Source organism: Streptococcus sp. F2 (genome assembly GCF_056500955.1).
Map to the genome: position 1 here is coordinate 1 of NZ_JBWKAI010000016.1, position 46,201 is coordinate 46,201.

The 46,201-nt window shown below is 40.2% G+C and carries 35 protein-coding genes and 2 pseudogenes; 26 read left to right on the plus strand and 11 right to left on the minus strand.

Annotated elements, in window-relative coordinates:
* Positions 1-246: 246 nt before the first annotated feature.
* The gene (locus tag ACYTR8_RS06100; RefSeq protein WP_111715875.1) at positions 247-654 is read left to right on the plus strand and encodes a YwiB family protein; all 408 of its coding nucleotides are present in this window, start codon (positions 247-249) and stop codon (positions 652-654) included.
* A gap of 328 nt (positions 655-982) precedes the next feature.
* The gene (locus ACYTR8_RS06105; RefSeq protein WP_218655211.1) at positions 983-3,664 is read left to right on the plus strand and encodes a cation-translocating P-type ATPase; all 2,682 of its coding nucleotides are present in this window, start codon (positions 983-985) and stop codon (positions 3,662-3,664) included.
* Positions 3,665-3,718: 54 nt separating this feature from the next.
* Here the strand turns inward: ACYTR8_RS06105 and ACYTR8_RS06110 are convergent, their stop codons facing one another.
* The 8 genes from ACYTR8_RS06110 to ACYTR8_RS06145 form a co-directional block, all read right to left on the minus strand.
* Positions 3,719-4,135, minus strand: coding sequence for a hypothetical protein (locus ACYTR8_RS06110; protein ID WP_443597015.1), 417 nt, complete (start codon positions 4,133-4,135; stop codon positions 3,719-3,721).
* Positions 4,136-4,278: 143 nt separating this feature from the next.
* Positions 4,279-5,274: a LacI family DNA-binding transcriptional regulator gene (locus tag ACYTR8_RS06115; protein ID WP_443597013.1), complete on the minus strand. Its 996-nt coding sequence runs from the start codon at positions 5,272-5,274 to the stop codon at positions 4,279-4,281.
* A 63-nt stretch (positions 5,275-5,337) separates the two neighbouring features.
* On the minus strand, positions 5,338-7,245 hold the full coding sequence (locus ACYTR8_RS06120; protein ID WP_479641860.1) for a heparinase II/III family protein: 1,908 nt from the start codon (positions 7,243-7,245) through the stop codon (positions 5,338-5,340).
* A gap of 86 nt (positions 7,246-7,331) precedes the next feature.
* The gene (locus tag ACYTR8_RS06125) at positions 7,332-8,153 is read right to left on the minus strand and encodes a PTS system mannose/fructose/sorbose family transporter subunit IID (RefSeq protein WP_269760837.1); all 822 of its coding nucleotides are present in this window, start codon (positions 8,151-8,153) and stop codon (positions 7,332-7,334) included.
* Entirely contained in the window at positions 8,140-8,922 is a 783-nt protein-coding gene (locus tag ACYTR8_RS06130) for a PTS mannose/fructose/sorbose/N-acetylgalactosamine transporter subunit IIC (protein ID WP_479641861.1), read from the minus strand. The genes ACYTR8_RS06125 and ACYTR8_RS06130 overlap by 14 nt, the downstream gene beginning before the upstream one ends.
* An 18-nt stretch (positions 8,923-8,940) precedes the next feature.
* Complete coding sequence (locus ACYTR8_RS06135; RefSeq protein WP_003050046.1) at positions 8,941-9,429, minus strand: PTS sugar transporter subunit IIB; 489 nt, start codon at positions 9,427-9,429, stop codon at positions 8,941-8,943.
* A 35-nt stretch (positions 9,430-9,464) separates the two neighbouring features.
* Positions 9,465-10,664, minus strand: coding sequence for a glycoside hydrolase family 88 protein (locus ACYTR8_RS06140; protein WP_111715892.1), 1,200 nt, complete (start codon positions 10,662-10,664; stop codon positions 9,465-9,467).
* Positions 10,664-11,101 (minus strand): PTS sugar transporter subunit IIA domain-containing protein, encoded by a 438-nt coding sequence (locus tag ACYTR8_RS06145; RefSeq protein ID WP_479641862.1) that lies wholly within the window; start codon positions 11,099-11,101, stop codon positions 10,664-10,666. Before ACYTR8_RS06145 ends, ACYTR8_RS06140 begins: the two co-directional genes overlap by 1 nt.
* 335 nt (positions 11,102-11,436) lie before the next feature.
* Here ACYTR8_RS06145 and ACYTR8_RS06150 point away from each other — a divergent pair, with 335 nt between their 5' ends.
* Genes ACYTR8_RS06150 through ACYTR8_RS06170 form a run of 5 tightly spaced genes read left to right on the plus strand, consistent with a single transcriptional unit; the run spans position 11,437 to position 17,801 of the window.
* A complete protein-coding gene (locus ACYTR8_RS06150) occupies positions 11,437-12,231 on the plus strand; it encodes a gluconate 5-dehydrogenase (RefSeq protein ID WP_002985475.1) in 795 nt (264 codons plus the stop codon).
* 24 nt (positions 12,232-12,255) lie between these two features.
* Positions 12,256-12,897: an RpiB/LacA/LacB family sugar-phosphate isomerase gene (locus tag ACYTR8_RS06155; RefSeq protein ID WP_003060429.1), complete on the plus strand. Its 642-nt coding sequence runs from the start codon at positions 12,256-12,258 to the stop codon at positions 12,895-12,897.
* A 28-nt stretch (positions 12,898-12,925) separates the two neighbouring features.
* On the plus strand, positions 12,926-13,927 hold the full coding sequence (locus ACYTR8_RS06160) for a sugar kinase (RefSeq protein WP_479641863.1): 1,002 nt from the start codon (positions 12,926-12,928) through the stop codon (positions 13,925-13,927).
* Between the two features lie 4 nt (positions 13,928-13,931).
* The gene (locus tag ACYTR8_RS06165; protein ID WP_111715897.1) at positions 13,932-14,570 is read left to right on the plus strand and encodes a bifunctional 4-hydroxy-2-oxoglutarate aldolase/2-dehydro-3-deoxy-phosphogluconate aldolase; all 639 of its coding nucleotides are present in this window, start codon (positions 13,932-13,934) and stop codon (positions 14,568-14,570) included.
* A 24-nt stretch (positions 14,571-14,594) separates the two neighbouring features.
* Positions 14,595-17,801, plus strand: coding sequence for a polysaccharide lyase 8 family protein (locus ACYTR8_RS06170; protein ID WP_479641864.1), 3,207 nt, complete (start codon positions 14,595-14,597; stop codon positions 17,799-17,801).
* Positions 17,802-17,833: 32 nt separating this feature from the next.
* Here ACYTR8_RS06170 and ACYTR8_RS06175 read toward each other — a convergent pair whose 3' ends face one another.
* Together ACYTR8_RS06175 and ACYTR8_RS06180 are read right to left on the minus strand one after the other, a co-directional pair.
* Positions 17,834-18,199 (minus strand): hypothetical protein, encoded by a 366-nt coding sequence (locus tag ACYTR8_RS06175; protein WP_111715902.1) that lies wholly within the window; start codon positions 18,197-18,199, stop codon positions 17,834-17,836.
* 4 nt (positions 18,200-18,203) lie between these two features.
* Positions 18,204-19,082: a metallophosphoesterase gene (locus ACYTR8_RS06180; protein WP_479641865.1), complete on the minus strand. Its 879-nt coding sequence runs from the start codon at positions 19,080-19,082 to the stop codon at positions 18,204-18,206.
* A 220-nt stretch (positions 19,083-19,302) separates the two neighbouring features.
* On the opposite strand from ACYTR8_RS06180, the gene ACYTR8_RS06185 reads away from it, so the two are divergent.
* The 7 genes from ACYTR8_RS06185 to ftsX all read left to right on the plus strand — a co-directional run bounded on the left by ACYTR8_RS06185 (position 19,303) and on the right by ftsX (position 30,452).
* Positions 19,303-23,280 (plus strand): KxYKxGKxW signal peptide domain-containing protein, encoded by a 3,978-nt coding sequence (locus ACYTR8_RS06185; protein WP_479641866.1) that lies wholly within the window; start codon positions 19,303-19,305, stop codon positions 23,278-23,280.
* 143 nt (positions 23,281-23,423) lie between these two features.
* Positions 23,424-24,068 carry an HAD family hydrolase gene (locus tag ACYTR8_RS06190; RefSeq protein WP_111715909.1) on the plus strand — a complete coding sequence of 215 codons (645 nt, stop codon included), beginning with the start codon at positions 23,424-23,426 and terminating at the stop codon, positions 24,066-24,068.
* 230 nt (positions 24,069-24,298) lie between these two features.
* Positions 24,299-26,212 carry a fructose-1,6-bisphosphatase gene (locus ACYTR8_RS06195; protein WP_269760827.1) on the plus strand — a complete coding sequence of 638 codons (1,914 nt, stop codon included), beginning with the start codon at positions 24,299-24,301 and terminating at the stop codon, positions 26,210-26,212.
* Positions 26,213-26,472: 260 nt separating this feature from the next.
* The gene (gene queG, locus ACYTR8_RS06200; protein WP_111717907.1) at positions 26,473-27,594 is read left to right on the plus strand and encodes a tRNA epoxyqueuosine(34) reductase QueG; all 1,122 of its coding nucleotides are present in this window, start codon (positions 26,473-26,475) and stop codon (positions 27,592-27,594) included.
* A gap of 100 nt (positions 27,595-27,694) precedes the next feature.
* Positions 27,695-28,796, plus strand: a protein-coding gene (gene prfB, locus ACYTR8_RS06205) for a peptide chain release factor 2 (protein WP_111715913.1) whose coding sequence is annotated in 2 segments (ribosomal slippage) — positions 27,695-27,766 and positions 27,768-28,796 — 1,101 coding nt in all. Because the reading frame shifts where the segments join, the coding sequence is not laid out codon by codon here.
* Positions 28,797-28,837: 41 nt separating this feature from the next.
* Complete coding sequence (gene ftsE / locus ACYTR8_RS06210) at positions 28,838-29,530, plus strand: cell division ATP-binding protein FtsE (RefSeq protein WP_003050069.1); 693 nt, start codon at positions 28,838-28,840, stop codon at positions 29,528-29,530.
* Positions 29,523-30,452: a permease-like cell division protein FtsX gene (ftsX, locus tag ACYTR8_RS06215; RefSeq protein WP_138125218.1), complete on the plus strand. Its 930-nt coding sequence runs from the start codon at positions 29,523-29,525 to the stop codon at positions 30,450-30,452. The genes ftsE and ftsX overlap by 8 nt, the downstream gene beginning before the upstream one ends.
* A gap of 124 nt (positions 30,453-30,576) precedes the next feature.
* Here the strand turns inward: ftsX and ACYTR8_RS06220 are convergent, their stop codons facing one another.
* Complete coding sequence (locus ACYTR8_RS06220) at positions 30,577-31,212, minus strand: MBL fold metallo-hydrolase (protein ID WP_332460916.1); 636 nt, start codon at positions 31,210-31,212, stop codon at positions 30,577-30,579.
* Between the two features lie 240 nt (positions 31,213-31,452).
* On the opposite strand from ACYTR8_RS06220, the gene ACYTR8_RS06225 reads away from it, so the two are divergent.
* From ACYTR8_RS06225 to ACYTR8_RS06280, 12 genes and pseudogenes are all read left to right on the plus strand, one after another.
* Positions 31,453-33,915, plus strand: coding sequence for a bifunctional DnaQ family exonuclease/ATP-dependent helicase (locus ACYTR8_RS06225; RefSeq protein ID WP_479641867.1), 2,463 nt, complete (start codon positions 31,453-31,455; stop codon positions 33,913-33,915).
* A 282-nt stretch (positions 33,916-34,197) separates the two neighbouring features.
* The gene (locus ACYTR8_RS06230) at positions 34,198-35,394 is read left to right on the plus strand and encodes a pyridoxal phosphate-dependent aminotransferase (protein ID WP_479641868.1); all 1,197 of its coding nucleotides are present in this window, start codon (positions 34,198-34,200) and stop codon (positions 35,392-35,394) included.
* 37 nt (positions 35,395-35,431) lie between these two features.
* Positions 35,432-36,778 carry an asparagine--tRNA ligase gene (gene asnS / locus ACYTR8_RS06235; RefSeq protein ID WP_003050076.1) on the plus strand — a complete coding sequence of 449 codons (1,347 nt, stop codon included), beginning with the start codon at positions 35,432-35,434 and terminating at the stop codon, positions 36,776-36,778.
* A gap of 291 nt (positions 36,779-37,069) precedes the next feature.
* Positions 37,070-37,814 (plus strand): annotated as a pseudogene (locus ACYTR8_RS06240) (DUF1003 domain-containing protein).
* Positions 37,815-37,946: 132 nt separating this feature from the next.
* Entirely contained in the window at positions 37,947-38,837 is an 891-nt protein-coding gene (gene rapZ, locus ACYTR8_RS06245; RefSeq protein ID WP_269760822.1) for an RNase adapter RapZ, read from the plus strand.
* Entirely contained in the window at positions 38,834-39,811 is a 978-nt protein-coding gene (locus ACYTR8_RS06250; RefSeq protein ID WP_003050082.1) for a YvcK family protein, read from the plus strand. The genes rapZ and ACYTR8_RS06250 overlap by 4 nt, the downstream gene beginning before the upstream one ends.
* Positions 39,808-40,719 (plus strand): DNA-binding protein WhiA, encoded by a 912-nt coding sequence (whiA, locus tag ACYTR8_RS06255; protein ID WP_479641869.1) that lies wholly within the window; start codon positions 39,808-39,810, stop codon positions 40,717-40,719. The genes ACYTR8_RS06250 and whiA overlap by 4 nt, the downstream gene beginning before the upstream one ends.
* 132 nt (positions 40,720-40,851) lie before the next feature.
* The gene (locus tag ACYTR8_RS06260) at positions 40,852-42,249 is read left to right on the plus strand and encodes a C69 family dipeptidase (protein ID WP_269760821.1); all 1,398 of its coding nucleotides are present in this window, start codon (positions 40,852-40,854) and stop codon (positions 42,247-42,249) included.
* 150 nt (positions 42,250-42,399) lie between these two features.
* Positions 42,400-43,959: a zinc ABC transporter substrate-binding protein AdcA gene (locus tag ACYTR8_RS06265; protein WP_269760820.1), complete on the plus strand. Its 1,560-nt coding sequence runs from the start codon at positions 42,400-42,402 to the stop codon at positions 43,957-43,959.
* Positions 43,960-44,115: 156 nt separating this feature from the next.
* Positions 44,116-44,838, plus strand: coding sequence for a GntR family transcriptional regulator (locus tag ACYTR8_RS06270; RefSeq protein ID WP_443596989.1), 723 nt, complete (start codon positions 44,116-44,118; stop codon positions 44,836-44,838).
* 19 nt (positions 44,839-44,857) lie between these two features.
* Positions 44,858-46,036 carry an SIS domain-containing protein gene (locus tag ACYTR8_RS06275; RefSeq protein WP_479641870.1) on the plus strand — a complete coding sequence of 393 codons (1,179 nt, stop codon included), beginning with the start codon at positions 44,858-44,860 and terminating at the stop codon, positions 46,034-46,036.
* Between the two features lie 9 nt (positions 46,037-46,045).
* A pseudogene (locus tag ACYTR8_RS06280) lies at positions 46,046-46,201 on the plus strand (tagatose-bisphosphate aldolase); the annotation flags it as partial.

Consider the following 46,201-nt stretch of genomic DNA (forward strand, 5'->3'; position numbering starts at 1 on the left):
TTCTTGGTCTTCAAAGAGATTGAGTTGTGTTATAATGTGCATAGTGAGACCTCGTTAATAGAGATATTTGCACTAACTATTATAACGCTTTGACGTTTTTTGAGGCTCATAAAAGAGAAAAATCGCTACTTTATCGTGGCGATTTTTCTTTTTACTGTTCAGCAAACCCTTATCATAATTGGGATAAACAACAACGGGAATAGTTCGATAGAATAGACAGACGAGACTAGAACAGAAAGAGAAGTCATGAAATTACAGATAAGGAATCATATTCGATTTGGGGATGACACAGAAATCATCCATGAAGTTCACGATGCTGAATGGCGACAAAAAGGTGATTACCAATACCTGATTTATCAAAACGATGAGAAAGAGAAAGTTGTTATCAAGTACAATGAGAACGAATTAACCATGAGCCGTTTTTCGACCCCTCAGTCCATCATGAAATTTTTTGCAGGTAAAAAGGTCTTGATTGCCTTACCTACCCCGATGGGGATTCAACAGTTTTTGACAGATACCAGACATTACCAATTGGATCATGAGAGTCAACAGTTGGCTCTTCATTATGACTTATTACAAGCTCATACAGAAGCATCTTTTGCCAGTTATCAACTGGAGTTAAGTTGGACCTTTCCTGAGACTGATGACGAGTAATCAAAAAAATCATCAGATAAAAAAGTTATAAAAGTCCCTAAATAACACCAAAAAAGTTAAAATATAATAAAAAACAACAAATAAAACCAAAAATCATCTGATGATTTTTGGTTTTTTCTCTATTTTTTAGTGTTTTTTTCTTGTTTTTCGTTGATATTTTTACTATAATAATTATTATATCAAGGGAGTAGCAGACGGTTAGCCGTGATTGTATCGTCAATACGGAATTTCGATTTCCGGTACAATCTGAAACAGCGAGACTTGTTTAAGAAAAATAAACAGGTCTTTTTATTTGAACATGGGATAAAAAGACCAAGGGGGTACTAATTTGTCTAAAGAACAAAGACATGAAGCGTTTTATACGCAAAGTGAAGAGACCGTACTGGCTCAATTAGAGACCAGTCGCGAAGGCCTTACGTCTGCCCAAGCAAAAGAACGCTTAGCAGAATATGGACGTAATGAGCTTGATGAAGGCGAAAAACGAAGTTTATTCATGAAATTCCTTGATCAATTCAAAGATTTGATGATTATTATCTTGATTGTAGCTGCCCTTCTTTCAGTTCTTACAGAGGGGATGGAAGGCTTGACAGATGCCATCATTATCTTGGCCGTTGTTATCCTAAATGCCGCTTTTGGTGTTTACCAAGAGGGACAAGCCGAAGCTGCTATTGAAGCTTTGAAATCAATGTCAAGTCCACTGGCTCGTATTCGCCGTGATGGCCACGTGATCGAAGTGGATTCTAAAGAATTGGTTCCTGGAGATATTGTCTTGCTAGAAGCAGGAGATGTTGTCCCTGCTGATATGCGCTTGTTGGAAGTTAACTCTTTAAAAATCGAGGAAGCAGCTCTTACTGGAGAATCTGTACCGGTTGAGAAAGATTTATCAACAGCTGTTTCGGAAGATGCAGGTATTGGTGACCGTGTCAACATGGGATATCAAAACTCAAACGTGACATACGGTCGCGGAATGGGAGTTGTTACCAACACTGGAATGTATACAGAGGTTGGGCATATTGCTGGTATGCTTGCTAATGCTGATGAAACAGATACACCATTGAAGCAAAACCTTGACAACCTTTCTAAGATTTTGACTTATGCGATTCTTGTGATTGCAGCAGTGACTTTTGCTGTTGGAGTATTCTTGCGTGGGCAACACCCGCTTGAAGGCTTGATGACTTCCGTTGCACTTGCTGTTGCAGCGATTCCAGAGGGACTTCCTGCGATTGTTACTGTTGTGCTTTCTCTTGGGACTCAAGTACTTGCTAAACGTAACGCCATTATCCGTAAATTACCAGCTGTTGAAACGCTAGGATCAACTGAAATCATTGCTTCCGATAAAACGGGTACCTTGACAATGAACCAAATGACCGTAGAAAAAGTTTATACCAACGGGGCACTTCAAAGTTCATCAGCTGATATTGCCTTTGACAATAATACCCTCCGTGTGATGAACTTTGCTAATGATACTAAAGTTGATCCTTCAGGGAAGTTAATTGGTGACCCAACAGAAACAGCTTTGGTACAGTTTGGGTTAGACCACAATTTTGACGTACGTGAGGCTATGGTGGCAGAACCGCGCGTGGCAGAATTACCATTTGATTCTGACCGTAAGTTGATGTCAACCATTCATAAACAAGCTGATGGCAAATATTTCATCGCTGTTAAAGGTGCGCCAGACCAATTGTTGAAGCGTGTGACCCAGATTGAAGAAAATGGGCAAATTCGTCCTATTACTGACGCCGATAAACAAGCCATTCTTGATACCAATAAGAGTCTTGCTAAACAAGCCCTTCGTGTCTTGATGATGGCTTACAAATATTCTGATGCTCTTCCAACACTAGAAACAGAAGTTGTTGAGGCTAATCTTGTCTTCTCTGGTTTAGTAGGAATGATTGACCCTGAGCGCCCTGAAGCAGCACAGGCTGTTAAAGTAGCTAAGGAAGCTGGCATTCGTCCAATCATGATTACTGGTGACCATCAAGATACGGCAGAAGCCATTGCCAAACGTCTTGGTATTATCGAAGAAGACGGCGTTGATCATGTCTTTACAGGTGCTGAACTCAACGAATTATCAGATGAAGAGTTCCAAAAAGTCTTTAAACAATACTCCGTGTATGCCCGTGTATCTCCTGAGCATAAAGTTCGTATCGTTAAGGCTTGGCAAAATGAAGGTAAAGTTGTTGCCATGACTGGTGATGGGGTTAACGATGCACCATCTCTTAAAACGGCAGATATTGGTATTGGAATGGGAATTACGGGTACAGAGGTTTCTAAAGGGGCTTCTGACATGGTTCTTGCCGATGATAACTTTGCAACCATTATTGTAGCTGTTGAAGAAGGACGTAAGGTCTTCTCAAACATTCAAAAAACAATTCAATACTTGCTTTCTGCAAACATGGCTGAAGTCTTTACCATCTTCCTTGCAACCTTGTTTGGTTGGGATGTCCTTCAACCGGTTCACTTGCTTTGGATTAACTTGGTAACAGATACGCTACCAGCTATTGCCTTAGGTGTTGAACCTGCTGAACCAGGTGTGATGAAACATAAACCTCGTGGACGTAAATCAAGCTTCTTCGATGGTGGTGTGAAGGAAGCCATTCTTTACCAAGGTGCCTTCCAAACCATGCTGGTTCTTGGGGTTTATGGTTTTGCCTTGATGTTCCCAGAACACACAAGCTATCATGATGTCCATGCAGATGCTTTGACCATGGCTTATGTGACCCTCGGTTTGATTCAGTTGGTACATGCCTACAACGTGAAATCTGTTTACCAATCCATCTTTACTGTTGGATTGTTCAAAAATAAATTATTCAACTATTCTATTCCAGTAGCATTTGTGGCCTTAATGTCAACTGTTGTTGTGCCTGGATTTAATAAATTCTTCCACGTGACACACTTGACAATCACACAATGGTTAGTCGTTGTTATTGGAAGTCTCTTGATGGTAGTTCTTGTTGAGCTTGTCAAAGCTGTTCAGCGATCACTTGGTCAAGATGAAAAAGCAATTTAATAGACGCTAAAAGGTTTGAGACAATTGTCTCAAACCTTTTTTGTGGTTGACTAGTTAAGAGTGCAGATTGGGGTCTTTTTTGATCAAACGGTAACGAGGGATTAGATTAGGTATTCCAATGAAACAAGCATTGAGTAGCAGAGCATATTTTTGGTAAAGAGGAGGCAATTGAGTCTTTGAAAACGTTAGGAATATCACAACGAAAAAGCAGAGTAAAACCACGATAATAGCAATCTTAAAGTAAGGATTATTGACAATAAAAATGGTGTCTCCGTCTTCAACTTTAATAGCGGGGAGACCTAGCCGATTGCAGGATAAAGAATAAGTTTCTGAGCCATTAGTTTTCTTGGGAAGTGAGAGGGTTATGGAACTATGATTAGGAACAGTGGTCAGATAATTTTTATTGATAAAAATCACTTTGTCTTCTAGTGAGTTGAGAAAGGATAACTTAGAAATAATGGTGATTGTCATGATAAACCTCTTCTGAATGTCATTTTTACTGGATACTTTAATGGCAGTTACTTTTTTTATCATGTTTAAGAAGAGCGACAACAGATAATCTCAATCTATTTGTTGCTTTTCAGTAAGTTCGCTTAATGAGTGGCAAAAGGGTATTAGAAGGTTGATTCTTGCCAGTTAACTTGACAGTCGAAAATCTGTTGTTTCGCTTCTTTACTATGACCCTCAATATCATCAATTAAAATCTTGGTTGCTTGCTCTCCTTCTTCATAAGCTGGTTGAATAATAGTGGTTAAACTTGGAGAGGAGAATTTGGTCCACTCGGTGTTATCAAACCCTACTAAACCAGTTTCTGGTAGATTGATATTTAGGGCTTTCATAGCTGTAAAAACCTTGGGCAGAGCCCAGCAGTTAGGGACAAAAATCAAACTTTGATTCTTTAAAGAAGTCTGTAAAAATTGAGCGATTGCTTCTGAAGAGGTTTGATTTTCATCGATAATCATTTGTTGATACGTTAGATGGTTAGCTTCTAAGACATCAATAAAGCCTGAAGCTCGCTCAATACGTGTGCTCAAGAGATTAGGATTACCAGTAATCATGATGAAATGTTGGTAACCCTTGTTGATACATTGTTGAATAGTATCGTAAACCGCATCATAATTATTGGTTTTGACCCAGTTTGTGCGATGTTCGTAAAGCTGGCTATCAAAAAAGACCACCTTTTTCTTCTTAATATCGATAATGCGAGAATATTTCCTGAAATTAGAAGTAGGTTGAATGATAAAGCCATCCACTCCGAGGTTCAGCATCTTTTCAATGAGTTCATCTTCGCGAGAAGGGTTGTAGTTGCTGTTTCCGATGATAATTTGGTAACCAAATTCCTGGGCTTTGCTTTCAATTCCCTTAACAATTTGATTGGAAAAACTATTGGTAATATCACCAATAACCACGCCAATGAGTTTGGTAGATTTGGCGTTTAGACTTCTGGCAGCAATGCTTGGTTTATAGTTGGTAGCTTCAATCGTGCTTTTAATGCGATTTTTAGTTTCTTCTGACATCTTGTCAAATTTACCGTTCAAGTAAAAGGAAACTGTCGTTTTGGAAGTTTTAGCCAATTCAGCAATATCTTTAATGGTTACTTTGCGCTGCATTGCATACACTCCTTTAATTTCGTAATGGTTAGTCATATTATAACATAAGGACTCGTAAAAGATTTAGTGTTTCAATCGAATAATCTCATTCGTGATATGGTTGATAACAACCACCTTTCCTCTAATTTTATGACCATTTAGGAGAACCAGTTTTTCTCTTTTAACTAAGTCCTCTTGGAGAACGCAGATACTGTAGTCAAACTGCTTTCCTTTTAAATGCCAAGCAAGAGCGGTCTCAATTGGGTTACGTTTGCCTGTTTGAAGTGGTGTTAAGGGAGTAACTTTGGTATCGTCAGGGACTAACAGGGTACTGGTGTAACCCTTATCTTTAAAGAGTTTTCGTTTGATGAGTTTGTGACTAGTCAGGTATTGGTTGTATTTTTTTGACAAAATCGTTTCTTCGATAGTGAAAGGGCAGTCACTGATTAGTCTGAGGTCACTAAGGTGATCTGTCTTTACTTCTAAGTGATTATCAAGAATAAATTGACTGACAAGACAGTAGTTGCCTTGAGCCTGCATCGTATCAATGATAAGAAAAATTCCTGGTGGTAAGATGAGAATTTGTCGGTCATGTTGGTAGTTGTTCCTATCAGAGAATTGCGTCTGGTAGCTACCTTCAATAAAGTAAACGTGTCCATTTTGTCGAAGATGACAATAATTGGATTTGGGGTAAGAAAGGTAAGCCCAGGAGCTATCAATCTGCTCAGGTAATTGTTCTTCTAAGAAGGCGGTAGAATGATGGCTGGCGCTTTTTAGGGCATAGCGTAATGGTTCTTCTTTGTAAGTGTATCGCCCAGCATCACAGAAAAGTGGTTGTCCTTTATAATAGAGACAGAGACTATTTTGGTCGCTATGGGTATGGGAACTACCGATGGGTCCATTTTTGAAAAAAAGATAATAATTTTCTTGATTGATGGTAATATGCCCGGAATGTTCAAAGTGATGCGCAAAAGTTGGTAAGGTTTGGACGGGTAACTGTTCAAAAGTGTGGACACCTTTTTCTCCTAGAAGGATAAGACTATCGATATCAAGTGTGGGAAAAGCAGCAGCTTTTAAGTGTGGTTCTTCAAGGATAGTGGCTGCTAGCGTTAGAATATCTCTGGTATCGGTAAAGTCACTGTCTCCCAAGGGGATCTGTTTGTGGTCAGGACCAGTCATTTTGAGGAGATAATCACTCATGGCAAGCAAAGTAGGTCTAAGCTGTGGAAGATAATCAGGGACTAGAGCAGTTAATTCCAGAAGGGCTTTGAGTACTTCCACATGATACATGGTTGATTGTTCAAATTGACTGCCGTCTTCGAGAATTTGTAGTGCGATTTGTTGTGTCAATTCTTTTCTAGCGAAAGCTGTTGCTGCAGCAATATCAAGGTCGGAACCAAAGTAGGCATCAGCTAATAAAATCGCAGTGGTTTGCAAGATTCCCCAATTGCTGAGGCTGTATTTATCAAGGTAGTTGGCATGGAGAAATTGAAGTTGTTTTTCCAAAGAAGCTAGGATGAGGCTTTCCTCTTGTTTGGTTAAGGCGTTAAAAAGATTAAGGTAAATCAAACATTTGACCCAAGCAAAACAACGGATGCCAGTATCTAAGGTTCTAGTAGCTAACCCCTTAGGGTCTAAAGGAATAGCTGATTCAATCCAATTGAGAATGAAACCTTTAGCTGTTAAGAGATACCGTTCATCTCTTTCAACAAGGTAGACGAGGATTAATTTTTGGAGATAGGTCTGTCGATTTAACATAAAATTCCACTCAGGATCATCTGTGACAGCCTCCTGCCAAGTAATGGGATCTAAGTGGTAAGGGATGTGGCAGGGCTCCATATCCCAATTATCTTCAAATAAGAAGGTATTGGTTAAGAGTAGGTCAGCTATCCTTTTTTGATCAGCATAGCTGTTAGCCTGATAGTCTAGCAGGTAATTCTTGCAAAAGTCTGGATTGACTGTTTCTTTAAAGCGTGCGAAAGCAAGAGACATAGGACGTTTCCTTTCCAAAAGAAAAGAGACCTCATCATGTGCTTAGGAACTATTTCCCTATGCTCATAACAGGTCTCTGTGAACCATTAAGCTAAAATACCTAACCAGCTACCGATAATACCGATAAGAACAGTGAGGAGAACCAATTTGTAGGTTGTCCATTTTTTGTTTTTAATGAGGTAGTACATTAGAAGGGTAAAGAGAGCTGGGAGAAGGGCAGGAGCAATTTTATCAAGCATCCCTTGGATTGTCACAAATTTTTGTGCTGCATTGGCCGCATCCACCTTGCCAGCGGCAAAAGTAATGGGAACAGTAATTTTAACAGAAGTAGCTGCTAGTCCAGCGATAACGGTAACGCCGACAATATTTGCCATGCGCGACACAACTGCCATTTGTTCACTTAATTTATCAATAAAGCTTGTGCCGACCTTGTAGCCATAGAGTCCAGAACCGATTTTAATAGCGGTTAGGATAATATTCATGGCTAGGAAGAAGAGGATTGGTCCCAAAACCAGACCATCACTAGCTAAGGAAGCTGCAATCGTTGAAAAGAGTGGCGCCAAGCAAAATTGTGATAAGGAGTCACCGATACCAGCTAAAGGCCCCATAAGTGCCATTTTGATGTTTCGGGTTTCTTCTTCAGGGCGATTATTTTCTAACATGACCAAGTGCAGACTGGTGATGAAAGGAAGGAAGTGAGGGTTAGTATTGTAAAACTCACAGTTATCTTCTAAAGCTTGATATAAGCCCTTTTCATCACTGCCAAAATGTTTTTTCAAGGCAGGATAGATGACATTGGCGTATCCGATACCTTGGTAATTACTGTAATTAAACCCATTTTGTAGGAAGAAAGCTCTCAGAGCTGTTTTGAGGTAATCTTTCTTGGTTAATTTATTAGATCCAGTCATCTTGTTGGCCTCCTTGGACAGTTGTTGCATCGACTTGTTTAGGTTTGTTGTAAAATTCATTCAAGGCGAAAATGATACCAATAATAGCGATACCAATGGTTGGAATTTGGAGGTAGGCTGCACAAACATAACCAATTAGTACAAAAGGAATCAATTCTTTCTTGGCCATAACAGATAAGATCATGGCAAATCCGATAGCAGGTAACATTTTACCAGCGACAGTCAATCCATTGAGCAAGACAGGTGGGATATAATCAGCCAAGTGAAGGAGAGTATCCATTGACAAGGCACCTAATAAACCAAGTCCTAATCCCATAAAAGCGAAAGCCCAGATAGTGCCGTTGGCAGCGAATTTGAAGCCTCTAATATTGCCTTTTTGCAATTGTTTTTTAGCGGTTTCGGGAGCGCCAGCAAAAGCTGTATAGGCGAATGTTTGAAGGAATTGGATGGCAACTGCGATTGGTGTTGATAAGGCTAGTGCCGCTTCTGGGGTGACTTTACCAGCACTGGTAATAGCCATCAAGGTACCAAAGATACCAGGGCCGATAGGATTAGGAGGAACGGTACCACCGGCACCCACTCCAAATCCCATATAAGCTAATTCGGAGATAGCTCCCATGCTAAGTGCAGTTGGCAAGTCACCTAAGATAATTCCTACACCAAAAGACAGAATAATACAACGGTTGGTGTAGATGCCAAGTAACATTCCGCTGAAACAAAAGGCTGTCCAAAGACCAATTAAAAGTGCCTGTAACAAATTGATATCCATATCAATCTCCTTTATTCATTAAATATAATCTAAGATGTCAACGTCAGAGGCGCTATTGCCAGCTGGAGTTGTTTTGGTGTTAAAAACCACTTGGTGGTCATGGGCTAGGCAACGAATAGCAGACTTGTCTGTTTCTCCCAGCGAAATAAACTGGGTAATCGCAACCTTATCATCAGTTTTATGAATATTACCGATATTGATTTCTGTGATGGGAACACCCCCTTCAACTAGGCGTTTGGCATCTTGCAAATCTTTGACCACGATGAAGATACTTTGAGCAGGACTTGCTTTATGAATGATGTCAATCACTTTTTGAATGGAGAAAAAACGAATGGCAATACTGGATGGGATAACTGTTTTCATGAGGGATTGTTGAATCTTATCTTCAGAAACCGCATCGTTAGCGACGATAACAGTGTTGCAGTTGAGGAATTTGACCCATAATTGCCCCTGTCCGTGAATCAAGCGCTCATCAACTCGCGTCATGATAATGTTTGGTTGTGTCATAAAATCTCCTTTTTAAATATGATTATCGGTGTTTGTTACCAGTAAGGGTTCCAGTCTTTGTAGAAACGAAGTAGAGCTTCAAGGTAGTAATAGTCTCCCCAGATATTTCCTTCATCCACCCCTTTTCCAGAGTGCCAAGAATAGACTCCGTGAAGCAGTAGAGGAGCACCAGGCTTGAGATCTTTGTTAGCATAATCCTTAATCAAGGCTCTTAGCATGCTGTGCATGGCAGCTTCATATGTTTTTTTATCAGGATCACTGTCTGGTAAGGTTTTTAACATTTCGTGGATACCACATACGGCGATGGCGGTTGCTGAACTATCACGAGACTGTCCACTTCCATCTCCAAAAATTAAATCCCAGTAGGAAACCTGGTCTTTAGGAAGACGGTTCAAGAAATAATGGGTCATGCCCTTGAAGAGTTGAATGAGTTCAGGTTCTTTTAGGAAACGATAGGTCAAAGGAATGCCATAAATGCCCCAAGCTTGCCCTCTGGCCCAAGCCGAATCATCGCTATAACCTTGTCGGGTTACCCCTTTAACAGGATCCCCTGTTTCTGGATCAAAGTAGAAGGTATGGTAAGCAGAGGCGTCATCTCGGATGACATGATTGGCTGAGGCGTAGAAATGGTTGATCGCCATGTCACGGTAACGGTTGTCCCCAGTTTCTTGGCTAGCAAAAAAGAGTAATTGGATGTTTAGGAGACAATCAATGATTAAACGGTAATCTTCTTTTTTCCCCAGTTCTCCCCAGGCCTGAATAAAGCCGCCTTTGTCTTGATAGCGTTGGACTAATTTGTCGGCCGCTTTCAAAGCCGCTTCTCTAGCCTCAGGTGTTTTTAAAAGTTTCCACTCAGCCATGCAAGAAGGGGTGTAAAGAAAGCCCAAATCATGGTGATCTAGCTCAATGTCTCTTGTTACTCGATCTAGGAAAGAAAGGTCATTTGCTTGAGCCAGAGCTTTAATGGCATCATCTCCACTGTATTCGTAAGCTAACCAGAGGCAGCCAGTCCAAAAGGCATTGGTCCATTCCGTGTTGTCCATAATGGCGTATTGGTTATCTTTGGTAGCTGGCGTTGGAAAATCCTCTTTGAAGTAGTCCATATTAAGTTGAACTTGTTTGAGGGCTAAGTCAAGGGCCTGAGTAATGTCTTCTTGGCTTAGGAAATCTTCTTTGGTAAATCGTTCAGGCTGCTTGATAGGTTCAAGAGCAATGGTTTTTAAAGATCGTGTCATTAAATGCCTCCTAACTCATCGTTTGTCGTACCGTCTTCTTGCTGAGAAAGAGTTTTCCAGTCAACAATGCCTTCTTTAGAGCATGTTATAAGTCCTGAGACCAAGTCGTCAAAAGAAGCTGCTGTTTGTCTTGCAAAACTAGCTTCAATCAGCATGGCTAAGTTAAGGCCAGAAAGAACATTACACGTCGTGTTTGGAAGAGATTCCATTAAGGTTGCAGCGACTTTAAAAGGGGTACCTCCTAGAAGGTCACAAAGAACTAAGGTTTCCTCTTCTGGGATTAAAGCACGAGATAATTGGTCCTGCACATCAGCGGCGGTCATCTCAGCAGTAAAATCAATTGCAGTTACCTTCTCTTGTTGTCCTGCAATTAACTCTAGGGACGAGACAATCCCACTTGCAAAGTGTCCATGTCCCATAACAATAATAGCAATCATGATAAAACTCCTTTTGGTTTACCGGTTTACTTAAAAACATTGTAGCGCTTTCAAAATTCTTTGTCAATACTTTTTTTAAAAGATTTTTGAAAAAGAAAAAGTGAGCAGTTGTGCTAAAAAAGAATCAAAAATGGACTTTTTTGTCACTATTTAATGTAGAAAAGTCTTAATAGCTATTAAGTATAGGATAAGACTAAACAAGAATGACAGTTTGGATAAGAGCACTCTTTTAAATTTTTGAACCGTTTTCATTAAAATGATTGACAAAACTAGTTTACTTTGTTATAGTCTTGGTAAACAGGTTTACTTAATCTAATAACAAAAAGGAGAATCCTATGGAAAATATGTTTTCGTTACAAGGTAAGATTGCCTTGATTACCGGAGCATCCTACGGTATTGGTTTTGAAATTGCCAAAGCCTATGCTCAAGCGGGTGCAACTATTGTGTTTAATGACATCAAACAAGAGTTAGTTGATAAGGGGTTGGCTGCCTATCGAGAGTTAGGGATAGAAGCACATGGCTATGTTTGTGACGTGACTGATGAAGCTGGTATCCAACAGATGGTTAGTCAAATTGAAGATGAAGTAGGTGTTATTGATATTCTGGTCAACAATGCAGGTATTATTAGACGTACGCCGATGCTTGAAATGGCCGCAGAAGATTTTCGTCAAGTCATTGATATTGATTTAAATGCACCATTTATTGTGTCAAAAGCAGTTTTGCCATCGATGATTGCAAAAGGACATGGTAAAATTATAAATATCTGTTCTATGATGAGTGAATTGGGTCGTGAAACAGTTAGTGCCTACGCGGCGGCTAAAGGTGGCTTGAAAATGTTAACCAAAAATATAGCCTCTGAGTTTGGAGAAGCCAACATTCAATGTAATGGGATTGGTCCTGGCTACATTGCGACACCACAAACAGCTCCGTTGAGAGAGCGACAAGCAGATGGTAGTCGTCATCCTTTTGATCAATTTATCATTGCTAAAACACCAGCAGCACGTTGGGGGACAACAGAAGACTTAGCTGGTCCAGCTGTTTTTCTAGCTAGCGATGCCAGTAATTTTGTGAACGGCCATATCCTTTATGTCGACGGTGGCATTTTAGCTTATATTGGAAAACAACCTTAATCACACACTAGAAAGAGATTTTATATGAAAATTGCATTAATTAATGAAAATAGCCAAGCGGCTAAAAATGGTATTATTTACGATGCCCTTACCTCAGTGACAGATAAACACGGCTATCAAGTCTTTAACTATGGCATGTATGGCACAGAAGGCGAAAGTCAGTTGACCTATGTTCAAAATGGACTCTTAGCTTCTATTTTATTGACCACTAAGGCGGCCGATTTTGTGGTGACTGGTTGTGGAACAGGTGTGGGAGCTATGTTGGCCTTGAACAGTTTCCCAGGGGTTACCTGTGGTTTTGCGAGTGAGCCAACAGAAGCTTATCTCTTTTCTCAAATCAATGGTGGTAATGCCTTGTCCATTCCTTTTGCCAAAGGTTTTGGTTGGGGAGCAGAGTTGAATTTGACCTTAATATTTGAACGCCTCTTTGCAGAACCAATGGGTGGCGGTTACCCTAAAGAGCGAGCTATTCCCGAACAGCGGAATGCACGTATTTTAAGTGATTTGAAAAAAATTACTTACAGAGATTTGTTGGCGATTGTCAAAGACATCGACCAAGATTTCCTCAAAGAAACGATTTCTGGCGCTCATTTCCAAGAGTACTTCTTTGCCAATGCGGAGCCGTCAGAATTAGTCACTTATTTGAAATCAGTACTTGAACAGTAATTCCATTTTGACGAGGAAAGGAGGTCACATGTCTAAGTTATTATTGGTTGGTGAACCGCTGATTCGCGTTAGCCCCAATCAGTTTCAGCCTTTGACCAATGCCTGCGACGCTCAGCTTTTTTTCGGCGGTTCAGAAGTTAATATTGCAAGAACTCTAGGCGGTTTTGGCTTAGAAGCAAGGCTATTTACGGCCCTACCAGATAATCCTGTTGGTCACGCTTTTCATCAGTTTTTGAAGCAAAGCAGTGTGGATATGACCTTGACGGCTTGGCAAGGCAACCGTGTTGGGTTGTATTACCTTGAAAATGGCTTTGGCTGTCGGGCTAGTCAGGTTTATTATGACCGCTGTGGCTCTAGCTTTTCGGCCTTAGATAAAGACAGTCTTGATTTAGCTGCCATTTTTGAAGGCATTAGTCACTTTCATTTTAGTGGAATCAGTTTGGCGTTGGGTAAAAAAACTCAGGATCTGATTGAGATACTAGCGAGAGAAGCTAAGAAAAGGGATATTTGTATTTCCTTTGACCTTAACTTTAGATCTAGTATGATTACGGTAGCTGATGCTAAACGACTCTTTTCTCACTTTGCTCAATACGCGGATATTATTTTTGGCATGGAACCTTTGCTGTTAGACAGTGACGATTTTGACATGTTTGATAGAAAAAAAGCAAATACTACGACGATTAGAGAACGTCTGGCAGGACTTTATCAGCGCTATCAGTTACAAGCTATTTACCATACGGAGCGTTCAAATGATGCCCAAGGCAGTAATCATTTCAAGGCTTATGCCTATGATGGGCAGTTTTACGAATCCTGTGAAGTGACGACCCCAGTCTTGCAACGGGTTGGAAGTGGAGATGCTTTTGTGGCAGGTTTGCTTTATCAGTTGTTAGAAGGTAACGAAAAGCAGCGCAACCTTGATTTTGCTGTGGCAACAGCTAGCCTAAAATGTACAGTAGCTGAAGATCAGCTCTATCACAGGGTCCAACAAGTAGAAGCAGTCTTAGCTAATCAACGAGATGTCCAGAGGTGATGATATGGGAAAAATAGAAATCTTAACCAAACTTAAGGCTAATCGGCTTGTCCTAGTTGTACGAGGACAGTCTAGCGAGGAAGCTTTAGCTTGCAGTCTGGCCAGTATTGAAGGTGGCATTAAGACAATTGAAGTCACCTATACTAACCCCTTTGCCAGTGAGGTTATCGGTCAATTGGCTGAACGCTTCAAATTAGATACTGAGGTTTTAATTGGTGCTGGAACAATCTTGGATGATATTACCGCTCGCCAAGCTATTTTAGCTGGTGCTCAATTTATTGTTGGGCCTCATTTTAATCAGTCAGTGGCAAGACTTTGTCATCGCTATGGTGTTCCTTATTTACCAGGCTGTATGACCGTTACAGAAGTGGTAACTGCTCTGGAATCAGGTGTTGATATGGTGAAACTTTTCCCTGGTTCTACAGTTGGCATGTCCTTTATCCAGGCAATCAAATCTCCTTTGCCTCAGGTAGAGGTCATGGTGACAGGTGGTGTCAACGAAGGTAACCTCACAGATTGGTTGGCTGCTGGGGCACAAGTGCTAGGAATTGGTGGTGATTTTAACCGCTTGGCCAGTCAAGGGCGATTTGAGACCATCACCCAAAGAGCAGCAGCATACGTTAAGTTAACAAAGGATTATTAACTTCAAAAATGAAGAAGGTGTCAAATGAAACACAGAAAATACTATCCCTACATTTGTTCTAGCATTCTATTAGCCTGCTTGCTATGGTCGCCAACGGTTTTAGCAGACGAAGATGCATCTGGGACAACTGCCTTACCAACGTCACAGGACATAGAGCCACCGCAACAAATTACAGATCTTTCTCACCAAGTGACATCTCAAAATGATGGAGCGGTGACAACAACAGAAAAAGAAGTAGCCCTAGATCTCGAGAGTCAAGTCACTTTAACTGGTGAAAATCTCCTGAAGAACCCTCAATTTGATCAAACTAGTCCAGCTTCAACGACTTCAACAGACAAAGACAAGGGCTGGTCTAAAGAAGCAGCTGAGGGTTGGCAAGTTTATAAAGATAGTAAGCAAACAGTTGGTAGTCCTCAAATTGATGCCTCTGAACAGCAATTGACCATGACCAATGAAGCAGGCAAGAAGTTAAGGGGGTGTGTTCATCAGACGGTTACTATTAATCCTGAAAAACAATACTTGGTTTCTTTTGATATTGAAACAAAGGACAAGACAGGGCAAGCCTTTGTGCGTATTATTGAGGAGACCACACAAAAAGATCGCACTCCTAAACAACAACGTCTGTGGCTCTCTCCAATGGCGACAGGAACCATGAAGAAACATCAAGAAAAGCTTTATGTCCCTAAATTAAAGGTTAACCAGATTAAACTAGAGCTCTTTTACGAAACTGGTCAAGGTCAAGTGATTTTTGATAACATTTCCTTAAGAGAAGCGGGTGACAAACCTAGTGGTGCTATCAAGGAGGTTACTCATTCATTGGAAGAGCGAATTGCTTTGTCTTTGTCTAAAAAGCATCTCCTTGCCATACCTGACTATATCTATCAGGTAGCCGCTGGGGCAAACCAAATTGTGCGTATCGATAATGGTACTGTAGAACCTTTGCAAGAAGGGCACACGCTGCTAGAAGTGTTTACCAAAGAAGGTCAAAAAATAGCTGATCTGCCTCTTGAAGTAACAGGTAAAGATGACAGTGAAATGACCGCTTTGATTTCTCAATGGCGTCAAATGATTCTGGGGGCAGATTCCTATAACGCATCGAACCCTGCTATGCAGGCATTAAACCAAAAACTAGATGACAGTGTGACCAAAAACCTCAACAGTCTTGTCAATAACCAAAAGGAAGCCTACTTGTGGGAAGATTTAAAGGATTTTGGGAAGTCATCTCATATGACTGCGACTTACAGACGTTTGGAAGAAATGGCAAAACAGGTCAATAGCCCAGCTTCGAAGTACTATCAAGATACAACTTTAATCAGGTTAATCAAAGACAAATTGGCCTGGCTACACCTTAACTACTATAATCCTCAGAAGGATATCGAAGGCAATGCTAACTGGTGGGACTACGAAATTGGGACCCCGAGAGCCATTGTTAATACGCTGACGTTACTTTATCCTTATTTTTCCCAAGACGACATTAAAGCGCAGACCAAGAGCATTTCTCATTTTGTTCCGAATCCAAAACAGTTTCGTTCAACCTTGGTCAATCCTTTTAAGGCCATTGGCGGGAATCTTGTGGACATGGGACGTGTGAAAATCATTGAGGCCTTGCTGATGCAAGATGATGCAAAATTGAAAGGAAGTATTGAAGCTCTAGATTCACTCTTTGAGTTTCAAAAGTATGGTTCAAAAGGAGAAGGTTTCTATAAAGACGGCTCTTACATTGACCATACCAATGTGGCTTATACCGGAGCATACGGGAACGTCCTTATAGATGGCTTGTCACAATTAATCCCGCTGATTCAGGCATCACCGATGGCCTTAAACGCACAAAAATTAGAGGTTATAGAGCACTGGATTGAAAAATCCTTCTTCCCATTGCTGATTCATGGCGAATTAATGGACATGAGTCGTGGTCGCTCTATCAGTCGTGAAAATGCTTCGTCAAGGATGGCAGCGTTAGAAGCTTTACGTGGTATTCTAAGGTTATCGCAAGTCTTGCCTGAGGCAAACAAGAATAGGATTCAAGGTCAATTAAAGTCGATTTTGGCTTTCCATGATAAAGAAACGATGTTGAGTAGCTTATCTAGCTACTATGACATCAATTTGTTTGAACAGGTTCTTGCTAATGAGGTTATTAAGCCCATACCGATGTCAACCAACCTCTCTGTGTTTCAGAATATGGATAAATTAGCCTATTACCATACTGACAAAGATTTTGGCTTTGCCTTATCCATGCATTCTAATAGGACCCTTAATTTTGAAGCCATGAATAATGAAAATATACGTGGTTGGTACACAGGTGATGGCATGTTCTACCTTTATAATCATGATTTGACCCATTATTCGGACAAGTATTGGCCAACTGTTAATCCTCTAAAAATGCCAGGCACAACAGAGGCTGAAGGCAACCGAGAAGATGTTACAGATGACTATTTGAAAAAACTAACAGATAAGTATAAAGAAAAAGCTAAGGAAAAAGCTGGCATGTCCACCCTCCCAACTTCATTTGTGGGGGCTATCAAAGGGGATGACAAAACAGCCTTGGCTGCTATGGATTTTCAGAATTGGGATCGGACGGTCAGTGCCAAGAAAGCTTGGGGGATTTTCGATGACCGTATCGTCTTCTTAGGAGCTGGTATCAATAGCACCAAAGATCAGGCGGTTAGCACAACCATTGATCAGCGAAAGGATAATCCAGAAAATCCTTATCGTCTATTGGTCAATGGTCAAGAAGTCAGCCTGACAAATGACACCCTTGAAAAAGATCATGTCACAAGTGTCTTGTTATTGTCTCAAGATGGCAAGAATAATATCGGCTATCTCTTTGATAAACCGACAACCTTAGTGTTCTCACGACAAGAACAGTCAGGACGCTGGTCTGATATTAACAAAGGGTCAACAAATAAAGAGTTAGTCACACAAACCTTTATAACCATTAGCCAAAGGCATCAGCAAGCTAATGATACCTATGCTTACACCTTATTGCCAAATGTCAGTCAAGAAGACTTTGACAAGGCTCGCTCAGAAGCATCTATCGAGGTTGTGCGTAACGATAGTGACCTTCAAATTCTTCATGATCACAAACAAGACCTCTGGACAGTCGTCAACTATCATGATGGTCTTCAAAGAATTAATGATCAATTAACACTTGAAAAAGCTGGTTTGTACCTTTACCAGAAAGTTGGAAACGTCTTTAAATTGCTTTCCAAGGACTTATTACCTAGCGATTAAAAAAGAAAAACCCAAGTCATATCGACTTGGGTTTAGTTGTGTTCCCAGCGAAATCGGGGAACGAAATAACTACTAGCCAGGCTAATAAAGCCCGCCAGAGTCAGGTAAAAAAGTAAAGGATTATCAAAACTGAGTAAGACGTGACTTCCTAAAATAAGAAAGACACCAGACCAGAATAAGAGAAGGTTTAAAGGGTTATCCTTGAGAAGTAGCTTATCTTCGTCACTGACTGTTATGGCCGTTTGCCTGCTATGTTTAATGGTAAGTTGAGTTTGACCATCTGGAAGGTCAACGTCCAGGCTGTCGCCATTATAGAGAGCAGCTTTATGCTTGTCTCCAATGAAGATGGTTACAGGGGCGCCCATTCTGACCAAACGGGTTTGTCGTTTAATATTCATATGTCTATCCTTTCATCTCGTTACTGTCAAAAATAGTCATGGCATCTCTCAATTCGGCTGCTAACTGCTGCGCGCGGTAGTCTTTAAAAGCCTTCAATTCTTTAATAGCATAGTAGGCTTTGCTAGGGGTCCGTCTTCCTCTAATAGTCAAAAGAGTTGTTTGTCTGATAAACGCACGAGTGAGCTGCCATTCTTTAGCATACCCTAGTGGTCTTGAGTGATAGGTGACCCCATCGATGGTCTGAGGAGAAAAACGCTTGTGTTGATGCCCGAAGTCAACCTCTTTCACTCCATAACATCGAAAAATGTCATGGAAGGCAGGACTCCCTAAGAAAGCATTGAAGGCTTTAACCTTTGGGTGTTTGAGGGTGAAAATGCTGTGGGGGACAAAGTGCATGGCTACAATCACCGTTTGATCAGAAAGCGCAGCCAATGCCTTTTCTAATGCTTGACAAATCTGGTTTGTGAGTTCAGGATCTGTCAAGGGCCGTTTTAGTCGTCGGTCAAACCAGAAACGGTTCTTGAAGGTAAGGTGATCAGCGTCAGCTTTTTCAGCAGAAAAACCATAGTCATACCAACCGTGAAAAGCAAGAAGACTGAGTTTAGGAGCAATAGAGTAAATCTTGAAGTCGTGCGCTTCAATGTCAGCTTCGGTCAAATCTAGCATATCGTGGTTGCCCAGATTAAAGGTGACGGTGACCTCTTGAGCCAAGGCAGCAAGAAAGGGCTCAGTGTCCTTGTAAAAATGGTTGGCCATATCCCCTGCTAAATGCAGATGATCAATCTTTTCGTGCTTGAGCACTTCGATAAGTGTCTCACGCTCAAAAGGTCCAAAGTGATTGAGGTCTAGGTGAAGGTCGCTCATTATCGCAAGTCGTGTCATACTGGTATTCTAACAAAAGCCTAGTTGAAAAGCGACTAGAAGAAATTAATAACACTAATAAAGCAGAAAGATAATGGAAAATAATGGAAATTTAGGAAGAAGAAAGGAATGATTTTCTGTAAATTAAGAAAGTATTATCATTTACGAGAAATGGTTGACTTATTTTGCAATCGCTTGCATAATAAGGGTGTAAGAATAAAAACAGAGGAGAAACTCAATAATGAGGAAAGCAAGTCCTGAAACAAAGGTAACCAAGTACAGAATGTGGAAGTCTGGCAAGCAATGGCTTTTTGGAGCTAGCCTAGTTGCCGCCTCTTTACTGGTAATGAATACGCAAGCGTTTGCTGATGGAGTGGGAGGAGTTGCAAACGGAACTGGAACCGCTTTGACAACGACTGCGCCTGCAGAAGAGACATCGGGCACGGCAGCGCAACCAGCGGCGGTAGAAGCGGTGCAACCAAGTCAACCAGCAGCAATGGTGGCAGAGGTAAAGACTGAAGAAGAAATGCTTGAAGCAGTTGGTGAAGAAACTTATTTTCATAAGAAAGAAAATGCAGAAGAAGATAAAGTATTAGCCTTAAAAAAAGAAGGAGATGCTACAGAGGCCTCAAAAGAAGAGAAGAAGTCCGTAACGATTTACTACAAACCAAAAGAAGGTGATGGATCTCAGTATTATCTTTACGTGTGGAATAGTGGTAATAAAGAATTAGACAACGGAAGTAGTGCACCTTACAAATTTATGCCGATGAATAGTGGTATGAGTACAGATGGGAAAAAAGAATGGTCATATGAGGTAAAACCTGAAACAAGTTCATTCAATTACCTCATTACAACTCAGAACAGTTGGCCTTCGAATGGTGATAGTATAAAAGTCACTCCTAAAGACATGGTTGCCGTAGCTTCTCCAACAACTAATACTAACATTTATCATGGTTGGTATAAGGATAAAGACAATAACAATGTTGATACAGAATACTATTCACCATATCTAAATGTACAAAGTCCAGAGTTTGATCAAAAATTTGCATACAAAGATCGAGAAGTTGATCCTACTAGTGAGACTGGTTTCAAAGTTGTTGGTAGCCAGGGTGCTCTTGGAGCAACGCTTTTAGAGGATGGAAAACATGCGAAAGTTAATCTCTGGGCACCGACAGCTGACGAAGTTGCAATTAATTTTTACGAAAGTAACCAAAAAGATGCTAAATTAATCAAGTCATTCAAGATGACCAAAGGTACTGTTTCAAATGAAGAAGACCATACTAAAAACACTGTTGGTCTATGGACTTTTTCCATTACAGATGAAGTATTATTGGCTTTAAATAAAGTAACTGCAGAAGGTCTGACCTATGATTATAGTCTCAGTATTCCAAATGCTTATTTTATTCAAAAATCAGCTGTAATAAAAGATGGCAAGCTAGAATACTATCAATATCGCAATTCAGCCACTCATGAGTTATTGAATGCTACTGATACAGATTCTGAGGAAGTTAAAAAATTGTCTTTACTGTATCAAAAGTTTAATAACAAAACTGGTAAAGCTGAGAACGATGTTATTGCTAAATTCTATGCTGGTGTCGATATCAGCGGTAACGTTAATAATCTTAAACACATAAACCGTGTTGTTCGTACCCAAGACCCTTACTCTGTAGCTGTTGTTCAAGATGGTTCGCGTTCTGTAATTTTGAATCCTTCTAAGGTAGGAACAGCTGTCAAACCTGGAACAAATAAACGTGTTACATCAAAAACTCAAATGAGCGTTATGGAAATTGACGTGCGTGATTTCTCGATTGATAAAGATTCGGGTATTAAAGAGGAAAATAGAGGTAATTTCTTAGGAGTTATAGAAAAAGGAACAAAAAATTCAAATACTGGAACTCCGACTGGCTTAGATTATCTCAAATATCTGGGAGTTAACTATGTGCAAGTCATGCCGATTTATGATTATCAGACAGTTCCAGAGTTAGCATCTACCGATAAGCAGAATACAGAATATTCTGAATCTGAACCTCATGGCAAACATGAAAATCAGCAAAACTGGGGTTATGACCCGAAAAATTATAATGTTCCCGAAGGTTCGTACTCAACAGACCCAACTAACCCCACTAACCGTATTGATGAATTGAAACAAATGGTTCAAGGACTTCATGATGCAGGTATTAATGTCGTTATGGACGTTGTCTATAATCACTTATATGATAGTCAACAAAATCCTTTTGAATGGACTGTACCAGGATATGTGTACGCTGTTCAACCAGATGGTGCCATGAATAATGATGTTGGTGTAGGAAATGCAGTCAGATCAACATCAGAGATGATGCGACAATATATTATTCACTCGGTCATTTACTGGGTTAAAGAGTATGGTATGGATGGCTTCCGTTTCGATGCTATGAGTGACCTAGATACTAAGACCTTGATGGAAGTGCGTGAAGCTCTTGATCAATTTGATAAAAACATTGTGACCTATGGTGAAGGTTGGAACTCTATGGGGAAATACCTTGATCAGTCAAAAGGAGAGTTTCCATCAAGTATTGAAAATGCTATGCTCTTACCTGGTTATGGTTTCTTTGATAACATGAGCCGTGATAGTATTGCAGGTTCAGCTTATGATAATGGTCCAGAACATCCAGGATTTATTAATGGAAGAGATGCTGTAAGGAGTGAATATAACGGATTAAGTCGTTACATCAATAATACCGATGAAGTTTCTAAACGCTTATTAGGTGGTTTTGAACGAAATTATTTAGACGCGTCACAACAGTTAAACTATGTTGAGGTACATGATGGTATGACTCTACATGATTTAATGAAATCTTTCAATCCAAATGAAGATGATGAAATGATCGAAAATCGGGTAGAATTAGCTACTGCGATGAGTGCACTTGCTCAAGGAATTCATTTCTCACAACATGGTCAAGAATTCTTGAGAACTAAAGGTCTAGATACACATGATGGAAAACAGATGTATCGCCATAACACATACAATTCGGGAGATATCTGGAACAAAATTGACTGGTCATTGGTCACTAAAAATGCTGACACGGTAAACTTTAATAAGTCTCTTTTGAGCCTAAGACAAGCGGAATCCCTTTGGCATTTATCAGATTACCAAAATGAGATTCTCAAGAAAATGACTATTACTAATGCTCAACCTCAATCAGGCATTATTACTTATGAGTTACAAGAAGATAATGGCGATAAATTCCTAGTTGTCTTTAATAATAATATGAGTGATAATCACTCCTTAACTCTTGGAGGTGACGAATATTATTATGGTAGAGGACCTAGGGATGGTGAATACCGAGATGCTATAAGTGGACATCGCGGTAAAATAAATGATACAAACGATTTTACCAATGCCTATATTGTTTTGACCAATTCTCAAAATCTTTACGAAAAAATTGGTCAAATGAATGGTAAACAGACTATTACCTTTGATCCTGTTTCTGCGAGTGTGCTTTATATTCCGGTATCTGCTAAAACTACTTTAGAACATAAAGTCTTAAAGGATAATAATCAAGAAGTTACCTATCTGACTGTCACATCTAGAGATATGGAGTCTAAGTTCACTTATGATTATTCTGGTATCGATTTAACCAAGAACGACGTAGCAGATGAAACAGAACTTGGTCATCTCAAAAACGTCCTTACTAAAGTTGATGATGGTATTAAAGATAAAACATTGGTTTATTATGCTACTGATAAGTCAGGAAAATCAATTAAGATTCAAGTAACACCACAATTAGTCAACGGTATCCCACAAGATACGGAGGATATTATTTGGAAAGAAGTAACAGAAGCAGCTCCTGCAGAACTGAATGTTTCTCAAGACTCAGGTGAAGCGACTGAAGAGTCTCCTAAAGAAAGTGAACGTCCTTCTGAGGGAAGTACTGTAGGCAACAACTTTGAGCAAGGTGAGTCAGTGACTCAAAAAACAACAGTAACCGTTACGTCACAAGTTGATTTTCCGAAGAGTCAATCAACTAAACCTGAAGAAAAACTAAAACTAACAGCTAAATCCCATCAAAAAGCAGTAAAAAGAGAAGTTAAGCATCAGGAAAAACAATTAAAACTTGAACGAAAAACTGCTAAAAAAATGGCTAAAAAAGGTCATGCTTATGCTTGGGGAAATAAACACTATTTTGCATTTGATGGAGCGGTCTTGCATTTGGGGAAGAATAAACATTGGTTTAGATAATAAGCAATTGTAAAGCTGCACGCAGTCGTTATTTCCATTAGTTGTTAAATGATAAAAGAGGATTTGCCTTTGGCGATCCTCTTTTTAGTGCTTTTGCTGATTGTTTTGGAAACTTGTGATAAACTAATCTAAAGGAGGATGCTATGATTCAAGGAATTATTTTTGATATGGACGGTGTATTGTTTGATACAGAGCCCTTCTATTTTCAGCGACGCGAAGCCTTTTTACAGGCTAAGGGGATTGCCATTGATCATTTGAGCGCCAAAGATTTTATTGGAGGTAATCTTCAAGAACTCTGGAAGGACTTGCTAGATGAGCATTTTACCCCTGAGGAAGCAAAAGCAGTCGCTGAAGCTTATGAATCTTACAAATTACAGCATAAGCCCCCATACGCAGAGGTCTTGTTTACTGAGGTTAGGCCTTGTCTCCAAGCTTTGAGAGATAAGAACATCAAGTTAGCCTTAGCTTCTAATTCAAATCGTGATGATATTTTATTAGCCTTAGAGACGAGTCATATTAAGGACTATTTTGAGGTTGTTTTGGCGCGTGATGATGTTTCTCGTGGCAAGCCTTATCCTGATATTTATGAAAAAGCTGCGCAGTCACTCGGTTTACCAAAAGAAACCTTAGTAGTCGTCGAAGATAGTCAAAAAGGGATTGCGGCCGCGAAAGCTGCTAATCTGACGGTTGTTGCTGTTACTGATTACCGTTACGGGATTGATCAACAAGAGGCTGATGCTAATATCGATCACCTTATGCAACTTTGTGCAACAATTGAGCAGTTTTAGTCATGTAAGGCAAAGGTTATTGCTCTGAAACTCTCAAGTACATTAAGATAGGAAGGCCTTGGATGCTATTTCCCAAGGCCTTTTTGACTCATGCAAAAGAATGCGCTTTCAACTTTTTGCTGGCATTTTTGATGAATAACCTTTACAATGAAAAAGTAGTTAGCCGGACCACTGTAAGTGATGTCTAGCTTCTTGATATGATGACAAGCGATAAGGAGTGGTTACCGAACATGTCAAAGTACTATCGTCTCTTGAAAGAAAAATTCCCAACAAAGTCTTCTCTGGCTACCGAAATGATTAACCTAGAAGCCATTTGCCATTTGCCCAAAGGAACTGAGCATTTTCTGAGTGATCTTCATGGCGAATATGAGGCCTTTGATTACCTCTTGCGAAATGGTTCTGGATCCATCAAAAAGAAATTACAGGAATGTTTTCCCGACAAAGACCCTGGGACCATTGACCTGCTTTGTCAGTACATTTACTACCCTGCTGAAAAAATCAATGCTAATACCTTGTTGTCGGAACAAGCATTGCAAGAAGAATTAACCGGCTTTCTACCCGACTTATTGCAGTTGGTTAAGTACATCGGAGGTAAGTATACTCGCTCTAAAGTTAGAAAATTGTTACCCAAAGATTATGCCTATATCATGGAAGAATTGTTGACGGAAGGCCAACCTGATAAAAATAAAGAAAATTATTATTCAGCAATTATTGGTAAAGTGATTGAACTCAAGCAGTTGGAAAATCTCTTTATTGCTTTTGCGACCTTGATTCAGCAATTAGCCATTGATCATTTGCATGTGGTGGGAGATATTTTTGACCGCGGGAAATACCCAGACTTGATTTTGGATCGGCTCATGACTTTTCAGCATATTGATATTCAGTGGGGCAACCACGACATCACCTGGATGGGGGCAGTTTCTGGGTCGATGATTTGCATGGTCAATGTGATTCGGATTGCAGCGAGGTACAATAGCATTGAGCTCATTGAAGACCGCTACGGAATTAACCTTCGTCGCTTGATTGATTATAGCCAAACCTACTTTACCCCTAAGGTCGTTTTTCAGCCTATTTTGGATGGGGATGTGATTTCAGAACAAGACGAGCGGGTGTTGAATTGTTTACAGCAGGCTACAGCTTTACTACAATTCAAGTTGGAACATCAATTGATTCACCGTCGGCCTGAATTTGAGATGATGGCGTCGAGCGCCTTAGACCGCATTCGACCAGAAAGTAAGGAAATGCTGGTGGGTGAGAAAACCTACCCACTAACTGATTTTCCTTTTGACATGGTGGACTGGCAAGCTCCTGGAAGCCTAACCACAGAAGAAGAGGACTTATTGGATGATTTGCTTGAGCGTTTCCAACAATCAGACCGCCTGCGTCATCACATAGAATTCCTCTTTTCGAAAGGTGCTATCTATCATATTTCCAATAATCATTTGCTTTATCACGGTTGTATCCCCATGCATTCCAACGGTGATTTTAAATCCATTTGCCTGCAGGGACACTTTCTATCTGGCAAAACCCTGATGGATTTTTACGAAGAAAAAGTGAGGCAAGCCTACCAACACCCTGATATTCAGGACGATTTTGCGACCGATTTGTTTTGGTATTTGTGGTGTGGAGAAGGTTCTTCTCTATTTGGCAAGCAGCGCATGACCACTTTCGAACGTTATTATATCGAGGATAAGGAAACTCATAAAGAAAAGAAAAATCCTTATTATCACTTAAGGGAAAAAGAAGGCATCTGCCAACGTCTTTTGGCTGAATTTACCTTGGATGAAACAGGGCATATTGTCAATGGGCACACGCCTGTCCAGGAAAAGAGTGGTGAGATTCCGATTAAAGCTGGTGGGAAAATGATTATTATTGATGGTGGATTGGCAAAAGGTTACCAGAAAAAAACTGGTATCGCAGGCTATACCTTAATTTCCAACAGTTACGGCTTAGAGTTGGTGGCTCATAACCCCTTTTCATCAGTGGAAGCTGTTTTAAATGGAGAATGTGACATTATTTTTATCAAACGATTGGTCGAAGAAGTGGCCGAACGCACCTTGGTCAAACAGACAGATAATGGCAAGGAACTCCTCAAAGAAATTGAAGACCTGCATTACCTCTACCACCATTTTGATGAGTATTAAGCCTTGTTTAAGGTTCTTTTGAGACAAGAGCCAAGCCTTAACAGGACTTTCCTATCAAGTAAGGAAAATGTGGAGAACATAAGTCTCTTTTGTGTTGAGTGATGATCTTACTAAACTAAAAGCAAAGAAGGTGGACTTTTGTCTTCCTTTTTTGTTGTAACAGTAGGGATTTTTAAGGTGAATTTTTTGATGGTGAAGCTTTTGTTGAATTGTCATCCTTTCGTCTTGAAGTCTTAACTTATTTCGATTATGATAGTAGTATGAACATTAAGGCAGACATTCAGGCATTGGCTAAGGAAATTGGCATTTCAAAAATCGGCTTTACCACCGCAGATGATTTTTCTTATTTAGAGAAATCCTTGCGCCTTGGTGTCGAAGAGGGGCGCACGACTGGCTTTGAACACAAGGTGATTGAGGAGAGAATTAAGCCAAAATTATCGCTGGCTTCTGCCAAAACCATTATTTCCATTGCCGTTGCTTATCCCCATAAATTACCTGTCCAACCTCCAAAAACAAGTTATAAACGGGGAAAAATCACACCTAATTCTTGGGGGCTAGACTATCATCATGTGTTGCAAGATAAATTGCAGCGACTAGCAGAAGGCATTGAAGCCTTAACGGCTGACTTTGAATACAAGGGCATGGTAGATACAGGTGCCTTGGTCGATACTGCTGTGGCAAGACGGGCAGGAATTGGCTTCATTGGCAAAAATGGCTTGGTCATTTCTAAAGAATTTGGCTCTTATATGTACTTGGGGGAATTGATTACAAACCTTGACATTGAGCCTGATCAACCTGTGGATTACGACTGTGGAGATTGCAGACGGTGTTTAGATGCCTGTCCGACCTCATGTTTGATTGGGGATGGCACTATGAATGCTAGGCGTTGTTTGTCTTTCCAAACCCAGGATAAGGGTATGATGGCACTCGAGTTTCGTAAAAAAATCAAAACGGTTATCTATGGCTGTGATATTTGCCAAATTTGTTGCCCTTATAATAAAGGGATTGACAATCCCTTGGCATCACCTATTGATCCAGAACTAGCTATGCCAGAATTAGTGCCTTTTTTGGAATTGAGCAATCAGTCGTTTAAAAAAACCTTTGGTATGATTGCAGGTTCTTGGCGGGGGAAAAACATTCTTCAGCGTAATGCTATTATTGCACTAGCCAATGCGCATGATCGAAGTGCCATTCCAAAACTTTTGGAAATCATTGATCAGAACAATAATCCGATTCACACAGCGACAGCTATCTGGGCTCTAGGAGAATTGATCAAAAAGCCTAATCCAGACATGCTGGCCTTTATGCAGGACCTTTCTCTAGAGCATGAAGAGTCCAAAGAAGAGCTTGAAAGGCTACTCACAAAGTGGCAGAAGGCTTGATTTTATGATAAAATAAACAACGTTTAGCAAGCAAATAGCGAGAACGTATTGATAAGCTCGAATCTGCTTTTAAAAGAAATGAAACGAAAGAGGAATCCATATGGAAATAGCAGAAATGCGCCAAAAAATAGTAGAAAACAAAGAGAAGTTGACTAGCTTCAGGAGGTCTCTTTGACTTAGAGGGTCTAGAAGAAGAGATTGCTCTTTTGGAGCATCAAATGACAGAGCCTGATTTTTGGAATGACAATATCGCAGCTCAAAAAACCTCACAAAAACTGAATGAGTTGAAGTCTACCTACGAGACCTTCCACAATATGCAAGAACTCTCTGATGAGACAGAATTGTACTTAGAAATGCTTGAAGAAGATGACAGTGTCAAGGACGACTTGGAGGCTAGCTTAGAGACATTAGGTCAGATTTTGGCGAGTTATGAGATGACCTTGCTCTTATCAGAGCCTTATGACCATAACAATGCCATTTTAGAGATTCATCCAGGGTCAGGTGGTACTGAGGCTCAGGACTGGGCAGACATGCTCTTTCGCATGTACACGCGCTTTGGGAATGCCAAAGGTTTTAAGGTAGAAACCTTGGATTATCAGGCAGGAGATGAAGCTGGTATTAAGTCGGTCACCCTTTCTTTTGAGGGACCAAATGCTTATGGCTTTTTAAAATCCGAAATGGGTGTCCACCGTCTAGTTCGGATTTCACCATTTGATTCGGCCAAACGCCGCCACACGTCTTTTGTATCTGTGGAGGTTATGCCAGAATTAGATGACACCATTGAAGTGGACATCCGTGATGATGACATTAAAATGGATACCTTCCGTTCAGGCGGTGCTGGTGGTCAGAACGTCAATAAGGTATCAACTGGGGTGCGTTTGACCCATATTCCAACAGGCATTGTTGTGGCCTCAACGGTTGACCGTACTCAATACGGAAATAGAGACCGTGCCATGAAAATGTTGCAGGCCAAACTCTATCAATTAGAGCAGGAGAAAAAAGCTGCTGAGGTCAACGCCCTTAAAGGGGATAAAAAAGAAATCACTTGGGGGAGCCAGATTCGTTCCTACGTTTTCACCCCTTATACCATGGTTAAGGATCACCGAACAAACTATGAGGTGGCCCAAGTGGATAAGGTCATGGACGGTGATATCGAGGGCTTTATCGACGCTTACCTTAAGTGGCGCATGAGTGATGACTAAAGGCTATGCGCTAACGATTATTGTAAAGAAAGAAGAATAAGATGGCATTAATTGAAATGAAAGGTGTTTCAAAGAAATACCGCCGCTCAACGACCGCCCTTAGAGACATTAATGTTTCTGTTAACCAAGGTGAATTTGTTTACCTGGTTGGTCCGTCAGGAGCAGGGAAATCAACCTTTATCAAGCTCCTTTACCGGGAAGAAAAATTAAGTTCAGGTAAGCTGTACGTCGGTGAGTTTGATTTGACCAAGCTTAAATCTCGAGACGTTCCTATCCTACGCCGTCATATAGGGGTAGTTTTCCAAGACTACAAGTTACTTCCAAAGAAAACGGTGTTTGAAAACGTTGCTTATGCCATGGAAGTTATTGGAGAAAAGCGCCGCCATATTAAAAAACGCGTCCCAGAAGTTCTCGATTTAGTTGGTTTGAAACACAAGATGAGATCTTTCCCTAACCAGTTATCTGGTGGGGAGCAGCAGCGTGTCGCAATTGCACGCGCCATTGTTAATAATCCCAAGCTGTTGATTGCTGATGAGCCGACTGGTAACTTAGACCCTGAAATTTCTTGGGAAATCATGCAGTTGCTTGAACGTATTAACCTTCAAGGGACAACAATCTTGATGGCCACTCACAATAGTCACATTGTAAACACCTTACGCCACCGTGTGATTGCCATTGAAGATGGTCGTGTGGTCCGTGATGAAATGGAAGGAGATTACGGTTACGATGATTAGATACTTTTTCCGTCATATTTGGGAATCCATTAAAAACCTTAAACGTAACTTTTGGATGACCTTTGCTTCTGTTAGTATGGTCACTGTCACCTTGACATTGGTTGGGGTTTTCGCAGCCACCCTACTAAATATTCAGCGGGTTGCTTCGGGTGTTGAAAACAATATCCAAATTAATACCTACCTTCAAGTTGATTCAACCGATGCTGCTAAAGTGGTGCAAAATACCGCCGGTGAACAGGTTGATAATGAGAATTACCATAAGGTCTATGACCAAATCGCTCAACTGAAAGGGGTTCAAAAAATCACCTTTTCAAGTAAAGATGAGCAATTGAAAAAATTACAAGATACGTTAGGTGATGTTTGGGACATGTATGATGAGGACACTAATCCTCTACAAGATATCTACATTGTTGAAACCAAGACAGCCAAGCAGGTAAAAGGGGTGACCAAACAAATCAAGGCTATTGAAGGGGTAGAGGATGCTGATTACGGAGGCATCAACTCTGACAAACTCTTTAAGTTCTCCAAAATGATTCAAACTTGGGGACTGATTGGGACTGCCTTGCTCTTATTTGTAGCCATCTTCCTTATTTCTAATACCGTTCGGATGACCATCATGTCTCGTCAACGTGACATTGAAATCATGCGTTTAGTAGGGGCTAAGAATTCTTATATCCGTGGTCCATTCTTCTTTGAAGGGGCTTGGGTCGGCTTACTAGGAGCTATTTTGCCAGCCTTACTTATTTATTATGGTTATGACTTTGCCTATAAGCACTTCATGCCAGAATTACAAGTGAACAATCTATCACTGTATCCTATCAATCCTTATGTTTATGGTTTGATTGGGGCTTTGTTTGTCATCGGTGTTATCATCGGTTCGCTTGGTTCAGTTCTTTCCATGAGACGTTATTTGAAATTCTAAACCATCAGAACTTCTGAAGTGATCAGAAGTTCTTTTTTGATATGGCTAACGAAAAAATCAGCAGTCGTAAAACGACGGCTGATTGCTAAAATAGATGTCTAACGAAAGCTACTTTTCTTTCGCATTAGTGGAAGAAGGGGTTGGCATTTTTTTCATGGCTAATAGTGGTTGAAGGGCCATGTCCAGGGTAGACCTGATAATGATTAGGAAGGCTGAACAATTGAGTGTTAATGCTATCAATCAACTGCTCAAAGTTCCCCGTTGGCAGGTCTGTTCTACCAATGCTTTCTCGGAATAAGGCATCACCACTAATGACGAATGCTTCCTCAGGAAAGATAAAAGAAACACCTCCAGCTGAGTGTCCAGGTGTTGGAACCACAATGAATTGACAATCTGCGATGTCATAAGTGGTGTGGTATTGAAAAATCTCTTCAGCAGGTTGGCAGATAATATCAGGAAGATCTGCGTGACGAATCAGCCCAGAAAGGTTCATCTCAGGAGTGTAAAGCCAAGTGGCTTCTTCGTTAGCTACATAGACAGGTGGCTGGCCAAATGCTTTCCTAACCGCCTCCAAACTCATGATATGATCATAATGGGTATGCGTCAGCAAAATAGCCGCAAGTGGTTTATTTAATTCTTTGATACGGTCAATAATAGCCTTACCATTGCTACCAGGATCGACCACCAAAATGCCTTGGTCAGTTACCAGTAGGTAAGTATTTTCCTCTGCAACGGGATTCGTTATTGTAATAGGTGTCATATGCTGAGTCATTTTAAACGTGATGTCCTTTCTAATGTGTCTTTGGTTATTAGGTTAAGTCAAACAGTTTCATTTGCCATATTCTATCAGAAAAATGAGCTAAGGCGTATCGTTTAAAAGATACCCTTTGTGATATTATACCACGCCTAGATGTGATTCGCTGTTAAAAGGAATTAATGGACGGCGAAATGCCTCGTTCAGCCGAACGCTCTTTTGAAAACATGGTATAATAGGAGTACTATGAGTAATGAAATGACGAGAAAATATGCGGTTGTTGATTTGGAAGCAACTAACGCAGGAGCAACCGCAGCTATTATCCAGGTGGGGATTGTCATTATTGAGGGAAAAGAAGTTGTCGAAACTTACCAGACAGATATTAATCCCCATGAGCCCTTATCCGATCATATTAAGGCTTTGACAGGAATTACAGATGCCCAGTTAGCTCAAGCTCCCGAGTTTTCACAGGTTGCTAAAACCATTTATGAGTTAATTAGTGATTGTGTTTTTGTGGCCCATAATGTTAAGTTCGATGCTAATTTATTAGCTGAAGCTCTCTTTTTTGAAGGCTATGAGCTATTGACACCTCGGGTAGACACTGTCGAATTGGCTCAGATTTTTTACCCTAGTCTTGAAAAGTATACCCTTGGCCATTTGTCAGCTGAATTGGGTCTGGAACTGGAAGAAGCGCATACAGCTATTGCAGATGCTAGAGCCACGGCGGCCTTATTTATTAAGCTTTTGCAGAAAATTGAAAGCCTCCCAAAAGAATGCTTGGAGAGTCTGCTGCCTTATGCTGATAGTCTTTTGTTTGAAACGGCGATGGTCATTGAACAGGGGTTGAATCAAGCCAAGCCCTATGATCCGAGAACGTATGTTCATCTTGGTAAGATGCTATTGCCTAAGCACCCAAAAGGGCAATCATCTCCATATCAATTATCGAAGCAGTTTGCTATCAATATGGCACTTTTGGGATTAGAAGAGCGCTCTAAACAAGCTAGCTTTGCTCAACTGATTGAAGCCGATTATCATCAAAGGCAGGCGAGTTTTATCGAAGCCCAGACCGGTATTGGAAAAACCTATGGCTATTTGTTGCCTCTTTTAGCCCAAGAAGACCAGAACCAAATTATTGTTAGTGTCCCGACCAAGATATTACAGGAACAATTAATGGCTAATGAAATAGCAGCTATTCAAGAACGGTTTCACATCACTTGCCATAGTTTAAAAGGCCCTGCGAATTACCTTAAATTAGAGGCCTTTGCAGAGAGTTTGGAACAAGAGGACCAAAACCGCTTGGTGAATCGGTATAAAATGCAGTTACTGATTTGGCTATTGGAAACAAAAACTGGGGACCTTGATGAGATTAAACAAAAGCAACGCTTTGCTGCTTATTTTGACCAGCTTAAACATGATGGAATCCTGAGTCAATCTTCTGATTTTTATGACTATGATTTTTGGCAAAACAGTTATGTTAAAGCCCAAAAAGCTCGAGTAGTTATTACCAATCATGCTTACTTTTTACATCGGGTTCAAGATGATAAAGACTTTGCTAAAAACAAGGTTTTAGTATTTGATGAGGCTCAAAAATTAATGTTGCAGTTGGATCAACTATCTCGTCACCAGTTGAACCTTAGTTATCTGTTACAATCATTACAGGTCAAGTTAGGCACTCCCCTACCTCTTTTAGAAAAACGCCTGTTAGAAAGCCTTGTGTTTGAGTTAGGACAGCTATCAAGTGATTTTTATCAGAATCAAGGGGAACAAAAAACGCCTGATTGGTCCCGTATTGCTGGCTATGCAAAAGAATTGCCCAGAGCTGATTATCAGGATTTGCAGGCTTTTTTTGCCGTTGCTACTGATGACTACTGGTTAAGCAGTGACAAACAAGAGGATAAGCGCGTGACTTATCTGAACAGTGCTAGTAAAGAATTTATCCGTTTCCGACAATTCTTACCAGAAACGGTGAAAACCTATTTTGTATCTGCCACCTTAACCATTAGCCCAGAAGTTACCTTAGCTGACTTATTAGGTTTTGAAGAGTATCTCTATCATGTTATTACAACGGATAAAAAGGAAGACCAGTTGGTGCTTGTTGATCAAGACATGCCTATTGTGACAGAAGTCAGTGACCAAACCTATGTGGAAGCCATTGCGAAACGAATTGAAACCTTGAAGCAAGAGTGTTATCCTATTTTGGTGCTTTTTAACGCTAAAAAACACTTGCTGATGGTTTCGGATTGTTTAGACCAATGGCAGGTGCCTCACTTAGCACAGGAGAAGAATGGAACAGCTTATAATATTAAAAAGCGTTTTGATAGAGGAGAACAGTCGATTTTACTGGGGTTAGGCTCTTTTTGGGAGGGAGTGGATTTTGTCATGGCTAATCGGATGATAACTGTAATCACTCGTTTACCATTTGATCATCCGGAAGATCTTTTTGTGAAAAAAATGGGTCATTATCTATTAGGAAAAGGAAAGAATCCTTTCAAAGACTATTTTCTTCCGATGGCTATTTTACGATTAAAACAAGCTATCGGTCGCACGATGCGTCGACAAGATCAAAAGTCAGTTGTGTTAATATTAGATCGTCGCCTACTTACCAAGTCCTATGGTCATGCCATTTGGGATAGTTTAGGCCAAGAATTCGTGATTTCTCAACAAAATTTCCCAGATAATCTAGTAGAAATGGCTCGTTTTCTGCTATAATAGAAAGGATCATATAGTGAAAGAGACCCTTAACGTGGATAAGGGTGACGAACCAACGGTCTAGAAACCTTGGTTTGCGACCCTTGTTAGTCTCTTTTAATGACCTGTGTTGAGCCTTTCTCAATGGCTTTTTTTCAAATGGTTAGTTAATGTCGAAAAGCCCTTCTTAATGAGGTAAGAGAAAAAGCTGGCTTAGAGTTACAGTAGAAATAGCTACTAAACACAGACGAGTAAAGTGGTGATTGACGTTAAGACAGGAAGACTGATGAAAAAGGAGATGTGATGACCAAACTATCGAGGCGTGTGTTGGACATGGAAGAAAGTGTGACTCTGGCAGCTGGTGCTAGAGCCAAGGCTTTAAAAGCTCAGGGACGCGATATTTTAAGTTTAACTTTAGGCGAGCCTGACTTTATCACACCAAAAAATATCCAAGATAAAGCTATTGAATCCATTCGAAATGGAAAAGCTAGCTTTTACACCGTTGCTTCAGGACTCCCAGAATTAAAGGCTGCCATCGCTACTTACATGGAGAATCAATATGGCTATCCTTTAGCTGCCAATGAAATTGTGGCAGGGACAGGTGCTAAGTTTATCCTTTACGCTTTCTTTATGGCTGTTTTAAATCCTGGAGACCAAGTTTTAATTCCAACGCCTTACTGGGTGTCCTATTCAGATCAAGTGAAAATGGCAGAAGGACAGCCAATCTTTATCCAAGGATTAGAAGAAAATCAGTTCAAGGTTACGGTTGATCAGCTAGAAGCAGCTAGAACTAATCGAACCAAAGTGGTTTTGATTAATTCGCCGTCAAATCCGACTGGGATGATTTATGGAGCTGATGAATTAAGAGCTATTGGTGAGTGGGCAGTGGCACATGATATTATCATTTTAGCTGATGATATTTATGGTTCCTTAGTTTATAATGGCAATCAGTTTGTTCCTATTTCAACGCTTTCAGAGGCAATTCGTCGTCAAACCATTACAGTTAATGGGGTGGCTAAAAGTTATGCCATGACAGGATGGCGAGTTGGTTTTGCTGTTGGGGATCCTGAGATTATTGACGCTATGAGCAAGATTATTGGACAGACAACATCCAATTTAGCAACGGTTTCACAATATGCGGCTATTGAAGCCTTCGCAGGTGATCAGTCGTCGTTGGAAGGCATGCGGTTGGCCTTTGAAGAACGTCTAAATACTATTTACCCACTTTTAAATCAGGTGCCAGGATTTGAGGTGATGAAACCTCAAGGAGCCTTTTACTTCTTCCCAAATGTCAAGAAAGCTATGACAATGACAGGTTTTACAAATGTAACAGCCTTTACAGATGCTATCTTAGAAGAGGTTGGTCTGGCTGTCGTCAGTGGTGAAGGATTTGGAGCGCCTGAGAATATTCGGTTGAGCTATGCTACTGATTTAGAGACTTTAAAAGAAGCTGTGAGACGGTTGACGGTCTTTATGGAACGTCGCACAGTAACGAATTAAATGGTACAAGTAATTTATAGAAAAGAGAGATGATAGAATGACTAAAAAATACGTTTCCATTAGTGATGTAAAAGATTATGTAGGACAAGAAGTAACCATTGGGGCTTGGGTTGCCAATAAATCAGGTAAAGGAAAAATTGCCTTTCTTCAATTACGTGATGGCTCTGCTTTTTTCCAGGCTGTTGCCTTTAAACCAAACTTTATTGAGCGTTTTGGCGAGGAAGAAGGAGCTGCTAAATTTGATACTATCAAACGTTTAAGTCAAGAAACCTCTGTTTTTGTTAAAGGGATTGTCAAAGAAGATGAGCGTTCAAAATTTGGTTACGAGCTTGATGTGACAGATATTGAGGTCATCGGTGAGTCACAAGACTACCCAATCACACCAAAAGAACACGGAACAGACTTTTTGATGGACAATCGTCACTTGTGGTTACGTTCCCGTCGTCAGGCTGCTATTATGCAAATTCGTAATGCCATTATCTACGCGTCATACGAATTCTTTGACCAAAATGGCTTCATTAAATTTGATAGTCCGATTCTATCAGGAAATGCTGCAGAAAATACCACAGAACTCTTTGAAACGGATTATTTTGGAAATCCAGCTTTCCTTAGCCAATCTGGTCAATTATACCTTGAAGCGGGAATGATGGCACTTGGTCGTGTCTTTGACTTTGGTCCTGTTTTCCGTGCTGAAAAATCCAAAACACGCCGCCACTTGACTGAATTTTGGATGATGGATGCTGAGTACCCATTCTTGTCACATGAGGAATCACTGGATCTACAAGAAGCTTATGTCAAAGCGATGATTCAAGGAGTTCTTGATCGTGCACCACAAGCCTTGGAAACCTTAGAGCGTGACACAGATCTCTTGAAAAAATACATTGCTGAGCCTTTCAAACGTGTAGCTTATGATGATGCCATCAGCCTGTTACAAGAGCATGCTTCTGATGAGGACGCTGATTACGAAGCTATCCAACATGGTGATGACTTTGGTTCACCTCATGAAACTTGGATTTCAAACTACTTTGGTGTGCCAACCTTTGTCGTTAACTATCCAGCTAGCTTTAAAGCCTTCTACATGAAGCCTGTTCCTGGCAATGAGGAGCGCGTGCTTTGTGCTGACTTATTGGCTCCAGAAGGCTACGGTGAAATCATCGGCGGCTCAGAACGTGAGACAGATTACAACAAACTATTAGCTAAAATCGAAGAAGAAGGTCTGAACCCAGATGACTATGCTTTCTATCTTGACCTTCGTAAATATGGTTCGGTTCCTCACTGTGGTTTTGGACTTGGCTTGGAACGTATGGTTACCTTTGTAGCTGGTACCAAGCATATCCGTGAAGCTATCCCATTCCCACGTATGTTACACCGCATTAAACCTTAATTGTCGTAAAAGCCCATGACCCCATGGGCTTTTTGGTTGCTAAAAAGGCTTGAAAAAAATAAAACACGTCACAATTGATACACCTACAAGTAGTGATCATGAAAGTATTTCCTATTCTAAAGTGGCGTTAAGAAATCTTTAAGTTAGAAGGCACATAATCTCCAAGGGCAATGTTACAAGAGCAATCATTAGAAATGATTTCAGAGATAAATAAAGCTTGTGATTACTAGGTTACCTTGCTTTCTAAAAGAGGTGCTGATTTCTTTTAGAAAGGAGAAAAGGAGGAAGCATATGACAAATAAAAAATGGGTAAAAGATGCTATTGATGCCAAAAACTATCTTATTTCAGAAGGCGTCTTTCTCTTTGAATTAGACCAGCCTTTGCAAGAACTCATCATAGCTGACTACCCCAAACTGGGACCTTCTGATTTTATTAGCCAAGAGCATTTAGCTGATTACCGCTCGCGTTACCTTAATGACATGATGACAAGCGCTAAATTAAAAAAACGATAGCATTCGAGACATGGTTTATGATGTTTCTAAAAAACAAAAAGACCATATTTTAAATGTCCAAGAGGCCTTAGACAGCCAAATTACGTTTGGACAACGGCTAGCTGATCAGGTGGCTCATTTTGGAGGAACGTGGACCTTTATTATTTCCTTTGTTATTTTTATGGCTATGTGGATGCTCTTTAATGAGATTAGTCCCTTTGGTTTGGCGTTTGATCATTACCCTTTTATTTTACTGAATCTTGCTTTATCCACCCTTGCGGCCATTCCAGCTCCGCTTATTATGATGAGTCAGAATCGGGCTTCTGAATATGACCGTTTACAAGCTAAAAATGACTATGATGTCAACAAAGCATCTGAAGAAGGCATCCGCTTGTTGCACACCAAGCTTGATCACTTGGTATTACAAGATCAGTTTGATTTGATGCAGATTCAAAAGCTACAAACAGATATTCTCATTTCAATTACCAAACAATTAGCTCGGCAATCTCGTGAAGACGTTACCTCTTCAGAAGAGAACCTTTAGCCATGTGTCTACCAACAAAATTTTTTCTATCAAACAAGATAGAATACTCCTTATCGTTTTAAACGTTTTGGGAGGTCACCTTATGTGGTATAATAAAAGGTAATCGTGCCAATAAAGAAAGGGAAGATGCAGATGCCAGATACACAAATTAATTTGGTCATTGTGACAGGAATGAGCGGTGCAGGGAAAACCGTTGCCATTCAGTCATTTGAAGACCTTGGTTATTTTACCATTGACAACATGCCACCAGCCCTAGTTCCGAAATTTTTAGAGTTAATCGAACAAACCAATGAAGATCGCAGGGTAGCTCTGGTTGTGGACATGAGAAGTCGTCTCTTTTTTAAAGAAATCACCTCTGTCTTAGATAGTATAGAAACGAATGAGCATATTGACTGTCGTATTCTGTTTTTAGATGCGACAGATGGGGAATTGGTTTCTCGCTATAAAGAAACCAGACGAAGCCACCCGCTCGCGTCCGATGGCCGTGTGCTTGATGGCATCCGTTTGGAAAGAGAACTCTTATCTCCTTTGAAAAGTATGAGCCAAAATGTGGTCAACACTACAGAATTAACGCCTAGACAGCTGCGTAAAGTTATTTCAGATCAGTTCGCAGGAGATTCTAATCAAGCTTCTTTTCGGATGGAAGTCATGAGCTTTGGGTTTAAATATGGTTTACCTTTAGACGCAGACTTGGTCTTTGATGTTCGCTTTTTACCCAATCCTTATTACCAAGTGAGTTTGCGAGAAAAAACAGGTCTAGATCAAGAGGTTTATGACTATGTCATGGCTCACCCTGAATCAGAAGAGTTTTACAAGCATTTGTTAAACCTTATTGTACCCATTTTGCCGGCTTATCAAAAGGAAGGAAAATCGGTCTTGACGGTGGCTATTGGCTGTACTGGTGGCCAGCATCGAAGTGTTGCTTTTGCGCATCGCTTAGCTGAAAGTTTAGCTGAAGACTGGTCAGTTAATGAAAGCCATCGTGATAAAAATCGTCGTAAGGAAACGGTAAATCGTTCATGAAAAATCCTAAAATTACTGTGATAGGTGGGGGGACTGGGATTCCCGTTATCTTAAAAAGTCTTCGGAAAGAAGCTGTTGATATTACTGCTGTTGTGACCGTTGCTGACGATGGAGGCTCCTCAGGAGAACTTCGTAATGCCATGCAATTAACCCCTCCAGGTGATTTGCGTAATGTCTTGTTAGCCATGAGTGACATGCCTAAATTTTATGAGCGAGTTTTCCAATATCGTTTTAACGAGCGTGATGGTGCTCTAGCTGGTCATCCTCTGGGGAATTTGATTATTGCTGGTATTTCTGAAATGCAGGGGTCAACCTACAATGCTGTTCAGATTTTAACCAAATTTTTTCACATCACAGGTAAAATTTACCCCTCTAGCGAGCAAGCTTTGACCCTTCATGCGGTTTTTAAAGACGGACACGAAGTAGCAGGTGAAAGCTCCATTGCCAAATACCAAGGGATGATTGATCACGTTTATGTGACCAATACCTATAATGACCAAAAACCTCAAGCCAGTCGTAAGGTGGTTGATACCATCTTAGAAAGCGATATGATTGTTTTGGGGCCAGGTTCTCTTTTTACATCCATTCTACCTAATTTGGTGATTCCAGAAATTAAAGAAGCCCTGCGTCAAACCAAAGCTGAAATCGTTTATATTTGCAACATCATGACCCAATATGGAGAGACTGAACAATTTTCGGATGCTGATCACGTGGCTGTTCTAAATCAGCATTTGGGAACAGATCTTATTGATACAGTATTGGTAAATGTGGCTAAAGTCCCTCAAGCTTATATGAATTCTAACAAATTTGATGAGTACCTTGTTCAGGTTGATCACGATTTTGCTGGGCTGTGTCAGTCTGCTAAACGGGTGATTTCTTCTCATTTTTTACGATTGGAGAATGGCGGAGCCTTTCATGATGGTAACCTGGTGGTTGAAGAATTGATGAACTTAGTGAGGATTGCTAAACCATGAGTTTCACAACTAAAGTTAAAGAAGAATTAATTCATTTATCCACTGCAGATAAAAATGAGCTGGCAGCTATCATCAAATTATCAGGTAGTTTGGGTTTGGTCAATCAAGGGCTTCATTTGTCTATTACAACTGAAAATGCTAAAATCGCTCGCTACATTTACTCGCTGATTGAAGATGATTATGCCATTGTGCCAGAAATCAGGTATCATCAGAAGACAAATCTTCGCAAAAATCGTGTATATACCGTCTATGTGGAGCAAGGCGTTGACACTATTTTAGCTGACTTAAAGCTGGCTGATTCATTTTTTGGTTTGGAAACAGGCATTGAACCTCAAATCTTATTGAATGATGATGCTGGTCGTTCCTATCTCAAAGGCTCTTTTTTAGCGTCAGGAAGTATCAGAGATCCCGAGTCAGGCAAGTACCAGCTAGAAATGTATTCTGTCTACCTTGATCACGCGCAGGATTTAGCTCAGTTGATGCAAAAATTCATGCTGGATGCTAAAACCATCGAGCATAAGAGTGGTGCCGTGACCTACCTACAAAAGGCAGAAGATATCATGGATTTCTTGATAATTGTCGGTGCGATGACTTGTAAAGAAGAGTTTGAAGGGATTAAGGTGTTGCGCGAAGCCCGCAATGACATTAATCGAGCCAATAATGTAGAGACAGCTAATATAGCAAAGACCATCAGTGCTAGCATGAAAACCATTAATAACATTATTAAGATTATGGATACAATTGGTTTAGAAAGTTTACCAATTGAATTACAACAGGTAGCACAACTTCGGGTTAAACATCCAGACTATTCGATTCAGCAAGTGGCTGATGCTCTTGATTTCCCCATTACTAAGAGTGGGGTCAATCATCGGCTACGCAAAATTAATAAAATTGCAGATGACTTATAATCACTACTATCGCATGAAGAAAGGTTCATGCGATTTTGCATTTTCTAAAAGTTGTTTTCCATTGTTTTTTTGAAGTGTCTAATATTCTGTGGTATGATAAAAGAGATATATCGTTTGTAAAGGAGACTTATTATGGCCTGCACCACTATTCTTGTTGGAAAAAGAGTATCTTATGACGGCTCAACTATGATTGCCCGGACCGAAGATTCCCAAAATGGAGATTTCACTCCTAAAAAAATGGTCGTGGTTAAAGCAGAAGATCAGCCTAGACATTACCGTTCGATGCAATCTTCCTTTGAAATGGAATTACCGGACAATCCCATGACTTACACGTCTGTTCCTGATGCGCTTGGTAAAGATGGTATCTGGGCAGAAGCTGGTGTGAACGAGGCTAATGTGGCCATGTCAGCAACTGAAACCATCACTACCAATTCTCGTGTTTTAGGGGCAGATCCTCTAGTAGCTTCTGGTATTGGTGAGGAGGACATGGTAACCTTAGTGCTCCCTTATATCCGTTCTGCGCGTGAAGGGGTTTTGCGCCTTGGTGCCATTTTAGAAGAATATGGAACTTACGAGTCAAATGGTGTGGCTTTTTCAGATGAACATGACATTTGGTGGCTGGAAACGATTGGTGGTCATCACTGGATTGCAAGACGGGTGCCAGATGATACTTATGTCACCAATCCCAATCAATTTGGCATTGATCATTTTGAATTTAACAATCCTGAAGATTACCTTTGCTCAGCTGATTTAAAGGACTTTATTGACACGTATCACTTAGATTTAACCTATAGCCATGAGCATTTTAATCCCCGCTATGCTTTTGGTAGCCAACGTGACAAAGACCGTCACTATAATACGCCACGTGCTTGGGTCATGCAAAAATTCTTAAATCCAGAAATTGTTCAAGATCCACGTAGTTTTGCACTTCCTTGGTGCCAAAAACCTTATCGTAAAATTACCGTAGAGGATGTTAAATACGTTTTGAGCAGTCACTATCAGGATACGGTTTATGATCCTTATGGTTCAGAAGGGACTCCGGTTAGCAAGAAAACTTTCCGTCCTATTGGTATTAATCGTACAAGCCAAACAGCTATTTTGCAAATTCGTCCTCATAAACCTAAAGAAATTGCAGCTATCCAGTGGATGGCTTATGGGTCAATGCCATTTAATACCATGGTGCCTTTTTTCACACAGGTGAAGACTATTCCAGATTATTTTGCCAACACTCACGAAAATGTGTCTACCGATAATTTTTATTGGACCAATCGCTTGATTGCGGCTTTGGCAGATCCTCACCATAATCATCATGAAACAGATTTGGAACATTATTTAGAAGCAACAATGGCAAAAGGGCATGCTCGATTACACGCAGTTGAAGCACAGCTATTAGCAGGCGAAACAGTTGATTTAGAAGAAGAAAACCAAAAAATGAGCGATGAGATCCAAATAGATACTCAAGCTTTGCTGAATAAGATTCTCTTTGATGCTAGTAATTTAATGACCAATCGTTTCAGTCTTAGTGACTAAACAAGTCCAGGGTTGAGCAGAAGAGCTCAGCCTTTTTCTACTTTTCTCCATGAATGATAAGATTAAAAACATCAAAAACTTGGAAAAACGATGAGAGTGTGTTATACTTAACTGGTCGATTTTTAACCAGTTAATTACAAAGGAGGAATCATGAAGAAGAAAATTCTTTTAATGATTAGTTTAATCGGTGTGTTTTTTGCTTGGCAACTTAGCCAAGCAAAACAAGTGTTAGCAGAGGGTAAAGTTAAGGTTGTCACAACTTTCTACCCTGTCTACGAATTTACAAAAGGTGTTATTGGTAATGATGGCGATGTGTCACTATTAATGAAGGCAGGAACAGAGCCTCATGATTTTGAACCGTCAACCAAAGACATTAAAAAAATTCAAGATGCAGATGCGTTCGTTTATATGGATGACAATATGGAAACATGGATTTCTGATGTTAAAAAATCATTGAAATCTAAAAAAGTAACCATTGTTAAAGGAACTGGGAACATGCTACTTGTAGCAGGTGCTGGTCATGACCATGAACACGGCCATGACCATGAGGATGCTGATAAAGAGCATGGTCATGACGAACATGGCGAAGAAGAACACAGCCATGCCTTTGACCCACATGTCTGGTTGTCACCATACCGTAGCATTACGGTTGTTGAAAATATTCGCGACAGTCTTTCAAAAGCTTATCCAGAAAAAGCTGATGACTTTAAAGCGAATGCAGCGGCTTATATTGAAAAACTAAAAGACCTTGACAAGGACTACACAACAGCCCTTTCAGATGCGAAACAAAAGAGCTTTGTCACTCAACATGCTGCTTTTGGCTACATGGCACTTGACTATGGCTTGAACCAAATTGCGATTAATGGTGTCACACCAGATGCAGAACCATCAGCAAAACGTATTGCAGCTTTATCAAAATACGTTAAGAAATATGGCGTAAAATACATTTATTTTGAGGAAAATGCTTCAAATAAGGTAGCTAAAACGTTAGCTAAGGAAGCAGGAGTTAAAACAGCTGTTCTTAGTCCTCTTGAAGGCTTAACAGAAAAAGAAATGAAAGCAGGCGAAGATTACTTTACAGTCATGCGCAAAAACCTTGAAACATTACGCTTGACGACTGATGTTGCCGGTAAAGAAATCCTTCCAGAAGAAGATACCACTAAGACAGTGTATAATGGTTACTTCAAAGATAAAGACGTCAAAGACCGTAAATTATCTGACTGGTCTGGTAACTGGCAGTCTGTTTACCCATACCTTCAAGATGGCACTTTAGACCAAGTTTGGGATTACAAGGCTAAAAAATCTAAAGGTAAAATGACAGCAGCTGAATACAAAGATTACTACACTACTGGTTACAAAACTGATGTGGAGCAAATCAACATTAATGGTAAGAAAAACACCATGACATTTGTGAGAAATGGTGAAAAGAAAACCTTTACTTACAAATATGCTGGTAAAGAAATCTTGACTTATCCAAAAGGAAATCGTGGGGTTCGTTTCATGTTTGAAGCTAAAGAAGCAGATGCTGGCGAATTCAAATACGTTCAATTCAGTGACCATGCCATTGCTCCTGAAAAAGCAGAGCATTTCCACTTGTATTGGGGTGGTGATAGCCAAGAAAAATTACATAAAGAGTTAGAACATTGGCCAACTTACTACGGTTCAGACTTGTCTGGTCGTGAAATTGCCCAAGAAATCAATGCTCATTAATGCTAAAAAAGCAAACCTAAGAAAGATTAGGTTTGCTTTTTGTTTTCTTTCTTTTATTTTTGATCAAAAAATTTTAATATTTCTAAATATTTGCTTGACTAAGAATTATTATTATAATATACTTTAGGTGGTTATAACAAGTTAGAGGTGAATATGATGCCAAAAGAACAACCACTCTATTTACAGATTGTTGATGCCCTAGAAGCTAAAATCAGAAAAAGCATGACAGCGAACGATAAATTACTGTCAGAACGAGAACTAAGCGACCTTTACGGGGTTAGCCGCATCACGATTAGACTAGCTCTTAAAGAATTAGAACTACGGGGCTTAATTTATAAAAAGCAGGGCAAGGGAACCTATGTTTCTGGTATCAAGGAACCCGCCACTGATTTATCAAGTACATATAGCTTTACGGAGCAGATGAAAAAAATGGGAAAAATGCCTAAAACAGAAATTCTTTCCTTTGAACAGTATCAAGTGACACCCTACTTATCTGGTCTCTTGGAGATAGATGTTGATACTGACGTTTTTGAATTAGAGCGTCTAAGGATTGCAGATGATATGCCTTTGATGTTTGAACGATCCTATATTCCTGCTCAGCTTTTTCAAGGGTTAAGCATTGAGCACTTGAAGCGTAAGCCAATGTACGATTTATTTGCAGAGGATTACCAAGAAACTATTCGCATAGCAGAAGAAGAGTTTTATGCTAGCATTGCCTTGGACTATGAAGCAGACCTTTTGGGAATCAAAAAAGGAGATCCTGTCTTACATATTATTCGTAAAACTTATAACGATAAAAATATTTTGATCGAATTTACTTTCAGTATTGCAAGAGCAGACCAGTTTAGGTATAGGGTACAACATCACCCCAACGGTTAAAAAAATGGGAGGTTAATACATGTTTACAAAATCGCAGGAAGCTTTGGAAGCTCTTGGTGCAGCTATCACTACCAAAGAAATCAAGCAACAACCAGCTTTGTGGCAAGAAACCATGACTTCTTTTGACATAACAAAAGAATCCCTAGTTTCTTTTTTAAAGGCAGCATATGAAAGCGCTAACGGAAATAGAGTTCGTGTTATTTTTACAGGTGCAGGAACATCAGAATATGTTGGCAATACTATTTGTCCCTACTTGAATAAGGTAGGGAATCGGCAGAGCTATTTCTTTGATAGTATTGCTTCAACGGATCTGGTTGCGGCGCCAGAATATTATCTTGCTGAGGAAGAGACGGTACTATTAGTCTCCTTTGCTAGGAGTGGTAATAGTCCAGAAAGTGTGGCAGCTGTTAATCTGATCAATCAACTGGTACCGAATAGTTATCATTTAATCATTACGTGTGCCAAAGATGGGGAGCTGGCGAAAAAAGCACAGCAAGATGATCATTCTTTTCTCTATTTAATGCCAGAAGCTGCCAATGATGCTGGTTTTGCCATGACAGGTAGCTTCACTTGCATGATGCTAGCAGCTCTTTTGATTTTTGATGATGCGACCGACTTATCTCAGAAGCAGTCTTATGTGGCTGATATGGTTTTTGCTGGACAAGCTATTCTTGATCAAGAAGAACGGCTACAAGAGCTAGCTGATTTAGGATTTGAACGTCTAGTTTATCTGGGTTCAGCAAGTTTAGCTAACTTAACCCAGGAGGCTCAACTAAAAATGCTAGAATTGACTGCTGGTCAGGTTGCAACAGTTTATGAGTCTTCGATGGGATTTAGACATGGGCCAAAGTCTTTTATCAACATGGACACCTTGGTAATAGGATTTGTCAATAGCGATCCTTATGTTAGACAATATGATTTAGAGATATTAGAAGAAGTTAGAGCAGATGGCATTGCACTTAAAACACTAGCTCTCTTGCAAAAAGGTCCAACCAATTTTTCAGGAGATCAATTTGTATTGGAAGCTAGTCAGTTATTGCCGGATGCCTATCTTGCCTTTCCAATGATTTTAGTGGCACAAATGCTAGCTCTCTTGACAGCTATTGCAGTAGGAAATCGTCCTGACACCCCATCTGCAACAGGTACAGTTAATCGTGTGGTCAAAGGGGTAACAATTCACCCTTATCCTAGCAAGTAGGAGGTTGATATGCATCAATTATCAGAGGCAAAATACAGTTATTTAGAAAAAGTGAGCCACCGAGGAATCATTTCAGCTCTGGCTTTTGACCAACGTGGCGCCTTAAAACGCATGATGGCAGCTCATCAGGAAGCAGAGCCAAGGGTTGAGCAAATGGAAACCCTG

Bases quoted from the DNA above. Each gene is read 5' to 3' on its own strand.
- ACYTR8_RS06150 (WP_002985475.1), top strand. From the start codon at position 11,437: ATGGAAAATATGTTTTCGTTACAAGGTAAGATTGCCTTGATTACCGGA.
- ACYTR8_RS06185 (WP_479641866.1), top strand. From the start codon at position 19,303: ATGAGGAAAGCAAGTCCTGAAACAAAGGTAACCAAGTACAGAATGTGG.
- ACYTR8_RS06195 (WP_269760827.1), top strand. From the start codon at position 24,299: ATGTCAAAGTACTATCGTCTCTTGAAAGAAAAATTCCCAACAAAGTCT.
- ACYTR8_RS06175 (WP_111715902.1), bottom strand. From the start codon at position 18,199: ATGAATATTAAACGACAAACCCGTTTGGTCAGAATGGGCGCCCCTGTA.
- ACYTR8_RS06225 (WP_479641867.1), top strand. From the start codon at position 31,453: ATGAGTAATGAAATGACGAGAAAATATGCGGTTGTTGATTTGGAAGCA.
- ACYTR8_RS06170 (WP_479641864.1), top strand. From the start codon at position 14,595: ATGAAACACAGAAAATACTATCCCTACATTTGTTCTAGCATTCTATTA.
- asnS (WP_003050076.1), top strand. From the start codon at position 35,432: ATGACTAAAAAATACGTTTCCATTAGTGATGTAAAAGATTATGTAGGA.
- ACYTR8_RS06270 (WP_443596989.1), top strand. From the start codon at position 44,116: ATGCCAAAAGAACAACCACTCTATTTACAGATTGTTGATGCCCTAGAA.
- ACYTR8_RS06115 (WP_443597013.1), bottom strand. From the start codon at position 5,274: ATGCAGCGCAAAGTAACCATTAAAGATATTGCTGAATTGGCTAAAACT.
- ACYTR8_RS06160 (WP_479641863.1), top strand. From the start codon at position 12,926: ATGTCTAAGTTATTATTGGTTGGTGAACCGCTGATTCGCGTTAGCCCC.
- ACYTR8_RS06165 (WP_111715897.1), top strand. From the start codon at position 13,932: ATGGGAAAAATAGAAATCTTAACCAAACTTAAGGCTAATCGGCTTGTC.
- ftsX (WP_138125218.1), top strand. From the start codon at position 29,523: ATGATTAGATACTTTTTCCGTCATATTTGGGAATCCATTAAAAACCTT.
- rapZ (WP_269760822.1), top strand. From the start codon at position 37,947: ATGCCAGATACACAAATTAATTTGGTCATTGTGACAGGAATGAGCGGT.
- ftsE (WP_003050069.1), top strand. From the start codon at position 28,838: ATGGCATTAATTGAAATGAAAGGTGTTTCAAAGAAATACCGCCGCTCA.
- ACYTR8_RS06190 (WP_111715909.1), top strand. From the start codon at position 23,424: ATGATTCAAGGAATTATTTTTGATATGGACGGTGTATTGTTTGATACA.
- ACYTR8_RS06120 (WP_479641860.1), bottom strand. From the start codon at position 7,245: ATGTCTCTTGCTTTCGCACGCTTTAAAGAAACAGTCAATCCAGACTTT.
- ACYTR8_RS06135 (WP_003050046.1), bottom strand. From the start codon at position 9,429: ATGACACAACCAAACATTATCATGACGCGAGTTGATGAGCGCTTGATT.
- ACYTR8_RS06260 (WP_269760821.1), top strand. From the start codon at position 40,852: ATGGCCTGCACCACTATTCTTGTTGGAAAAAGAGTATCTTATGACGGC.
- ACYTR8_RS06110 (WP_443597015.1), bottom strand. From the start codon at position 4,135: ATGACAATCACCATTATTTCTAAGTTATCCTTTCTCAACTCACTAGAA.
- whiA (WP_479641869.1), top strand. From the start codon at position 39,808: ATGAGTTTCACAACTAAAGTTAAAGAAGAATTAATTCATTTATCCACT.
- ACYTR8_RS06125 (WP_269760837.1), bottom strand. From the start codon at position 8,153: ATGACTGGATCTAATAAATTAACCAAGAAAGATTACCTCAAAACAGCT.
- ACYTR8_RS06180 (WP_479641865.1), bottom strand. From the start codon at position 19,082: ATGACACGACTTGCGATAATGAGCGACCTTCACCTAGACCTCAATCAC.
- ACYTR8_RS06145 (WP_479641862.1), bottom strand. From the start codon at position 11,101: ATGATTGCTATTATTGTTATGGGACATGGACACTTTGCAAGTGGGATT.
- ACYTR8_RS06250 (WP_003050082.1), top strand. From the start codon at position 38,834: ATGAAAAATCCTAAAATTACTGTGATAGGTGGGGGGACTGGGATTCCC.
- ACYTR8_RS06140 (WP_111715892.1), bottom strand. From the start codon at position 10,664: ATGACACGATCTTTAAAAACCATTGCTCTTGAACCTATCAAGCAGCCT.
- ACYTR8_RS06265 (WP_269760820.1), top strand. From the start codon at position 42,400: ATGAAGAAGAAAATTCTTTTAATGATTAGTTTAATCGGTGTGTTTTTT.
- queG (WP_111717907.1), top strand. From the start codon at position 26,473: ATGAACATTAAGGCAGACATTCAGGCATTGGCTAAGGAAATTGGCATT.
- ACYTR8_RS06275 (WP_479641870.1), top strand. From the start codon at position 44,858: ATGTTTACAAAATCGCAGGAAGCTTTGGAAGCTCTTGGTGCAGCTATC.
- ACYTR8_RS06220 (WP_332460916.1), bottom strand. From the start codon at position 31,212: ATGACACCTATTACAATAACGAATCCCGTTGCAGAGGAAAATACTTAC.
- ACYTR8_RS06100 (WP_111715875.1), top strand. From the start codon at position 247: ATGAAATTACAGATAAGGAATCATATTCGATTTGGGGATGACACAGAA.
- ACYTR8_RS06155 (WP_003060429.1), top strand. From the start codon at position 12,256: ATGAAAATTGCATTAATTAATGAAAATAGCCAAGCGGCTAAAAATGGT.
- ACYTR8_RS06230 (WP_479641868.1), top strand. From the start codon at position 34,198: ATGACCAAACTATCGAGGCGTGTGTTGGACATGGAAGAAAGTGTGACT.
- ACYTR8_RS06130 (WP_479641861.1), bottom strand. From the start codon at position 8,922: ATGGATATCAATTTGTTACAGGCACTTTTAATTGGTCTTTGGACAGCC.